47 protein-coding genes and 1 pseudogene (1 of these 48 running past the window's edge) are annotated in these 57,671 nt (G+C 47.6%); 22 read left to right on the top strand and 26 right to left on the bottom strand.

The annotated features are described in order from the left end of the window. Positions 1–169: the 3' portion of a photosystem I reaction center subunit PsaK gene (gene psaK / locus ACR6Z4_RS18725; RefSeq protein WP_479718872.1), read on the top strand. Its footprint begins 89 nt before the window's first position; the window shows 169 of its 258 coding nt (coding positions 90–258); the start codon falls outside the window, past its left edge; its stop codon occupies positions 167–169. A 200-nt stretch (positions 170–369) separates the two neighbouring features. On the opposite strand, the gene ACR6Z4_RS18720 is transcribed toward psaK, so the two are convergent. Continuing rightward, positions 370–528, bottom strand: a complete 159-nt coding sequence (locus ACR6Z4_RS18720; protein WP_479718828.1) for a hypothetical protein — start codon at positions 526–528, stop codon at positions 370–372. A gap of 128 nt (positions 529–656) precedes the next feature. Continuing rightward, positions 657–1,382, bottom strand: a complete 726-nt coding sequence (locus ACR6Z4_RS18715; protein WP_479718827.1) for a Bax inhibitor-1/YccA family protein — start codon at positions 1,380–1,382, stop codon at positions 657–659. A 550-nt stretch (positions 1,383–1,932) separates the two neighbouring features. On the opposite strand from ACR6Z4_RS18715, the gene ACR6Z4_RS18710 reads away from it, so the two are divergent. Next, positions 1,933–2,718: an RNA polymerase sigma factor SigF gene (locus ACR6Z4_RS18710; RefSeq protein ID WP_479718826.1), complete on the top strand. Its 786-nt coding sequence runs from the start codon at positions 1,933–1,935 to the stop codon at positions 2,716–2,718. 276 nt (positions 2,719–2,994) lie between these two features. Here the strand turns inward: ACR6Z4_RS18710 and ACR6Z4_RS18705 are convergent, their stop codons facing one another. Further along, positions 2,995–5,463 carry a GH116 family glycosyl hydrolase gene (locus ACR6Z4_RS18705; protein WP_479718825.1) on the bottom strand — a complete coding sequence of 823 codons (2,469 nt, stop codon included), beginning with the start codon at positions 5,461–5,463 and terminating at the stop codon, positions 2,995–2,997. A 418-nt stretch (positions 5,464–5,881) separates the two neighbouring features. On the opposite strand from ACR6Z4_RS18705, the gene trmFO reads away from it, so the two are divergent. Together trmFO and ACR6Z4_RS18695 are read left to right on the top strand one after the other, a co-directional pair. Continuing rightward, positions 5,882–7,306: an FADH(2)-oxidizing methylenetetrahydrofolate--tRNA-(uracil(54)-C(5))-methyltransferase TrmFO gene (gene trmFO / locus ACR6Z4_RS18700; protein ID WP_479718824.1), complete on the top strand. Its 1,425-nt coding sequence runs from the start codon at positions 5,882–5,884 to the stop codon at positions 7,304–7,306. Positions 7,307–7,416: 110 nt separating this feature from the next. Beyond that, the gene (locus ACR6Z4_RS18695) at positions 7,417–8,295 is read left to right on the top strand and encodes a HaeIII family restriction endonuclease (RefSeq protein ID WP_479718823.1); all 879 of its coding nucleotides are present in this window, start codon (positions 7,417–7,419) and stop codon (positions 8,293–8,295) included. A gap of 132 nt (positions 8,296–8,427) precedes the next feature. On the opposite strand, the gene ACR6Z4_RS18690 is transcribed toward ACR6Z4_RS18695, so the two are convergent. Further along, positions 8,428–9,519: a DNA cytosine methyltransferase gene (locus ACR6Z4_RS18690; RefSeq protein ID WP_479718822.1), complete on the bottom strand. Its 1,092-nt coding sequence runs from the start codon at positions 9,517–9,519 to the stop codon at positions 8,428–8,430. Between the two features lie 381 nt (positions 9,520–9,900). Here ACR6Z4_RS18690 and ACR6Z4_RS18685 point away from each other — a divergent pair, with 381 nt between their 5' ends. Further along, positions 9,901–10,140 (top strand): hypothetical protein, encoded by a 240-nt coding sequence (locus ACR6Z4_RS18685; protein WP_479718821.1) that lies wholly within the window; start codon positions 9,901–9,903, stop codon positions 10,138–10,140. Between the two features lie 65 nt (positions 10,141–10,205). Here the strand turns inward: ACR6Z4_RS18685 and ACR6Z4_RS18680 are convergent, their stop codons facing one another. The 5 genes from ACR6Z4_RS18680 to ACR6Z4_RS18660 form a co-directional block, all read right to left on the bottom strand. Then, complete coding sequence (locus ACR6Z4_RS18680; RefSeq protein WP_479718820.1) at positions 10,206–11,222, bottom strand: alpha/beta fold hydrolase; 1,017 nt, start codon at positions 11,220–11,222, stop codon at positions 10,206–10,208. 70 nt (positions 11,223–11,292) lie between these two features. Then, positions 11,293–11,577: a DUF7219 family protein gene (locus ACR6Z4_RS18675; protein WP_479718819.1), complete on the bottom strand. Its 285-nt coding sequence runs from the start codon at positions 11,575–11,577 to the stop codon at positions 11,293–11,295. Between the two features lie 303 nt (positions 11,578–11,880). Continuing rightward, entirely contained in the window at positions 11,881–12,597 is a 717-nt protein-coding gene (locus ACR6Z4_RS18670; RefSeq protein WP_479718818.1) for a carbonic anhydrase, read from the bottom strand. A 168-nt stretch (positions 12,598–12,765) separates the two neighbouring features. Next, positions 12,766–13,092 (bottom strand): P-II family nitrogen regulator, encoded by a 327-nt coding sequence (locus ACR6Z4_RS18665; RefSeq protein ID WP_479718817.1) that lies wholly within the window; start codon positions 13,090–13,092, stop codon positions 12,766–12,768. 4 nt (positions 13,093–13,096) lie between these two features. Further along, the gene (locus ACR6Z4_RS18660; RefSeq protein WP_479718816.1) at positions 13,097–14,065 is read right to left on the bottom strand and encodes a sodium-dependent bicarbonate transport family permease; all 969 of its coding nucleotides are present in this window, start codon (positions 14,063–14,065) and stop codon (positions 13,097–13,099) included. A gap of 527 nt (positions 14,066–14,592) precedes the next feature. Here ACR6Z4_RS18660 and ACR6Z4_RS18655 point away from each other — a divergent pair. The 4 genes from ACR6Z4_RS18655 (at position 14,593) to ACR6Z4_RS18640 (ending at position 18,485) form a co-directional block, all read left to right on the top strand. Further along, positions 14,593–15,192 carry a methyltransferase domain-containing protein gene (locus ACR6Z4_RS18655; protein WP_479718815.1) on the top strand — a complete coding sequence of 200 codons (600 nt, stop codon included), beginning with the start codon at positions 14,593–14,595 and terminating at the stop codon, positions 15,190–15,192. Positions 15,193–15,525: 333 nt separating this feature from the next. Continuing rightward, a complete protein-coding gene (thyX, locus tag ACR6Z4_RS18650) occupies positions 15,526–16,242 on the top strand; it encodes an FAD-dependent thymidylate synthase (protein WP_479718814.1) in 717 nt (238 codons plus the stop codon). 341 nt (positions 16,243–16,583) lie between these two features. Continuing rightward, positions 16,584–17,444 carry a HEAT repeat domain-containing protein gene (locus ACR6Z4_RS18645; protein ID WP_479718813.1) on the top strand — a complete coding sequence of 287 codons (861 nt, stop codon included), beginning with the start codon at positions 16,584–16,586 and terminating at the stop codon, positions 17,442–17,444. A gap of 81 nt (positions 17,445–17,525) precedes the next feature. After that, the gene (locus ACR6Z4_RS18640; RefSeq protein WP_479718812.1) at positions 17,526–18,485 is read left to right on the top strand and encodes an isoaspartyl peptidase/L-asparaginase; all 960 of its coding nucleotides are present in this window, start codon (positions 17,526–17,528) and stop codon (positions 18,483–18,485) included. 158 nt (positions 18,486–18,643) lie between these two features. Here the strand turns inward: ACR6Z4_RS18640 and ACR6Z4_RS18635 are convergent, their stop codons facing one another. Both ACR6Z4_RS18635 and ACR6Z4_RS18630 read right to left on the bottom strand, forming a co-directional pair. Further along, positions 18,644–21,304 carry a U32 family peptidase gene (locus tag ACR6Z4_RS18635; RefSeq protein WP_479718811.1) on the bottom strand — a complete coding sequence of 887 codons (2,661 nt, stop codon included), beginning with the start codon at positions 21,302–21,304 and terminating at the stop codon, positions 18,644–18,646. A gap of 125 nt (positions 21,305–21,429) precedes the next feature. Further along, the gene (locus tag ACR6Z4_RS18630) at positions 21,430–22,470 is read right to left on the bottom strand and encodes an N-acetyltransferase DgcN family protein (RefSeq protein WP_479718810.1); all 1,041 of its coding nucleotides are present in this window, start codon (positions 22,468–22,470) and stop codon (positions 21,430–21,432) included. Positions 22,471–22,890: 420 nt separating this feature from the next. On the opposite strand from ACR6Z4_RS18630, the gene ACR6Z4_RS18625 reads away from it, so the two are divergent. Then, the gene (locus tag ACR6Z4_RS18625; protein WP_479718809.1) at positions 22,891–23,313 is read left to right on the top strand and encodes a Na-translocating system protein MpsC family protein; all 423 of its coding nucleotides are present in this window, start codon (positions 22,891–22,893) and stop codon (positions 23,311–23,313) included. 6 nt (positions 23,314–23,319) lie between these two features. Here ACR6Z4_RS18625 and ACR6Z4_RS18620 read toward each other — a convergent pair whose 3' ends face one another. Together ACR6Z4_RS18620 and ACR6Z4_RS18615 are read right to left on the bottom strand one after the other, a co-directional pair. Then, on the bottom strand, positions 23,320–23,760 hold the full coding sequence (locus tag ACR6Z4_RS18620) for a response regulator (RefSeq protein WP_479718808.1): 441 nt from the start codon (positions 23,758–23,760) through the stop codon (positions 23,320–23,322). A 657-nt stretch (positions 23,761–24,417) separates the two neighbouring features. After that, positions 24,418–24,843, bottom strand: a complete 426-nt coding sequence (locus tag ACR6Z4_RS18615; RefSeq protein ID WP_479718807.1) for a secondary thiamine-phosphate synthase enzyme YjbQ — start codon at positions 24,841–24,843, stop codon at positions 24,418–24,420. 463 nt (positions 24,844–25,306) lie between these two features. On the opposite strand from ACR6Z4_RS18615, the gene ACR6Z4_RS18610 reads away from it, so the two are divergent. Next, a complete protein-coding gene (locus ACR6Z4_RS18610; protein WP_479718806.1) occupies positions 25,307–25,792 on the top strand; it encodes a Crp/Fnr family transcriptional regulator in 486 nt (161 codons plus the stop codon). A gap of 769 nt (positions 25,793–26,561) precedes the next feature. Here ACR6Z4_RS18610 and ACR6Z4_RS18605 read toward each other — a convergent pair. Next, positions 26,562–28,289 carry a succinate dehydrogenase/fumarate reductase flavoprotein subunit gene (locus ACR6Z4_RS18605; RefSeq protein ID WP_479718805.1) on the bottom strand — a complete coding sequence of 576 codons (1,728 nt, stop codon included), beginning with the start codon at positions 28,287–28,289 and terminating at the stop codon, positions 26,562–26,564. A 518-nt stretch (positions 28,290–28,807) separates the two neighbouring features. Then, positions 28,808–29,119: a hypothetical protein gene (locus tag ACR6Z4_RS18600; RefSeq protein WP_479718804.1), complete on the bottom strand. Its 312-nt coding sequence runs from the start codon at positions 29,117–29,119 to the stop codon at positions 28,808–28,810. 184 nt (positions 29,120–29,303) lie between these two features. Between ACR6Z4_RS18600 and ACR6Z4_RS18595 the strand changes: the two genes are divergently transcribed. From ACR6Z4_RS18595 to ACR6Z4_RS18570, 6 genes are all read left to right on the top strand, one after another. Next, on the top strand, positions 29,304–29,993 hold the full coding sequence (locus ACR6Z4_RS18595; RefSeq protein WP_479718803.1) for a pseudouridine synthase: 690 nt from the start codon (positions 29,304–29,306) through the stop codon (positions 29,991–29,993). A gap of 192 nt (positions 29,994–30,185) precedes the next feature. Beyond that, positions 30,186–32,258, top strand: a complete 2,073-nt coding sequence (locus ACR6Z4_RS18590; protein ID WP_479718802.1) for a serine/threonine phosphatase — start codon at positions 30,186–30,188, stop codon at positions 32,256–32,258. A 44-nt stretch (positions 32,259–32,302) separates the two neighbouring features. Continuing rightward, the gene (locus ACR6Z4_RS18585; RefSeq protein ID WP_479718801.1) at positions 32,303–34,477 is read left to right on the top strand and encodes a PAS domain S-box protein; all 2,175 of its coding nucleotides are present in this window, start codon (positions 32,303–32,305) and stop codon (positions 34,475–34,477) included. Positions 34,478–34,581: 104 nt separating this feature from the next. Beyond that, positions 34,582–35,058, top strand: coding sequence for a thioredoxin-dependent thiol peroxidase (bcp, locus tag ACR6Z4_RS18580; RefSeq protein ID WP_479718800.1), 477 nt, complete (start codon positions 34,582–34,584; stop codon positions 35,056–35,058). Between the two features lie 352 nt (positions 35,059–35,410). Further along, positions 35,411–35,866 carry an NUDIX domain-containing protein gene (locus ACR6Z4_RS18575; protein ID WP_479718799.1) on the top strand — a complete coding sequence of 152 codons (456 nt, stop codon included), beginning with the start codon at positions 35,411–35,413 and terminating at the stop codon, positions 35,864–35,866. Positions 35,867–36,027: 161 nt separating this feature from the next. Beyond that, entirely contained in the window at positions 36,028–36,840 is an 813-nt protein-coding gene (locus tag ACR6Z4_RS18570; RefSeq protein ID WP_479718798.1) for an alpha/beta fold hydrolase, read from the top strand. On the opposite strand, the gene ACR6Z4_RS18565 is transcribed toward ACR6Z4_RS18570, so the two are convergent. From ACR6Z4_RS18565 to ACR6Z4_RS18550, 4 genes are all read right to left on the bottom strand, one after another. Beyond that, positions 36,837–37,166 carry a hypothetical protein gene (locus ACR6Z4_RS18565; RefSeq protein WP_479718797.1) on the bottom strand — a complete coding sequence of 110 codons (330 nt, stop codon included), beginning with the start codon at positions 37,164–37,166 and terminating at the stop codon, positions 36,837–36,839. The genes ACR6Z4_RS18570 and ACR6Z4_RS18565 overlap by 4 nt on opposite strands. A 256-nt stretch (positions 37,167–37,422) precedes the next feature. Further along, the gene (locus ACR6Z4_RS18560; protein WP_479718796.1) at positions 37,423–38,961 is read right to left on the bottom strand and encodes a bifunctional aminoglycoside phosphotransferase/ATP-binding protein; all 1,539 of its coding nucleotides are present in this window, start codon (positions 38,959–38,961) and stop codon (positions 37,423–37,425) included. A gap of 226 nt (positions 38,962–39,187) precedes the next feature. Continuing rightward, on the bottom strand, positions 39,188–39,754 hold the full coding sequence (locus tag ACR6Z4_RS18555; protein ID WP_479718795.1) for a 50S ribosomal protein L25/general stress protein Ctc: 567 nt from the start codon (positions 39,752–39,754) through the stop codon (positions 39,188–39,190). Between the two features lie 218 nt (positions 39,755–39,972). Continuing rightward, positions 39,973–41,298: an adenylosuccinate synthase gene (locus ACR6Z4_RS18550; protein WP_479718794.1), complete on the bottom strand. Its 1,326-nt coding sequence runs from the start codon at positions 41,296–41,298 to the stop codon at positions 39,973–39,975. A 524-nt stretch (positions 41,299–41,822) separates the two neighbouring features. On the opposite strand from ACR6Z4_RS18550, the gene ACR6Z4_RS18545 reads away from it, so the two are divergent. After that, positions 41,823–42,863 (top strand): adenosine deaminase, encoded by a 1,041-nt coding sequence (locus ACR6Z4_RS18545; protein WP_479718793.1) that lies wholly within the window; start codon positions 41,823–41,825, stop codon positions 42,861–42,863. A 57-nt stretch (positions 42,864–42,920) separates the two neighbouring features. Here the strand turns inward: ACR6Z4_RS18545 and ACR6Z4_RS18540 are convergent, their stop codons facing one another. The 4 genes and pseudogenes from ACR6Z4_RS18540 to ACR6Z4_RS18525 form a co-directional block, all read right to left on the bottom strand. Beyond that, positions 42,921–44,876 (bottom strand): S9 family peptidase, encoded by a 1,956-nt coding sequence (locus ACR6Z4_RS18540; RefSeq protein WP_479718792.1) that lies wholly within the window; start codon positions 44,874–44,876, stop codon positions 42,921–42,923. 247 nt (positions 44,877–45,123) lie between these two features. After that, positions 45,124–46,314, bottom strand: a pseudogene (ftsZ, locus tag ACR6Z4_RS18535) (cell division protein FtsZ); the annotation flags it as partial. A 600-nt stretch (positions 46,315–46,914) separates the two neighbouring features. Continuing rightward, positions 46,915–47,775, bottom strand: coding sequence for a cell division protein FtsQ/DivIB (locus ACR6Z4_RS18530; RefSeq protein WP_479718791.1), 861 nt, complete (start codon positions 47,773–47,775; stop codon positions 46,915–46,917). Between the two features lie 168 nt (positions 47,776–47,943). After that, the gene (locus ACR6Z4_RS18525; protein WP_479718790.1) at positions 47,944–48,384 is read right to left on the bottom strand and encodes a hypothetical protein; all 441 of its coding nucleotides are present in this window, start codon (positions 48,382–48,384) and stop codon (positions 47,944–47,946) included. A 217-nt stretch (positions 48,385–48,601) separates the two neighbouring features. Between ACR6Z4_RS18525 and ACR6Z4_RS18520 the strand changes: the two genes are divergently transcribed. Continuing rightward, positions 48,602–50,407, top strand: coding sequence for a proline--tRNA ligase (locus ACR6Z4_RS18520; RefSeq protein WP_479718789.1), 1,806 nt, complete (start codon positions 48,602–48,604; stop codon positions 50,405–50,407). A 120-nt stretch (positions 50,408–50,527) separates the two neighbouring features. On the opposite strand, the gene ACR6Z4_RS18515 is transcribed toward ACR6Z4_RS18520, so the two are convergent. Together ACR6Z4_RS18515 and ACR6Z4_RS18510 are read right to left on the bottom strand one after the other, a co-directional pair. Beyond that, the gene (locus ACR6Z4_RS18515; RefSeq protein ID WP_479718788.1) at positions 50,528–51,319 is read right to left on the bottom strand and encodes a PhzF family phenazine biosynthesis protein; all 792 of its coding nucleotides are present in this window, start codon (positions 51,317–51,319) and stop codon (positions 50,528–50,530) included. Positions 51,320–51,357: 38 nt separating this feature from the next. Further along, positions 51,358–52,359, bottom strand: coding sequence for an Npun_R2821/Npun_R2822 family protein (locus tag ACR6Z4_RS18510; RefSeq protein WP_479718787.1), 1,002 nt, complete (start codon positions 52,357–52,359; stop codon positions 51,358–51,360). Between the two features lie 556 nt (positions 52,360–52,915). Between ACR6Z4_RS18510 and ACR6Z4_RS18505 the strand changes: the two genes are divergently transcribed. The 3 genes from ACR6Z4_RS18505 to ACR6Z4_RS18495 all read left to right on the top strand — a co-directional run bounded on the left by ACR6Z4_RS18505 (position 52,916) and on the right by ACR6Z4_RS18495 (position 56,197). Continuing rightward, positions 52,916–54,028 carry a glycosyltransferase gene (locus ACR6Z4_RS18505; protein WP_479718786.1) on the top strand — a complete coding sequence of 371 codons (1,113 nt, stop codon included), beginning with the start codon at positions 52,916–52,918 and terminating at the stop codon, positions 54,026–54,028. Positions 54,029–54,086: 58 nt separating this feature from the next. Beyond that, positions 54,087–54,950 carry a glycosyltransferase family protein gene (locus ACR6Z4_RS18500; RefSeq protein WP_479718785.1) on the top strand — a complete coding sequence of 288 codons (864 nt, stop codon included), beginning with the start codon at positions 54,087–54,089 and terminating at the stop codon, positions 54,948–54,950. Between the two features lie 428 nt (positions 54,951–55,378). Then, positions 55,379–56,197: a tetratricopeptide repeat protein gene (locus ACR6Z4_RS18495; protein ID WP_479718784.1), complete on the top strand. Its 819-nt coding sequence runs from the start codon at positions 55,379–55,381 to the stop codon at positions 56,195–56,197. A gap of 119 nt (positions 56,198–56,316) precedes the next feature. On the opposite strand, the gene gntT is transcribed toward ACR6Z4_RS18495, so the two are convergent. After that, a complete protein-coding gene (gene gntT / locus ACR6Z4_RS18490; RefSeq protein ID WP_479718871.1) occupies positions 56,317–57,663 on the bottom strand; it encodes a guanitoxin biosynthesis MATE family efflux transporter GntT in 1,347 nt (448 codons plus the stop codon). Positions 57,664–57,671 lie beyond the last annotated feature (8 nt).

Genomic DNA, 57,671 nt, shown 5'->3' with positions numbered 1-57,671 from the left:
CATTGCATTCGGAAAATTAACCATTAAGCATCCTAACGTAGGTCCCGAAATGCCTTCCTCCAACATGTTTGGTGGCTTTGGCTTGGGTGCCGTGCTGGGCACCACCAGCTTTGGTCATATCCTGGGAGCAGGCGTGATCTTGGGTCTAAATAGCCTTGGTGTTCTGTAAGGCCTACTAGCCTAACAAGAATCTAAAAACTTGACATTGCTAATTTTTGGGATATTTTTTAAGCCTAAAACCAGAAGGTTTGCGTTTAGAGATATCTCATCACTCAGGAGCATAAATTTAATAAAACCCAATTTTTTTGAGAGAGTAACGGTGCATCCATCGTCTCCTGGAAAGAATGACAGGCTAATTAATTTGTGATCCTAAGCAAGCTCAAAACGTTTGAAGGGGTGTACAGCGTCGCTGTACACCCCTTCAAACGTTTCCTGAACAGTTTCTAGTGGTCTGTCCATTAAAAATTGACGGTTAAAACGGGTGATGTGCCGCGCAAAGCGCAGCACATCACCCGTCAGAAAATACATGACAAAGCACTAGTATTACAAACACGAAATTTTGCAACATGGGGGTTTGGGGGCTGCGCCCCCAAGAGGGGGTTTTACCCCCTCCACCCCTTCTAAAACTTTTAAGTTGGTGTACTAGTAGTGCAGCACTAGTCGCGGTTAATCGCAATCAGCAAACGCAGAATAAAGATGAACAGATTAACGTATGTCAAATACATGGACAGAGCTGCGGGTAAATATTGGTCATCTCGGTAAGTGCGCGGCAGAATGTAAAAATCTACAACCGCAGCGCCAGCAAACAAAAATACACCAATCCCAGAAATTCCAATTTCTAACCAGCTTGGCGTATAAACACCAAACAATGAAAAGGCAAGTTGCCCCACCAACACAACCAGAAAGGCAATCATGCCCAACTTAATAGTTTGCGTCAGAGCCAGACCATCTTGATCTGACAAGCCAGAGCCAATCTGACGAGCAACAATAAACGTAGCACCACAGCCCAAAGCGGCAAACCCAACGCCAGCAATGCCAACCCCTTGGGTGCCGAGTGCCAAATAAACCAGACCACTCAGTGTGTAGCCCGACAAAAGGCTATAGGTTGCCAATAACGGTAGAGCAGCGCTGTTATTTCCCTTTTCTGCAATGCCACGGGCAACAAAGAAAAGCACGAGTTCTAGAACAATTGCCCCGAAGAATGTGGGCATAAATAAGGCTGGATTGGTTTGAATGACATGCAAACCACCATACGTACCCAAAGCCGTAAGAACTAATCCACCGCCTAAAAAGGGCAGTGCGTTCGTAATTACGTTAGGACCGACTAACGCTTGTGTACGTGCCTGACGAATTGCTTCACGAAAGTTACTGGTATTGCTCATAAAGTCTGTTCCCTAAAAATGGGCGTTAAGGTAAATCAGTCGCTTAGTGCCATCTTATGTCTATTCTAAATTTTGCAGATCGACTTAACGGCAAATCAACCAAATAACTCTAGATCTCTTGTTTTCTGGGGCACTGCTCGATATATGGCTCTACGCAATCCAGTTAGGCCATTAGGGGGGTGGGTGCAGTGCTCCCATGCAGGGATGAAACCCCTGCACCCCGTCTTAACCCTAATACGTACTGCTATATGGCTGACGCTTGGTATGACTTTGCATATGAAACCAAAGGTTCACATGCAAAGTCATACCCAAACCCAGTAACACCGGGGCACTGCTTGAGGGCAGACGATGGCAAATGGAGAACAGAACGTGTTTTCCACGACACATTGTTTGAGGATCAGCAACATAAGTCTTTGGAGATGAGGGGTAAGGTTCCGTGTTTCTGCTGATACTTGCTCTAACTATTCCTTTCATTCCCGTGAAATAACGATGGTTTGGACGGGGTGACAAAAGGACAATGAACTTAAATCGGACGCAAGGTGATTCTCAGATGGCGGTTCTTCAATCTTCAGTTCGCTCTCACACGATGGAATTGTTGGTGGCGTATCAGCAAAATCCTACCGTGTCTCTCCGTAACCAACTGGTTCGTTTAAATGCAGGCTTAGTCCGTAAGATTGCTCATCGAATTAGCTATCAGTGTTCTGAACCCTATGAAGATCTCGAACAAATCGGTTACTTAGGTTTGATTCGAGCTGTTGAACGGTTTAACCCTACTCAGGGCTGTGCTTTTAGTTCATTTGCAGTGCCTTATATCCGGGGTGAAATGCTCCACTTTTTACGCGATCGCGGTACGACCGTAAAAGTCCCCCGCCGTTGGCAAGATATGCAAAAACAAGGGCAAAAAGTTAAAGCAGAATTGACCAAAACACTGGGTCGGCAACCCAAAGATAGCGAAATTGCCGAACAACTTGGAATTTCCGTAGAAGAGTGGGGCGAAATCAGAACCGCAACAAAAAATCGCTCTCCTTTAAGTTTAGACGCAACCATCTGTCAGCAAATTGACTCTCCTGTAACGTTAGGTGAAACGTTGCCGGATATGCATTATCAAACTCTGCAAAACTTGGAAGAAGATCGGCAGCAAATTCAACAAGCGCTGAGCCAATTGGAAGAAAAAACCAGATCTGCGATCGAGTTTGTTTATTTTAGTGATTTGTCGCGTAAAGAAGTTGCCGAACGGATTGGGGTTAGCCCAATGACGGTAAGCCGTCGGGTACAAAGAGGCTTAGAGCAAATGGTTGACCATCTCAAACCTCAGACCCTCCAGACAGAACCCTAAATATTATTTAAAGTTTCATCTCTCCTCCTCGATTTCGCCAAACACAGGTACCAAACCTCATACCCACTGCTGTATCAGTAGTGGGTATTTTTTTAGTGCAGGTTGATTGAGTACGGTGTTGTGGGGCGCGGAGCGCCCCACAACACCGTTTCTGTGCTTAATGAACTGGTTAAATCAGGAGGTAGTGAGAGAGTCGCGCAGAGCGCAACTCTCTCACAACATTCAAACTCATACCAGGATTCAACTCAACACCTGACCTAACGCGATCGCATCAGGCTAGAGAAGACAGTAGATTCCCCAGATTGCCATGGCTCGGAGATAATGGCTGGCTCGAAAAGTTCCGGCAGCCGTGATGGCTTCAGGCGTCCGGAATTGCAACCCATTTTCATAGATCTGTCGAACCACAGCTTCTGTTAAGCGGAATGCTTCATCTTTCATGCCCATCTGCACTAAAAACGCTGCCAACCCAAAGTTGATTCCCGTCCACACTTCCAGTGGATGCGTGTCTTTAAGATTGACGGGTGAGCCATCGGGTCTAACCCCATTTGCCGCACCCCATTGTCCGTCATGAAATTTCAAGAAACATGATTCATATACCGTTTTTAGAGCAGAATCAGCACAGTCTGAAGGAACGACGTCGGGTAAGCCGAGCAGACGGGCATAAAATTGCCCACAGAGTTGATCTGCCATGACGACATCCGAACCGCTCCCGGTATCCAATCGGTAATATTGCCCGTTCCATAGCGTTTCTTGGTAGAGGGGACGGGATTGGGCAAGCCAGGTTTGGTATTGAGGCAAAAGTGAGGAGGGTGCTGGGAGACAGAGGGGCAAGTCAGCATTTTCGTAGGCTTTACGGTCCAGAATTTTGCCAATAGCGATCGCCGCTTCCAGGGCTGCGATCCACAAGCCACCACAGTAAGCACTGATCCCCTGGAGTCGCCAATCATCAAATGTTTGGTCGGGCGCGCCAGAGTTTTCGGGGATGCCATCACCATCCAGATCAAACGTTTTAAGGTATGCCAGGGTCGTAGCGATCGCCGACCAGGATTCTGCCAAAAATTCGTAGTCGGTGCCACCCGTCCAGACAAAATCGCGATAGACCTGAAGAACAAAATCGCATCCCAGATCTTTCCACAGATTACAGTCCTGATAACTGGTGTAGTTCGTTTTCTCCCAGGGATGTTCGTTGGGCGCACCCAGATCATGCGGAGTCGCACAAGCAGCTTTGCGTAAAACCTGGGGACTGGGCGCACCAATCGTATAGTAGTAACCGATTGTGCGCAATCTACTATCTTCAGCAGGAATGGCTCTGGCAAAGGCACGAAGTACAGCTTTGTCGAGTTCTGGGAACAGCTTGAGTAAGGCAAACGACCCGTAAAGCCGAACATCCAGACTTTCGTACCAACGATAGTCAATACATTCCAAGACTGCGAATTGTCCGTAGGGATCGCGATCGCTCGCCGCACTCCAGAGAGTGCCGCCATCCGTCAGATCGTACAACTCATTAAACAACGCCATCTTAAACCAGTCAGGCAAGTCATGCCGCTCTAAAATTGGCTGTTGCCACTGTTGAATCTGCTCTTGCCAATGGGGAGCCTGTTCTAAAGCCGTCTGGGCGATCGCCCAGGCATTTTTACCAGTGCGACTAAAAAAGTCAGTATAACGACGGAAATACTCAACCCCCTCCGCAAATTCTGTCACCGGAAAATCCCACGCCAGGGTAAATAAAAGCTGCCGCGTTTCTCCCGGAGCTAAAGTAACCCGCAAGGCGATCGCGCCACCAATGCGTTCTCCAGCCATAGCAGGGGTTTCATCCGCCAAGTTGGGGAGTGATCCATCCGTTGAAAAAGATTGCCATAGATCTGCGCCATCCCCTGTCGGATTCCAGCGCGTGTGGTAAAACACATCAGCGGCAAAAGGATCGGCTAAAATGACCCACTGTCCATCTCCTTCCGCTACCGCTTGGAGATCAGAAGTGCCAGATTGCTGATCCATAACGCAGCCAACCGCTGAGGATTCTGCCCTCCACGCGTTGAAATTGCCCTGACTCTCTCCTATGCGGGGCTGATATTCATACACCGGGCTACCATCATCCCGCACCCTGACCTCCGGTGCTTTGAGCGTGTTGGTAAACCAACCCACCATATTTTCCCAAGAAAGCATGATGCTCAACGTTAGGGGGCGATCGCCTGGGTTATGTGCCGTCCAATCAAAGACCGCAACAGGATAGCTCGACTCCTGATAATTTTCTGCCCAAATGGGTGAAAACTGTTCGCACGCTAGCTCAGATTGCAACACATTCTCGTAGACAAACCAACTGCGAGGATACAGGGCGTGGTAAGTGCCTGTATCTTGGCTATTAGCGGTTGACGGCTGGCGGTTGGTGGCCTCCTGACGACCAGACGGATACCACTGCCAGGTGGCTAACGTTCCATCTTGCGGGGCTTCCGTACACAGTGCATACGCCTGCGGTGCTTCACCGGCAACCTGTTCAAATACACTAAATTGACACGCAGGCATGGTTTGAAACACATGCTCACCGCCATCAATATGCCAGAGGTTAAAATCGCCTCGGTGCGATCGCCCAATACATCCAGCACCAAACCCGCCCAGTGGCGCACCATGCCAGGGACCATCATCCAAATTGCTAGGGTAGCGAACCGTGTAGGGCTTGTTCCAACCCAGTCCAATCGGGCGTTTCCAGGCACAAGCGGGAATTTGAGGCAACGATGAGAAATTTTTCATCCCCAAATTTTACCGCTTGCAGTTTACAAAACTCAAAGACATGCGTCTCCAATAAAAAACTCTGGCGCGAAGCCAGAGTTTGAAGTCAGGGTGCATCTACCACTTCTATCTACCGTTCATCTCCTTAGCCATCAGGAAAATTGGCGATGCCAAAAATTAGTGTTGGATTTTCTCCCGATCCAGTAGCCTAGAAAAGGGTTGTTGATAGCGCTTTGCCCTGTGAGCCATGAAGGATCATGAATTTAAAGAAACCAAAGATTGATGGTCAGAAGCACGGCAACGCCGCGCTTCTGACCATCAACGTCTGAGTTTTAGTGAATTTGTGATCCCAAGGTTATTGAATGAGAGCCTTGCAGAGCGACGCTTTCACAAAAATAGTTGAACATGACGCAATTGAAATTACTGCATTAATACATCGATGGTAAAGCAACCGATTCAGGTAATTGGCGGAGGATTGGCAGGCACTGAAGCAGCTTGGCAAATTGCTCAGGCTGGGGTTCCCGTAATTTTATATGAGATGCGTCCTCAACGCCTGAGTCCGGCTCACCATACCGAACACCTGGCAGAACTGGTATGCAGCAACTCCTTTGGGGCACAGGCAAGCGATCGCGCTTCAGGACTATTGCATGAAGAATTGCGGCGGCTAGGCTCGATTATTATTGGCAAAGCTGATGAACACGCAGTCCCTGCGGGCGGCGCATTGGCAGTAGATCGTGCCATTTTCAGTCAGAACTTAACAGAAACCCTATCGCAACATCCGTTGATCGAACTGCGGCGCGATGAAATCCATGACATCCCCACAGATGGAATCGTGGTTTTGACCACAGGGCCACTCACCAGTCCGGCGTTAGCTGAAAATTTGCAGCGCTTCACGGGCATGGAATACATGAGTTTCTTCGATGCTGCCAGTCCTATTATTGTGGGTGAGTCGATCAACCGAGAGATTGCATTTTTAGCCTCTCGCTACGATCGGGGTGATGCTGCCTACCTCAACTGCCCCATGAATCGAGAGCAGTATCTTCTGTTTTGGCAAACCTTGTGTGCCGCAGAACAAGCAGAACTTAAAGATTTTGAACGAGAGACCGCCAGCTTTTTTGAAGGCTGCCTGCCGATCGAAGAAATGGCACGGCGTGGCGAAGACACGATGCGCTATGGTCCCCTCAAACCTGTCGGGTTGTTTGATGCTCGCAAAGGCGACTTCAAAGATCCAGAAAACCGGATTAACCGACCCTACGCAGTTGTGCAACTACGCCAGGAAGATAAAGCCGGGCAATTATGGAATATGGTCGGGTTTCAAACCAATTTACGGTGGGGTGAACAAAAGCGAGTATTTCAACTGATTCCGGGGTTAGAAGCAGCGGAATTTGTTCGCATGGGCGTAATGCACCGCAACACATTCATCAATGCGCCCGAATTATTGCACGCCACACTTCAGTTTAAAACCCGCCCAACCCTATTAGCAGCCGGTCAACTGGTGGGAACAGAAGGCTATACGGCAGCGGCGGCTGGCGGCTGGTTGGCAGGAACCAACTCTGCCCGTGTCGCCTTGGGACAAACACCTTTGAGCCTACCCCCCACCACAATGATGGGATCGTTATTTGAATTTATCAGTTCCGCATCTCCCAAGCATTTTCAGCCGATGCCGCCCAACTTTGGCATTGTGCCCGAGTTACCCCAGCGGATTCGTAACAAGCGCGAAAGATACGGTATCTATCGCGATCGCTCTTTTCAAGATCTCTCAACCTGGGCTGATCAGGCAGGAATTACCTTGCACATCTCGCAGCCGACCCTTGAAGCTGAACCAGAGTTGCAAAACACCTTACAGCAATTTTCGATCGCTTAGGGATCTACGCTAACAGCTATTAGCTAACGGCTAACAGCTATTAGCTAATAAAGAACTTACTAAATGGTCTTAGTATTTTTTAGGAATGGGATAAGTATGAGAACTTCAAAATGCAAAATATCTCGGCAAACGTTTCCAATCAGTACGGAAGAGCTTTGGAATATGCGATCGTGGCAGAAATTGTTAAACGATTACCCACTCACATTCAACTGACCTCCCGTGCTGTACAAGACCAGCAAAGAGATCGGATTCATTATTTCAGTCTGCCAATTGCTATGCAGCAAAATTATACAAATTGTGCCATCTGCACGTTTGATTGGCTTGACCAAACGTTTGCTGTCTCCAAGCACGCGATTCAGATAGATAGGTTACCCGACCATGCTTCTAAACAAGGTGATGTAACTGATATCAGAATTAGTATCAATTCTTCTATTATCAACTTATCAATCAAGCATAACCATAAAGCGTTAAAGCATCAAAGACCAGGTTCTACTGCTCAACATTGTGGGTTTCACAAAAATAGCCCAGAGGATGTCAATTTTAGAACAGAATACAAAAAAATAACTCAAGAGTTTTCATGTTTAGCAAAAGGTTATTTAAGATTCTCTGATCTGGGTCAAAAAAGCGTTTTCAACAATTTATATATTCCTACTTGCAATCTTGTATCTGAATTTATCAATCAATATTGTTTCCACCAAGCTAATGCTTCCCATCTTTTTAGCTTTCTTGTTGGAAAGAACGACTTCTATAAATTAGTTTTTCACGAAAAAGATCAGTTATTGGTTATCGAAGAGTTTAGTAAATTGTCTATCCCAACATCTACTACAGCGCAAGCAAGGCAAAACTATGTCGATTTAAACTTCTCCAATGACTGGAAGATATCGATGCGACTTCATACAGCTTCTAGTAGAATCAGTAGTAATCCAAGTCTAAAATTTGATACTCAGCCTATTGAAATTGTTGTACCCAAAGAAATATTTAGAATTTAGTTTTGGAATTGAAGAAATCTCTCATTCTCTAGAATACTTGGCTAATAAAATTTGGTAGTCCTGGAAATGTAATGATTTTCTGTGTTGTGGGTGACACCCGCGCCACGAAAAACATTACATGAATACCACTACCTAGAATTTTAGAGAAAGTTGTTTTTCAGTGATTTTTTCAGTGTGATCATTTTTTATATGCTGATTAGCTGGATTAAACATAAATAAATCTTCATAAATAGCCCGACCTAACGCAAAGCCAAAATTTACAGGAACTGCGTTCCCGACCATTTTGTAGCCAGCAGATAAGTTTTCATAGTGGAACGTGAAGTTATCAGGAAAAGTTTGAATTCTTGCACATTCACGAACAGAAAGGCGTCTATAAGGGTAAGGAGATTCAGGATCAAAAATCCACTTGTCTTTGTCTATATGAATCATTTGGTTTGCTTGAGGATGAATGGGTGCATGTCGTCCGCCAGCTTGAATAGTAAATGAAGCCTCATTCCACATGCGAACTCGATTTCGTGACATATAGATTGAAGAAAAACCACCCGTCATATATTCATGATTAGGAATTAAACAGTCCCTTCCGTTGGTCTTAGTTTTATCGATAGCTGGCAGGGCAGATTCTCTAATATCCCAAATGGCATCTTTCAACGTAAGAACATCAGGGTTTGAAGGGAGGGAGTTAAATTGAAAACGCCTTCCCAAATTGATGTGATAGCCAATAAAAATAACTCGTTTCCTGTCTTGAGGAACGTTATAGTGATTTGCATTTAAAAGTTTGAACGAAACTGTGTAGCCGACCTCTTCAAAAGCAGCGATGATATCTCCTACAACCTTTTGATGTTTCTTATGCAGCATTCCAGAAACATTTTCAGCAAGAAAAAATAAAGGTTGCTTATCCTTCAAAATGCGAACATACTCTAAAAAGAGTTTGCCTCGATCGTCATCTAATCCTCTTTGAATTCCAGCTTCGCTCCAACTTTGGCACGGGGGACCCCCAATAATTCCAATACAATCGGGGATGTCTTCAGAAGCAATGCTTCTTACATCCCGCCTATCCAGATAAGTACCAATGTGATTGTTTTCATACGTTTGCCAAATTTCTTTGTCGCACTCATTTGCCCAAACCACGTTAAAGCCCGCTCTCTGGAAGCCTAAATCCAGCCCCCCACATCCTGCAAATAAAGCAACAACATCTTTCGGCATAAATTCTTTCACGCCAACCATATTAGACACTTAAAGGTTTTAAGAATCTACCCGAAAAGTGATTGAAGAGTTGATTTTGTGCAACCGTAGGGCTTGTAAAATCAACCTTTTGGATAGGCTCTAAGTATACATAACTATTTAGGCTTACAGAGTACGGGAGTGAAATCTCCCTTGCAAAATGTCGCCTCTATAACTTCTGTTCTAACAGCATTGACATACAGCGATCCTATTTTATTTGTGAATCTGATCAGTTGTGAAAGCGCCCGCCCTTCGGGCGGGTGCTTTCACAACTGATTTAGGGTTGCTATGGTTAATATATTAATCAGCTAATTAGCTAATTGTCAAATTACTTAATTGGCTAAGGTATACTCAGGGATAAAGTCATTCAGTCTCAAGGCAGTCATGGCACAAACTCAAAGGAAGCCTGTGTATATTCAGCCTGAGCATCATGAAATTCTCAGGCGAATTGCTTTTGAGCAACATTGTAATTTATCTGATGTCTTGGACTCAGTTTTAGAACAGGCAGATTGGGAAAAGGTTGAAAAGCTGGCTAGTCGTAAGCCAATACAGAGAGCTGCTGAACGTGGCGGAACTTACAAAATACAGCAATCCGGTTCCCTTGATTTGTCAGGCGATCGCTGATTGAACCAGGCTCTACATTTGGAAAGTAACCTAATAGCCAACAGCTGACAGCTAACAGCTAACAGCTAACAGCTAACAGCTAACAGTTCTCTCATAGCAGCTTCAATCAAGGCTGTATCAGTAGGATTGCGATCGGGACCTCCTGCACAATGTCCCCAGATTGAGGGAATCAGGCGCAATTCTGCCTGGGGCATCAGGTTGACTTCAATTTCATTGTCGTCTGGAGGAAAATACAGATCCGTGGCGCTGGGCATCACAATTGCTTTAGCCGTGAGCGATCGCAAAGCTTGTGCCAAATCCCCTTGATAGAGCGGATTATCGCTGATATCGGCGTGTTGCCAGCTCCATAGCATTGCCAATAAATCATTGGCGTCCCAGGTCAGGTGATCCGCTTCCCAGTCCAGCAGCAAGGCTTCTGCCGATGCAAAACCGAGGGCTTGATATAAACCTTGACGAAAAAAAGCTTGTGAATATGCCCAACCTGCATACACCCGACCGAAGGCTTTTAATCCTTTAGCGGGAGGAGTTTGATAGCGTCCGTCTTGCCACGCAGAGTCGGCAGTTAGAGCCGCTTTTACCCCTTCTAAAAACACCCAATTATGAATTGAAGTTTTTGCCGAGCCGCACCAGGGCAGAATGCATTGGACGTGGTCAGGATAAAGAGCTGCCCAGTGGTAAGCCTGTTGCGCACCCATCGACCAACCCGTTACCAGGGCTATCTTTTCGATACCAAACTGTTCGGTAATCAAGCGATATTGACACCGCACATTGTCGTAGAGGGTGACGTGGGGAAAGTTTGCGCCATTGTGCGGGGCAGGCGTATTACTGGGCGAAGACGAGATGCCATTCCCAAACAGATTCGGAATAATAATGAAGTAGCGATCGGGATCGAGTGCCCGACCCGGAGCGATCATGACGGCATTACTACGATGAGTACCTGTGTAATACGTGGGGAAGATAATAACGTTGTCTCGGTTAGCGTTCAGAGTACCGTAGGTCACGTACGCTAATTTCGCATCAGGCAACGTTTCCCCAGACTGAAGCTCGACGTCCCCTAAGTCGTAAATTTCGTAGTCAGTCATCCCACTTCTCTCAATCACACGTGAAGCTTGCGTCTGCAAGCGTATTCCTGGAATCCACCATGGGATCGTGTCATTCTGGAGGTAGGTTCGGTCTAGGAGGTTCGGGCTGATCTAAAAGACTTTTTTTGGATTGTTCTAGTTGTTTCCAAAGCTGTTTGATTTCCTCATAGGCTTCACCGGGGCGCAGTTTTCCACCCGTCTCAAGAGAGCACAGGATGGAGACGCGCTGGGCAAACTCTTGCAAGTTAGAATTAAATGCCAAATTTTCGGGTGTAAATTCACCGTGATAACTGGCTCTGGGATTAAAGAATTGCTCCCGTTGTTGATCGTCGTTATTTCCAACACCCTCTGGCACAGCTTTGCCTCAACGTAAATTAACGATGGCCTGAGATAAATAATTGGTGTTCCCCATCATCCTATAAGATCCCCCATGAAATGAAACCCGGAGGTTTATGGTTGGCAACGCAGCAACGCTTCCCTATTAACCATAAATCTCCGAGTTTATTAAATCTACGATCCCTGGGATGACAGATTAGTAAGCCTGTAGTCTTAATTTGAAAGAGCGATCGCTCTACCGTGGCTCTCTCAAATAAAACTTAGATTTGGTTTACTCCTCAATCCTTAGCTGTTAACGCAGGGACTGGTGTGAACCTAAATGTTATCCAGTAATGATCTCGACTCTGCCTGTATCCAGGTCATATCGTCCGCCTACAATTTTTAACTGCCCTGCTTCTAAGCGTTCGCTGAGCAAGGGCGATCGCATCACCTGCTCCATCTGGTATTGAACATTGGCCAGTACCGCATTATCGACCGCATCGCCCGATTGATCTTTTACCCGGTCTACTGCCGGTAAAATCGCTTTGACAAAACTACCAATTTCTCCGGGTAAGGCTTCATTTTTGACGGCTGCGGTCACAGCCCCACACCGTTCATGCCCCAACACCATCAGAACTGGCGTGCCCAAGAGTGCCACGGCATATTCAATGCTACCCAGGGCTTCTGGAGTAGAAATATTTCCGGCAATGCGTACATCAAAAATATCGCCAATGCCCTGATCAAAAATAATTTCAGCCGGCACGCGTGAATCAGCGCAACTGAGGATCGTGGCGAAGGGATGTTGGGCTTGGGCAACCTCTTGCAATCGAGCAGGCGATTGATCCGGATGACGAGGTCGCTGTCGAACAAACCGCTGATTGCCATCCATCAACCGCTGAAGCGCCGCATCGGGGTCAAGGGCTGAGGTCTCTGTAGGCAAGCTGGCCGCTTGCGCTGACCGAACATCCCACAGCAGGTTACCTGTTGTAGCCGCTAAACCCAACACGGTTCCCAACTTAAGGAAGGTTCGACGCCCCCTGAAAGCCTGATATTGATCCATAATTGCGTCTTCCTGATTTCAATTAGGTGTCTAAATCTAATCTCGTGTTCTAATTCAATGGCGTGAGGCTATCTAAAAGGGAAATAGGATGAGAGTTTTCTGAAATGCTGACTCTGTCAGCATTTCAGAAAACTCTCAATCCATCTAAACGACTTCTCTATTCAGGATTTACACGGCATCTGTAGAAAGGGAAGCCACACATTTGACCGAGCGGATTTCCATCGTGTCTGAAACGTAGCATGTGCCCCCAAACTTATTGAGTAAGGGTCGGATGTTTTCCACCACAGGCTTGAGTTGCTCGGGCATACAAAACGCGATGATATAGACGTTGTCAAGCATGGTCATGTCGAGATCTTCGTTTCCTTCTCGCAATCCCTTTCCGGCGACATTGCGAATCACCGCATGACCATGAACACCCGATTTACTTAAGCCATCTAAAATTTTTCCCAGCTCAAAAGAGTTGGCAATGATTTCAATTTTTTTTACGGTGTGCATGGTACTAACCCCAAAACAGATTGATTCCGTACAGATATAGCGGAATTCCCACGATGATGTTGAATGGGAATGTGACTGCCAACGCAGTCGAGACATACAAGCTGGGATTGGCTTCAGGAACCGTCAACCGCATTGCCGCTGGAACCGCAATATAAGACGCACTGGCACAGAGAACCGCAAATAAAAGTGCATTTCCTTGAGGCATATCGATCAACTTAGCGATCGCCAACCCAATGGCTGCATTCACTATTGGAATCAGTATGGCAAATAAGATGAGAAAAAAGCCTGTTTTTTGCAAGTCTTTAATTCTTCGAGCAGCGACCAACCCCATATCCAATAAGAAAAAGGTAAGGACGCCATAAAACATTCCCTGAGTAAACGGTTCTAGGGCTTTCCAGCCATGCTCTCCGGTTAAAAACCCGATCAACAAACTGCCGACTAATAAGAAAACGGAACTGTTCAGGAACGCATCCCTCAATACTTCAGACCAGGCAAATTCTCGTTTTTCATCAACAGTAAACAGGTTCACCAAAATTAATCCGACAATAATTGCCGGAGACTCCATCAACGCCAAAGCGGCGACCATAAAGCCATCAAAATCAATGCCCAGTTCAGATAGAAATGCACTGGCAGTGATGAACGTCACCGCACTGATCGACCCATAGGTGGCAGCGATCGCCGCTGCATCATACGTATCGAGCCGTAACCGGAGAATAAAAAAGGTGTAGATGGGCACAAAACACGCCATCAAGATGGCTGCCACAAGAGTCAGTATGACTTCCTGGGTAACGCCACTTTTGACGAGTTCTACCCCTCCCTTAAACCCAATAGCAAACAGCAAATATAACGAAAACAGCTTAGGAATAGGTGCCGGAATCTCCAGGTCAGATTTGACGAGCACAGCCGCTACGCCCAAGAAGAAAAACAAAATGGGCGGATTGAGGAAGTTGGATATGATTATGCTGCTATCCATGCCCATACCCCCTTGTGCTGGCAAAACAGAGTATTGAAGTTTTGTTGCATTACCGAGATTTGTATATCCATTGGACATGATGTATCGCGTATCGTTAACCAATGTCAATGAAGTATTGTTAATCTCCTGCGGCATAGCAAGATTAGCGTACGATTTACCCGCCAATCTTTTCTATTAAGGCGATAGAAAAAACTCGATGATCAACCGTCTCTCGAATTTACCCTTATCCCTTTTTATAGCGGTGTGCAACTTGGTTAAGGATCACAAATTAATTAACCTGTAATTCTTTTTAAGAGAGCGACGGCGAAGCCGTCGCTCTCTTAAAAAGAATTGGGTTTTATCAAATTCACGATCCTAAGGGCAGAAACGGTGTTGTGGGGCACTTCGCGCCTTACAACACCGGACTGAAGCAATCTGCACAGCGTTATAGGTCTGACAGCGCTGATTTGGGCTATGACATTTAGTAGGAGTGCCGCACGAAGTGCGGCACTCCTACTAAATGTCATAGCTGGATTCAATAGTGCCTTATGTCTGACATTGCCCTGGATGCTAATTTTTGGGAAGCCAAGTATCAATCGGGTGTGACCCGATGGAATTTGGGACAGGCAGCACCCCCATTTCTCAGTTTGTTGCGATCGCCCTCTGCTCCTCACCCCGGCAAAATGGCAGTGCTGGGGTTTGGTCATGGGCATGATGCGTTGTTATTTGCGGCGGCTGGCTTTGAGGTAGTTGGGTTTGACTTTGCTCCATCGGCGATCGCAGCAGCAGAGAAAGCAGCACAGGAGATGGAACTAACGGTCAAATTTTTGCAAAGAGATATCTTTGACCTGTCAGATTTTACAGGGCAATTTGACTACGTCTTGGAGCATACCTGTTTTTGTGCGATCGCTCCTTCTCAACGACCTGACTACGTTCGAGCCGCACGCGATCTCCTCCGTCCGACCGGAGAGTTGATCGGATTATTTTGGGCACATCCCCGTCCAGAAGGGCCACCCTTTGGTAGCACAGTGTCCGAAATTCGCGAGCTATTTACCCCGCTATTTGACACCACCAATCTCCACCCGGTGCAAAACTCAGTACCCATGCGACAAAACGAAGAATATCTGGCACGCTTTCGCGCCAACTAGCACCGAGCCGTCATTTCACGATCCTGCTGAGTGGGTGTATTCAAGTCCTATTTTTTATGGGAGACTATGCATCTGCAAAATTGGCATGACTGAATCCGAGAATGAGTGTGAATGGGACACCGAAGGTATCCCATTCACACTCATTCCCACACGCAGCCATGATGAACCCGACTCTAAACCTCTTGCTTAGGATCACAAATTAAAACCCGGACGTTTATCTTTGTCAGCGCGGCGGAGCCGCGCTGACAAAAATAAATCTTCGGGTTTATTAAATCTACGATCCTCAGGGTAGAGAGAACTTTTGAATCCTGAACGAAGACAATTGAGACACTTATGAGTTTGACTGTTTTTGATCCCCTAGAAGATGGCAAAAGCCGAATTCAGTTGCTTTCCCATATGGGCACGGATCTGGACGTGGTAAATGATGCCAGAGCTTCTTTTGATCGGATGTCTGAATCCTTGACTGACAAAGATATCCGGTTAATCACATACTTGATCAAGCATCAACATACGTCACCCTTTCGAGGCGTCGTATTTAAATTTAAGGTTAAAGCCCCTTTATTTGTGTGCCGACAGTGGTGGAAACATGTGATTGCCAGCAATCATAACGATGAACAACTGGGTTGGAATGAGAAATCGTTTCGCTATGTAGAAATTGATGATTCGGCTGACTTCTATGTGCCCAAAAGCTTTCGCCAACAAGCCAAGAGCAATCGACAGGCAACCGAAGGCACCGTGTCAGACGAACAAAATCAGCAGGCGATCGCCATTTATGAAGCTCAGTGTCATGCCAGCTACGAAACGTATCGTCAACTACTTGAACTGGGGGTAGGGCGAGAGCAAGCCAGAGGAATCCTGGTTCCCAGCGTCTATACCTCCTGGGTGTGGACAGTCTCGTTACACGCCCTATTACACTTTATTAGCTTGAGAAAAGGCGAAGGGGCACAACAAGAAATTGGGCTATATGCCCAATCGATTCAGCAGTTGATCCAGGACATCGTTCCCATCACGATCGCAGCCTGGGAAAGTGTTGAACAAGCCCAGTTTTAAGTCTTTTTGAATAGCTGGAAAGCGCTACATATAGCAATCCTATTTGATTTGTGAAAATGATAAGTTGTGAAAGCGCCCGCCCTTCGGGCGGGCGCTTTCACAACTGACTCAGGATCGCCATAGCAATTGAATAGTTAATTTAGAACGGGGCGCAGGGGTGGAATCGATGATTTTTTGTGGCGCGGGCGACGCCCGCGCCACAAAAAATCATGCCATGTCCAGGACGACCTTTTTTTTGGGAGAGTGCGGCTCGCCGCACTCTCCCAAAAAAGGTGTGAGTGGTTAAGGAATAGCATTTGATCGGATAATAACGTTCATTGTCCCTAAGCCTGGAGCAAACTATGAGTTTTATCTTGGGAGCCATTCTGGGTTTGATTGTTGGAGCCGGTCTGGTCTATTTGTGGCTACAAAAAACAATGAGTCAGCAGCAGCAAGAGCTGAAGCAGAGCCGCAGAACGGTAGAAGACCTATCAAAGTCCCATGAATCTCGACTGCGAGACGCTACCCAACAACTCCAATCTGACTATCAACGACAATTAGCGCAACAGACAGATGCCTTAAAACAGCAGTATGAAGCCCGCTTACAAGCGGCTGAACAGGCGTCTAGCAAACCGCCCACAGCTGTTGAAACACCCGATCCAGAGCCGACTGCACCGACGCCAAGTCCCATTCCGGAACCTCAAGATTCTCCAGTCGCCGAATCGCCAGTATCTCAACCCCCTGAACCTGCACCACCCTCGATTGATCCCGTTCCGGGTACACCCGACATCCCCGTCATTCCGATCCAGGTGGTTGTGGAAGACGTGGAACAGAAAATTTCTGCCTGGGCAATCCCCGGTGCGGTTGCGGGCATTCCCCAGACCCTTCAGTTTGCCAACCATCCTGACCCACAGGTTCGGGTAGCGGTTGCATCTACGATTGAGGCGATCGCCTCTTCTCACCGAGTCAGTCGAGAAGTACAGCAAGCCATTGCACCGTTGGGCAAACTCAGCCGTGACCCAGAACCGATGGTTCGTCATGCCGCACTGGTGGCATTAGCCCGGATTCCGTCTGAGCAGGTGTTGCCGTTTCTAGAACGGGCATTGCGCGATCCCGATGGTCGGATTGTCAAAGTTGCCAGTGAAGCGATCGCCAGATATAAATTTTATGCCACTTCTGCTAGCGCTAAGACAGCAAAATCCCGTCGCCATGTCAGACGATAAGATAAAGCAGTCGCCAAGGAGAATCTCCTAATTTTTGCAAGGTGATTGTTATCCATCATTCCTTAGGAAGATTGAACCGATATGTCAAATGGGCAAATTCAACCCAAGCTGATTATTCATGGGGGTGCTGGCAGTTCACTCAAAGGTAAGGGTGGCGTCGAAGCCATCCGCCAATCGCTTTATCAAGTCCTTGAAGACGTCTATGCACTGTTATTAACGGGTGCCAGCGCCCAAGTTGCCGTAGTGCGGGGGTGCCAACTGCTGGAAGACAATCCGCGATTTAATGCGGGCACGGGATCGGTATTGCAATCGGATGGGCAAATTCGGATGAGCGCTAGCTTAATGGATGGCGTTGCTCAACGGTTGAGTGGTGTGATCAATGTGTCGCGGGTTAAAAACCCTATCTATCTGGCGCAGTTTTTACAAGATTCCAGCGATCGCGTTTTATCCGACACGGGTGCAACAGAATTGTTACGCGAATTGAAGATTCCAGCTTACGATCCCCTCACCGATTTGCGCTTGCAAGAGTGGATTCAGGAACGAGAAGGCAATTTCTCTAAAGAAATGGCAGGGGTCGTCGCAGAAAAAGAATTGGTTACGGATGCCCAGGCAGGGCGCGGCACCATTGGCGTTGTCGTGCTAGATAGTTATGGACGTCTGGCAGTGGGCACCTCGACGGGTGGCAAAGGGTTTGAGCGGATTGGTCGGGTCAGCGACTCTGCCATGCCTGCTGGAAACTATGCTACCGCCGACGCTGCCATCAGTTGCACAGGAATCGGTGAAGACATTATTGACGAATGTCTGGCTGCCCGAATCGCCGTGCGCGTGACCGATGGTCAGACGCTCCAGGCAGCGTTCACCAGATCGTTTACCGAAGCGCAACGCCGTAACCGAGATTTTGGCGCGATTGGCATTGATCAATCCGGAGCGATCGCCTGGGGTAAAACCAGCGAAGTCTTGCTGGCTGCCTATCACAACGGTCAACGCATGGGCGATACCCTAGAAGAAGAAACTGGAATGCAGGTAGGTTCTCTGTTCTAACTCTGAAGACTAACCAGCCATGGCATGGCTTAATCACGAGATGGATTTGAACGTGAACCCTTTGGGTTCACGTTCAAATCCATCTTCAAAATCAGCACTACCTCAGCGGTGTTCTGTATGGCGTTGTCGTCTAGAAAATGGCTGATTTCATCGACTTTTTATTGACTTTTTGCGGCATTCATCGGTCCGCGCGTTACGCCCAATTGACTCTGCAACTTCAGTCTTTTCCAAAGCTGCACCCCTGTGATCTCACTCCGCAGGAGTTGCTCATAATGCTGAATAATCTGCGTCACCTGTGACGGTGTTTCGTTGACAAATTCGATACGGAAATAGCGTAACCCTAAAGTCAACAATCGCTGCACATACTCTGCTCCAGTTTGTGCTACACCATTAAATACGGTATTGCGGCAACCTGCGTCCGCTTGCAGGATATGGTCTACGCCAGTGCGATCGCGCAAATTAACGCTATAGGTTTCGCATGGACGACCGCAATTGCGATAGTCTGTTCCGTCTGAAAGAAACGCACAAAACACGCAATGTTCCATATGAAACATCGGCATATGCTGATGAATTGTCACTTCAAACCAGTCCATTGGGCAGTACTTTAACACGTCTTCCAGTTGGGTGATATTCAGGTCATAGGACGCAGTCAATCGTTCCAGATTAAATTGCTTAAAGTAGTTTGCCGTTATGGGATTGGCAACGTTCAGCGAAAAATCTCCGACGCACCGTTCAGACGCAAAAAATTGCAATTGATCATAGTTGCGAATCAGGTAGCCATCGGCACCGCACGCACGTACCTGTTCAAGGATCCAATTTTCTCCAGGCTTGGTCACACGAGGGGGCGCGACGTAGAGCGTTGAGCAAGATGAAGGGTTAAAGGACGTGGAAGAGATGGAATTTGAAGATTGAACCAGCTGAACGGCTTCGCGGTATTTTCGAGGGTCTTCAAATTCGCAATACAGAATTTTAATCCCTGCCTGAAGCGCCGCTTTGAGTTGGTCGAGATTGCGAACCAGAACAATCAGGGCAGGCGTTTGAGAAACAAGAGAATTGTTTGAGACCTGATTCGTTACGTCTTTACGGACTCCATCCGGTACGTCATCCGGTAAAGATGGCAAAGTTGCAGCGGATGCAGGCAGGAGATCGGCAAACGAGGCGATCGCATTCAATTGCCAGCGGTTGGGTTGGGCGCGTCGGATTTCTAACTGGGCAACCAGGTCGCGGCGCAAGCGATTCAGTTCGCTAATCGGCAGCAAGACATCACCATTGAGATGACTAGTCAGGCTCGCTAAATGAAAGGGGGTATTCCCCAGACGACTAAATTGGTCGTGCAAGCGATCGCGCGTCAAAGGTTTGGTATGGGCAGCAACCAGGGGCATGGCTGATGCTACTTCAACCGTATGCCCCATCTCATCCTGAGCGATCGCCACCAGGGGCTGACCCATTTCACCATGCACTTCGATCGTGATTGGACGCTGAAATTGAGGCGTTTCTCCGGCAAAACTTTGGCGCACTTGCCGATCGAGTTCTGGATCGCTAGTTTTCCATACTTTGTCACCCACATGCACACGTTGCCAATTCAAATCACGATGCCCAAATGCCAACGTCACATCCCCACCCCGCTGCTCGACGCTATAGATGCGTCCCCCTTCCTCGGGGGCTTCCGGGTGTCCACTGTCAAACACAATACCATCGCCCGGTTTAACCGGGGCTTGTAAGTGCAACGTGACTTTACCGTGATGAATGCGCGTGACGTCGCCTAGATAGACACCCCGCTTTTTACCAAAACGAGCATGTACCAATTCCTGATTGTTGATCCCCTGAAACCACCCGGTGTAAAGTCCTCTGGAAAAAGCCATTTCCAGGTTATAGCGATCGCGGGTCGGATCCGCGTGTGCCATCTCCGATGCCGATTGGGTAACAGCCGATTGGGTAACAGCCGATTGGGTAATAGCTAATTGAGTAACATCGGATACCGCTCGATCTAATGCCTGCCGATAAACCCGTGTCACATTCGCCACATACTCTGGTGCTTTCAGCCGCCCTTCAATTTTCAGGCAACTGACGCCTGCTTTCACCAGGTCGGGCAAAACGGCTAACCCCGACAAATCTTGCGGACTCAGCAAATATTTGCGATCGCCCAAGTCTACAACCTTACCATCCGCTACCAAATCATAGGGCATCCGACACGCCTGGGCACATTCCCCTCGATTGGCAGACCGTCCACCCAATGCTTCGCTCGTCAGACATTGTCCTGAGTAGGCAACACACAATGCCCCATGAACAAACACTTCCAACGGCAAAGCAATACCTCGTTCGCCCATGTGCTGACGAATCTTACCAATGTCTTGAAGCGAACACTCCCGCGCCAACACCACCAACTGACACCCCAATGCCTGAGCAAAGTCTACTCCCGCTGCACTGGTAATCGTCATTTGCGTTGAAGCATGGATGGGAAAATTTGGGGAAAGATGGCGAATCAAACGACAAATTCCAACATCCTGAACAATTGCCGCATCGACACCCGCCGCAATCACAGCCCGAAGATAGCGTTCTGCGGCGGCTAACTCATCCGCAAACACCAACGTATTCAACGTTACATACCCCTTGACACCGCGTCGATGCAAAAATTCCATCAACTCGGGCAAATCTGCTGCCGTAAAATTTTGCGCGCGCATCCGGGCATTAAACCGCTCTAACCCAAAGTAAATTGCATCGGCTCCATTTTCCACCGCGGCCTTAGCACAATCCCAATTACCCGCCGGAGCTAGCAATTCAGGCACATAGAGAGGAGAGGAACTGGGGTGAGTGTTCATGAATGTGTTAGAAGGGGCAAGTGTGAAATACACGGTGTTGTGTGAGAGCCGCGCGGAGCGCGGCTCTCACACAACACCCGTCATCTATCCAGACGCGAAGCGCTGTAAATTGGAAATTGCGCATCTTACTTTAAGATAGCGTCCAATAATGGCTCGGCTCCAAAGCGGATAACATCGGTACAGGGTAATCCGGTTTCTAATTGTACGTGCTCGATCGCCTGTTGCGCGTCATCTTCCTTAAGATGAAAGGTGTTTAGCGCGATCGCCACCACTTTGGCATCCGCAAACGATCCCCCCGCCGCTACAACCGTTTCATAGACCGGAATTACCTTAGATAAAGGAGGAATAGGAACATCCCTAAAATTGTAAATGTGGGTTTGACCGGCTCGATGCACTAAGACCAGGTGCGTTGGCTGACTGCCGCGCATCAAGGGTAAGGTGGCAGTAGATGCCGGATTCATCAACGAACCCTGACCCTCGACATACAACACATCATGGTCAACGCCATACCGCATCACCAGTTGCTCAACGGCACCCGCTGCAAAGTCAACCCGTACAGCATCCAGTGCCACCCCATCATGCCCTAACATCAAGCCCGTTTGCCCCGTCGCAATCAACCGCGATCGCCAGCCGCGTTGCAAAGAGGCTTTATGCAATTCAATACTCGTAGACATTTTGCCCACACTCATATCGGTGCCAACCGTGAGAACCCGCAGACACGAGAGCGATCGCGCCTTGCCACTGCCAACCTTCAATCCATCAGGTTCCTGCCGCACATCCCAAATCCATTGATCGGGTCGGAGCAACGCCATTAACTCTAGATCACGAGACATCGGCGTGTGTAACCCATTCACAATCGATAACCCAGCAGCCACTGCCTGTTTCACCTCCTGCCACCACGCATCAGGCAATGCACCTCCCGATGGGGCGATCCCAATCGTCAATACATCTGGCTGATAGGGCAGCACCTCGGCAACAGAGGCAACGATCGGCACATCACAAGGAATGCCAGTAATTTCTGACAGAGATCCTCCGGCACATTCATAATCAATTACTGCCACAATTGGAATATCGCTATACCGTAGTAAAGAAAGACCTGTCTTTCCTTTAGAATTTCGCAATCCTTCGTGGAGTAAAATCGCGACCCTGTGATTTGCCGTCAGCATAGTTGAAATCGGAGAAGAACTGCTATAGAGTAGCAGAGCTTCAGGTGGTTTTCGAGTAACCAGCTACAACAAATACTTAATTTTTTAGCATTGCGTCCGGCAATATATCCTAAGGACGAAATTTTCTCGTTTTTTTTCGTGCTCAAAATATTCCTTCGGGTTGCTGTTCTTAGAACTTTTGCTACAGTATCGTTAACGTATTAGGTTCGTAAATTTGCACGTATCCAATACGTTTGGATTCAAGATTGCGATCGAGTTATTTCTTCGTTTCGGATCTATTTATGTAATTGGGCTGGAGTGTTATCACACTATCCCAATACTTTGTTGCTGTTTTAATTTACATTGCTATCAACGACTGATTGAATCCTGTGGGTTCGATCACTTGTTTGTAGCTGTCTGAATTTCTTCGGAGGCTTAAGGATGACTGTATCAGTTCCAACAAGTGGGCAAGTAGAGCGATCGCTCGCCCAACGAATTCAATCGTTATACAGAGATCAACTGGGGCATCGAACAGGTAAGGTAACGTGTCAATTATTTGATTCAAAAGTAGCGATTGTGATCGAAGATTCTATTACTCAACCCGAGCAGCTTCTGGCTCAAGGAGGAAAAGAAGAATTGGTTGAACAGTTCAGGCTTGACCTGGCGCAAGCTATTCAACCCCAAGTAAAAGACATTATTGAAGAAACCCTGCAAGTGCAGGTTTTAGATCTACTCAGTGACGCCACCTTGGAAACGGGACGCACTGGCATTATTGCTATTTTGGATGGTGCACCCTCTGTCCGCAATCCAAACACCATTCCCAAAACAAAGATCAAGTCCACCCGTCTTTCCAAAGCAAGTTAGCAGCGCTCAAACACTTGCTTTATGAGCCATCAGCGAATTTAGATGATGCCAGATTCTCACTTCTAACTCTTCCAGGTCATAGGGTTTTCTGACATAGTCACAAAAGCCTTCCAGCAAGAGATTATCTTGATTATCGATTCCAGAAAGAGCCGTCACCGCTATGACTGGAATATGTCGAGTATGCACATCTTGGCGAAGCTGGCGCATAATCTGAATGCCATCTAAGCCGGGAAGAATAATGTCTAGCAAGATCAGATCGGGTTGGTAAGTTTTTGCTTTAGCCAAAGCTTGCATCCCATCCACCTCAACTAACAACTTGCAGTTCAGCGGCTCTAACACATAGCTCAGTAATAGCAAGTTATCTGAATTGTCATCGACAGCAAGAATCGTCGCTGCACTATTGCAAGAGTGATGTTGGGCTTGACTTAAGCGCGGTATAGTACTCATACCTCTCCCATGCTCCTCGTTTATGGAGAAATGTATCTCTGACACGAAAGAAGCAGTCTTTGCAAGGAAAAAGCTTGCTACGGGACTGGTTCGCGCAACGACCTTATCAAGTCAAATGTCTTATCTGAATTTAGAGTCGAGATAAAAATATTGAGCTGAGTTAAGAGATTGTAGCGGGGGAATCTCTCTTACATTGTAAGAACTCTTATATAAGTCTCAGTCTACACCAATTATCACTATTTAATCTGAAAAAAGCCAAAGCCCTAGAGCAGCGGCGCTTTAACCGTCCTGTCAGGAGATTTTTATTTGCAGCATTAAATTAGTGACAGCTTGAGTAAACCATTAATTAATTCTTAAGCATTGATTCAAATTGGTCAAGTAGTTGGAATACACTTTTGTCCTGTTTTAGTGTTGGATTTTACTCTACTCAATACCAAACTCTGAAAGCTGATGGACTGACAAAAGTGCCAGAAGGCGCATTCCACCGTAGGAGAAGGTTTTGCCGAAACCGAAAAGAATCGGGTTTTATTAAATCCAAGATCTTTACTATCCGGAAGAGCAAAGATTTAGCTGAAGAAGGGAATGGTAGATGCACCCTGAACTGAATCCCTGGCACATGCCAGGGATTTTTTATTGCTTGTGTAGAGTCAGCAGAAATTAGACACCAATTTCTCCACTGATATGAACAACTAATTCCCGTGTATGCCCAAAACTACGATGCTCCCACACGTAAATACCCTGCCAGGTGCCCAACAACAACCTGCCGTGGGCAATGGGTATTTGTTCAGACGTGTGGGTTAAAACAGTGCGGATGTGGGCAGGCATATCATCGGGTCCCTCAGTGCTATGGATGTAGGAATTGCCTTCGGGCACCAGCTTTGCCAGAAAATTTGCTAAATCTTTTAATACATCAGGGTCAGCATTTTCTTGGATGATCAGACTGGCAGAGGTGTGGCGTAAAAATAAATTGCACATCCCTGTTTGAATCCCAGATTCAGACACAATGGAAGCAACTTTTGCCGTAATTTTGTGCAAAGATTTGCCATCCGTCCGGATTTTGAGCAATTGTTGATAATAAGGCATCGATCGGGTTCCACAACCTATTGAATTTGCTTTTGACTAGCTTTATTAATTCAAAAATGGGCAAGCTAAAGAGTGAGATCAGGTTTTCTGAACTATATGCATCCGCCTGAATGTTGCATTTGTCTCTGACCCAATGTGAACATCGATAGAATTTGTATCAGCACAGATGGGGTTGCATCCCAAACCTTAGGGTACACCTTAGTTGGCGATCGCATTTTCTTAAAAGGATGCTTATATCAGGATTGCAACATATAGTGTTGCGAACTCATTTATTTTTTTGAAAAAATACCTATTAAAATCAACAATACTGTATTCCTTCAGGCAGGTAGTGCAGCCCTACCTAAAATTGTCTGGGAAGAAAGTACATTTTAGACTTAAGATTTAGAGTCTCAGATTTGTCAAGAGAATTGCCAATCTCAGCGTTTCGGCTGGAGTTCCCTTAAAGTCGTTCCATCCCATTTTTATGCTGACTAGCGTCGATCGACTACTGTTTGTTAGAGGCGTTCCTATTTTTACCGAGCTGCGAGACGATTTTCTCGTTCGCCTGGCGTCTATTATGGACGAGCTATCGTTTTCGACGAAACATACCATCTTCACCCAGGGTCAAGAAGGGCGATCGCTCTATATTCTCGTCTCGGGTCGAGTTAAGGTGCATATTGGCGATCGAGAGTTAGCTCAACTCGACAAAGGGGCTTGTTTTGGGGAAATGTCACTCTTTGATGCCGAACCCCGTTCAGCATCAGTTACCACGCTAGAACCCTGCGAATGTCTCGTCTTAACCCAACAACAGCTCTACGAAGCGATCGATGAAACCCCAGGTATTGCCGTCAACATTATTCGGCTCCTATCGCGCCGCATTCGAGAATTAAATATCAAACTAAATGCCCATCAAGATGGCATTGTCAGCCGCTTGCCAGCGTACATCAGCGAAAAACTAGCCGAGCTATAGGAAGAAATTTCCTCCTCCTGTAGCTAATCTCAAATGGGTTGTGAGAGACGCACCCCTTCGGGATACACCTCTCACAACCCTAGATCGTACAAATCCTGTAGGACGGCTATAGGTTTAAGGAAAAAGCCACAGTCTGGCAAGACCATGGCTTTTTCCTTCAGTTTTTTAATTTTTTTCAGTCCATCAATCCACTACTTTAATAAGGCCACTTCGAAGCCCATCAAAGACACGGTCGATCTGTGTTCTCTCCGACTTACTGAGTGAATCTTTGGAGAGTAATACGGACATGAATCGAGATTGATCAGTACGTGTGATCCGCTTCGTTGTGAAGATACGCTCCACAACCTCATCAATAGCCGCTTTCGGTAGATCCACTTGCATTTGCACCGAGCCAAATCAAATTTAGCAATCCCTCTACACTTATTAGTGTGAGCGATCGCCAATAGACTGTCATTAACTCAGATCACCTCTATTGAGTGATATTAATCACAAATACGTACCGCTCGCTGAGGTAAACACCAGAGCGAGTTCCAATCGATTAGTAAATACTACAGAGATACGGAGCCAGATTCCAAAATTCACTTACGTAATTCCTGCCACCTATCATATCCGTACTTCCAGGTAGCAACAAGGGGGTTTCACCCCACACAACGTTAGGATTACTGATCCCTGACGTTGACGCCAGTGATTTAGGCTATGAAATGTGGTGAGAGAGCGGCGCTCCGCGCCGCTCTCTCACCACATTTCATAGCTGGATTAAGCAATGCCATCAATATTTTCTTTCTTGGGGTTCAAACAAAGTGATAGCAACGGGACGATACCGCAGATCAATTCCTGCCGCAGACGAATATGCCATCGTATGCTTTAAAAAATTAGCGTCATCACGATCGGCATAATCTTCCCGGCAGTGCGCTCCTCGGCTTTCCTGGCGGTTTAAGGCACTTGTTAAAATCATTTCGCCCACCGTCAACAGACTATCCAGTTCCAACGCTTCAATAATCTCCGTGTTCCAGAGCTTTGCTTTGTCATCCAAATACACCCGTTGTGCCTGCTGCCGGATCGTTTGCAACTTTTCTAGCCCCTCCCGCATCAGCGCTTCCGTACGGAAGACGCCACAATGATCGGTCATACAGTCTTGAAACGCTTGCCGCACTTGCGCAATACGATACTCTCCCGATCGCTGGATCAGATCCTGGAGAGTTTGTTTTGCCGCTGTTAGATACTGCTGTTCGTTAATATCGGGGAGCTTGCGATTTTGTACATAATGGGCGATCGCCTGTCCCGTGCGCTTGCCATAGACCACACATTCCAGCAGCGAATTACTACCCAGACGATTAGCCCCATGCACAGACACACAGGCGGTTTCCCCAGCCGCAAAAAAGCCTTCGGTTAAGCCTTCTGCACTACTGCGAACCCGCCCCTCTGTATTCACCGGGATGCCACCCATGGAGTAATGAACGGTAGGACGCACAGGAATCGGTTGATGAACCGCATCAATTCCCACTAAGCGATGGGCTTCTTCCCAACAAAATGGTACCCGACTCATGATTTTTTCTTTGCCCATGTGCCGCAAATCAAGATAGACAAACGGACCTCCGGCACGACCATCGGTGTGGATTCCCCGTCCAGCCCGAATTTCTTTCGTGATCGCCCGCGACGTGATATCACGGGGAGCCAGCTCCATCCGGCTGGGGGCATAGGTTGACATGAAGCGATCGCCGTCACTGTTAATCAGATAAGCCCCTTCCCCCCGTACCGCCTCCGAAATCAACACCCCAACCGGATATAAACCCGTGGGATGAAACTGAACGAATTCCATATCTTCAAGGGGCAAGCCCACAGCCGCCGTCATTGCCAGCCCATCACCCGTCGAAGCAAAGTCATTGGAGGTGGTATTAAAAACGCGACCATACCCCCCCGTGGCAAACATTACCGCCTTTGCCCGTACCACCTCAATCTGCCCATTGAGAATGTGATACATGACAATACCTTTTGCCTGACCTTCCACAAAAATCAGGCGCATGACGTACCACTCATCGTAAATCGTGACGCCATAGCGCATCAAATTACAAATGAGTTCATGCAGAATCGCATGACCCGTTTTATCGGCAGCGTAGCAGGTGCGGTTGTGAGAATGTCCGCCAAACGCTCGCTGGGCTATTCGACCATCGGGTAAGCGAGAAAACAACACCCCCATGTGTTCCAGATCGATCACAACATCAGGGGCTTCCCGCGTTAAGATTTCGACGGCATCTTGATCGGCTAGATAATCTGAGCCTTTGACCGTGTCAAACGCATGAGCTTCCCAGTGATCCGCAGAATCAACATTTTTCAGGGTGGCTGCAATTCCCCCCTGTGCAGCAACAGAGTGAGATCGGATCGGGTGGGTCTTAGCCACTACTGCCACGTTTAACCGAGGATCGATGCGAGCAATTTCCAGGGCAGCGCGCGAACCGGCTAAACCGCCTCCAACGATAATAACGTCATGCTCAATCATAGTTAGAGCTTATCTAAAAAGAACTTCAAACGAGGTTGGGTCGATCGCCGTTGGAGATTTACAAGATAGAAATATCCCCATTCGTAGGGTGTGTTAGGCATTAGCCGTAACGCACCACAGGCATTTTATTTTGAACGCACGTCATACCAATTTTTTATGAAGACGTGCCAAACCGATGACCCCCTGTAGTCCCCCTTGGCAAGGGGGACGGCGACAGCCGGGGGTAAATCAGGCGCAGCCTCACATAAAAACGGTATCACTTGACTAACCTAGCCAAACTCGGCAAGATGTGGCTCTGCGGCATCCCTAAAGACGCCACAGATTCAAAGAATTACGCTGATCTCAAAATTTTGGCGATCGCAATTCAATCAAACAAATGTTTTGGGGTATAGAAACGAGTGCTTTATCAGCATTAAATTTTAGGGTTGCGATCTCTAATCACGCTCCCTGAAACCTCGGAGGTTTGCAAAACCTCCGAGGTCTAACATATCCCGTCAGTCCACTCAGTGACTTTGTTTTTAACCTGCGGCTTGAGCAGGGCGTTGAGTCGGATTTGGGCTGGCTTCAGACTTTTTTTCGAGCACAGGATCAACTGCCGAAAATTCAATGTGATTAAGCAGTGTGGTGACAAAGGCAAATAGGAGGAAAGGTAAGGATAAAACCAGAATCAAACCGACGGTCGCGAGTGCATAGATCGGACGACTCGCCCCCATTAATGCGAGAGCGGCTGCCAAACTTAAGAAAATGACAATTAACCAGACCACAATCTGACCGTAAATATCACCGAACGATAACGTGCAGACAAACCGATATTTTTGTATGTTATTCATGACCTTGCCACCAATGACCATTAGAGATCTAAATTAGAGCGCAGGCAGAGGTTTGAGCAATCAACCTTAACCTTTTTTACGGTATGCAATCTATCTTGAAGATTGTTCGTTACAGAACATCAAGAGTTTCGGTTGAAACCCCTTAAAATATTAAGAAACTTATAGTTTTGGATCGTCAATCGCCGTGCCGTATCGTTACGTACTGTTTTATAAGCCTTACAATGTTTTAACTCAATTTGGCGATCGCTCTATACCTAAAACGATAGATCTAGAGACCGCAAAACCTCAACCATTGAGCTTAAAAAACTTTATTTCTATTCCAGAGATTTATCCAGTTGGCAGATTAGATCAAGACAGCGAAGGGTTATTATTGCTGACAAATGATGGAGAATTACAACACTATTTAACCGACCCAAAATTTCAACATCCCCGCACCTATTGGGTACAGGTTGAACATCATCCTCAAGATATAGATTTAGAACCATTGCGTCAGGGAATTGCCATCCGCACTCAGGGAAAAACCTATCAAACCCGACCCGCAACGGTAACATTACTATCTAATGAACCGACCTTGCCTCCCCGCAATCCACCAATTCGCTTTCGTAAAACTGTTCCCACCAGTTGGTTAGAAATTACCTTAACCGAAGGGCGCAATCGTCAGGTTCGCCGAATGACAGCAGCCATCGGGTTTCCCACTTTAAGATTGGTGCGCGTGGCGATCGCCCATTTGCGCTTAGAGGGTCTAGAACCGGGTCAGTGGCGTGACCTGACTTCAGAAGAATTAAAGTGTTTAATAGAGATAAGGGGAAAAGGGAAAAAAATGCAACATCTTTTACCGCATCTCCCCCCAAGAAAACGCAAAACACATAGATAACTGTTCCAGATTCGGCTATTCTGGGTACTCTAGGGGGGTCTATCCCTAATACGGGTTTTCAGACATTTCGTGTAACCTGGACACAAGATGACTCGTAGGGAGTTTCTGAATCGCTACTGAACTTTAGTTTCTTCAGCTTGGAATTAAATCTAATCCCTGCTGCTCACTACGGGAGTTTAAGGAAGTCCCAAGATGCTTGTCTGTCCTCAATGTCAGTTTGAAAACCCAGATAGCAACAAGTTTTGTCAAAAGTGCGGGACCTCTCTATCAGAGATTACCTGTCTTGGCTGTGAAGCGTCTGTCCCAGTCGATTTAGAGCATTGTCCGCACTGTGGCGCACCAACGGGAGTTGTCTGGCGTGCGATTCTCTCCATTCCAAAAAATGGAGAAAATTTGTTGACGTTGGGCAAATATCCCCTCTGCAACGAGCACCCGGACGAAGTAGTTTCAGAATCGGCAAATCCTGCCCTGGAAATTACCCTGCCAGCAAACTATTATCTAGACGACCAAGAGCGCTATCGCCTACTCGAACCGTTACCCGAACTGCCGATTGAGCAAAATGGCGCAGAAGTCAGGGTATTAGACTGCAAACCCTTTTATCCCTCGTTGCTGGAAACCTTCTACAAATGGAAAGGAGAGGTGCCAGAACGGATAGAGCCTGCCCCCAAGCCAGGTGTTGAGCCAGCGTCTGAAACCAATGCTATTCCTGCGATCGCCAAAATTTACTTAAAACTTCAGCCGGAAACCTACCCCTCGTTGCCTCAAGTCCATGATGCATGGCAGCAAAATGAGTGGATCGTGCTGTTACTGGAAGATCGGGCGAGTCTGCCCTCACTCTTAGCGTTTTGGCATGATCCCGACACATTGCCCCTGCAAATTCTCTATTGGATGCATGAGATTGCGGGCTTGTGGATGGTGCTGGAATCCCAAAAAGCCTGCCGCAGTTTATTAGAATCCACCAATTTGAAAGTCGATGAAGATCAGATTCTTTGTCTTCAACGGCTCTATTTTGATGACGTCGAGGCTCCGCCCAGTTTGAAAGATTTGGGACAAGCCTGGTTATCCTGGTTTGAGCAAACTCATCCCCCAGGAACTGAAAAGCTAGTCCATATTTGTGCCGACCTGATATCAGGGAAAATCGCGGATCTAGAACAATTGCACGATCAACTGGAGGCGATCGCCAATGATTTGCAACCCGATCCCGTCAGAATGGGGCGTGAAGAAGCGCAGCCACCCTTACCAGACGTGTCGATTTCTGAAGATGAAACGGAAGTCTTAATTCCCAAGCTATTGCCACCGTCCAACAAAGCGGCTGAACCCGTTGTAGCAACAACAGCCATGCCTCCGGCAAGTGCAACGCTGTTAGAAGTCTCTGAAGCAGAAGATGATCTGGTTGGCGAAAATGACGACATCCCAACCGTTGTCTTGCCCATGAAGCTGATCAGCATTGAAGATGTCGGTCGCAGTGATGTCGGTCGCCAGCGCGATCACAACGAAGATCTGTTTCATATCCAGGCAGATCTAAAAAAAGTAGAAGGACCTACCGGGCAAACCCTGCAATTTAAGGGTCTGTATATTTTGTGCGATGGCATGGGTGGACATGCCAGTGGTGAAGTTGCCAGCGCCTTAGCCGTTGATACACTAAAACAATATTTCCAGACAAATTGGAAAGATCGCTTACCTAGCGAACCCGACATTCGCACGGCAGTCTATCTGGCAAACAAAGCCATTTTTGATTTAAACCAACAGAGCGATCGCTCTGGAGTTGGGCGCATGGGCACAACGCTGCTGATGGTTTTAATCCAAGATACTCAGGTGGCGATCGCTCATGTAGGTGACAGTCGTCTCTACCGCTTTAGCCGCAGACATGGGTTAGAACAAATGACTGCCGACCATGAGGTCGGGCAACGAGAAATCCATCGCGGAGTTGAGCCAGATATCGCCTATGCCCGCCCAGATGCCTACCAACTCACCCAGGCACTCGGACCGCGTGATGAAAACTTTGTTAATCCAGACATTCAGTTTATTGAGCTAAACGAAGACGTATTGCTGCTGTTATGTTCCGATGGTTTGACAGACAACGATCTGCTGGAAATCAACTGGCGCACCCATTTAGAACCCATGCTGAGCTATCAGAGCAGCCTTGATCAGGGGATCAACCAATTAATGGATCTGGCAAATCAGTTTAACGGACACGATAATATTACGGCTATAGCAATTCGTGCCAGAGTTCGACCTAACCTGGAACAATTGAAGCGAGCATAGTTTCTCAACTTCGCTCATTTTGGCGAAGTTTAGTAATCTTGATTGTGGCTGTTCAATTCCAGATTTTGTTTAATTTATTTTCGGCTCGTCTGTCTCGGCGGATTACGCTCTGGGTTTTCCTCAGCATTCTGTTGGTCGAGATCATCATTTTGATTCCCTCTGTCCATCGGCGACGGCGGGAAGTATTGACGCAGTTTACAGCGGTTGCCTCGGCAATGGTCAACGTCACGCTGAATTTGCTACCTCCCGAAGCAGATCAGACCTTGCTGTTGGCGCAAACCAAACAATTGATGAAAAATCCACTCGTTTTGGGTGGAATTTTGTATGACAGTACAGGCGCGACGGTGGGGAGTTTTGGAGAAGTTCCTCGGATTTCGTTTGCTGCCGCCAACCAGGGTCTTTTAGGACGCGATCGCGATGATCGCCCGATCTACGATATGCCCTGGCAGATCACCCATGCCCAGAAAAATTATGTGCTGGTCTTACGGCTCGACACCACAGAGATCCGTCAAGAAACCTATGCATTTATCGGACGCATTACGGTTTTAATTTTAATTATTGCGATCTTCGTCACGATCGCCACGATGATTACGCTGGGTTCGACCTTGATTGAACCCATTTATCTATTACGGGAAGATTTACAAACCGCAGGCGAAGCTGTTAGCAACGGTCAGAGAAAACCAAAATTTCGTTCGTCTGAGATCTCGCGGAACGATGAACTGGGCGAAGTGATTACGGCATTTGAACGGATGTTTCAACAAGTATCCGATGCGATCGCTGAACGCAAACATTCCGAAGCAGCACTCCGCCTATCCGAAGAAAAATTTGCTAAAGCCTTTCGCGCTAGCCCTCACCCCGTCGTTATCAGCAACGCTAAAGAAGGACGATTTATTGAAATTAACGATAGCTTTATTCACCTATTTGGCTATACCCCTGACGAGGTGATCGGACGCACGGCAACTGAACTGAACTTGTGGATTGATCCCAACGATCAGCTACGCCTGTTTCAGCTTATCCAACAGCATCAACGAATCCGCAATCAAGAATTAGAGTTACGTCACAAATCTGGCAAATCGTTGACCATTTTGTTTTCGGCAGAGATGATGACGCTGAATGGGCAAATTTGCCTGCTGACGGTTTTAAACGATGTCACCGAGCGCAAGCAAGCACAAGAAGCCCTCCAGGAAAGTGAAGAACAGTTTCGCACCCTGGTCGAACAAGCTGCCGATGCTATTTTTGTGATTAATGCCCAGGGCAAATTTGTCGATGTGAATCAACAAGCCTGCAAAGATTTAGGATATAGCCGCGAAGAATTACTCAATCTATCCGTCGCAGACATTCAAAAACAATTGCCTGTGGGTGGGTTTGAGGCACTCTGGCAACAACTGAAACAAGATGAAGCCATCACACTCAACGGCATCCATCAGCGAAAAGATGGGAGTTGCTTTCCCGTAGAAGTGCGAGCCGATATGTTTGAAGCCAGAGGTCAGCTGTTGGTCTTGGCAATTTCACGAGATATTAGCGATCGCAAGCAAACCGAGCAAGCCCTGGAACGATTAGCCGAAATTGGCGAACTGGCAGCCATGATTGTGCATGAGGTGCGCAATCCCCTAACCACCGTCCTGATGGCATTACATGCATTTGGGCATCTCGACCTGTCTGATAACGATCAACTGCGGTTGTCGCTGGCACGCGAAGAAGCCGAGCGCTTGCGCCGCTTGCTCAACGAAATTTTGCTCTATGCCCGACATCCCCATCTCACGCTTAAACAGCTAGAAATTAACAGCTTCATTCACGAAGAGTTGCTTGATTTTGTCGGTGCTATGCCAGCCGCCGCAGGACGCAGTATTCAGTTTATCCCAACTGCCGAAACAACCTATATTCTGGGCGATCGCGACAAGTTAAAGCAGGTTTTTATCAACCTGATCTCAAATGCCTGTGAAGCAACCCCCGACGGAGAAAAAATTACCTGGCAGATTGAACGCAAGCAGCAACCCGATCAAGTTTATATTGGCATCCATAACCCAGGCACCCCCATTCCTGCCGATATCTTACCGAAACTAACCCAACCCTTTTTCACCACTAAACCATCTGGAAATGGTCTGGGTCTGGCCATTGTCAAACGTCTGGTAGAAGCTCACGGCGGCGAATTTCAGATTGAGTCCACGGCGATCGCCGGAACCACGATGAAAATCTATCTACCCCTTGTTCCGCATTGAGGCGATAGTCCCCATTCGGTTAATAAAGTGTCATACTTTGAAGTGGGTTTTCTCTTGAAAACGTAAAGCTGCTCTCTAAACTCCTACGCTGGCGAGGTTCTTGAATGGTTCTGAAACCTGGCGATGATGCTCCAGACTTTACGCTTCCAGATGCGAACGGCGATCGTGTCAGTCTTGCCGATTTTCGGGGTAAATGGGTTGTCCTCTACTTTTACCCCCGTGATAACACTCCCGGCTGCTCCAAAGAAGCGTGTGGCTTCAAAGCCGCCTATCCTGATTATCAATCCCAAAATGTAGTTGTACTTGGCGTCAGCACCGATGATGCCAAGTCTCACACCAAGTTTGCAACTAAATTTGAGTTGCCGTTTTCCCTACTATCAGACACCGATGCTGCTGTTTCCACAGCCTACGACAGCTATGGGCTGAAAAAGTTTATGGGGAAAGAATATATGGGTGTTAGCCGAAATACTTTTTTGATCCGACCCGACGGCACGATCGAAAAAATCTACCTTAAAGTGAAACCAGAAAGCCATGCCATACAAGTTTTGGCTGACCTGGCAAGCTCAGCCTTAGGAAACTAGTGTTGCAAATCCTAAATGGTGCAGCATGAAGTGGAGGCAGTGCTTCCACGCAGGGGCTCTACCCCTACACCCCAGTGCAACATTGAGGAGCGTGAATTCGGTTTGTGTTGTGAGGCGCGGCACCGCCGCGCCTCACAACACAAACTTACAGATGATTAAATCTATAATCCTTAGGATTGAGTCTATTAGTTTAGAGTAGGGTGTTCTCAGGTGAATTTGGGTTTATGCCTGATTTAACGTGAGAGCGGGCAGTTTTTCCTGCGGAAATGATCCCATTCTCAAGGTCAATGAGGTTGATCAACCCAATGTAGAGGTTTTTGCTGTCTATTCATTGAAAAACAACACGTAGCCTATGAAATGGTTGTGGCACTATATACAATCTGCGATAGGACTTATCCTCCGACATCCTGTCACGGGAACGAGCATTATCCCAGTGTTACCCAATGGTCAAATTGTATTGATTAAGCGGCGGGATACGGGACGGTGGGGCTTACCCGGTGGCATGGTGAATTGGAGGGAAGATCTAAATACATCGGTAGAACGAGAGTTAGCGGAAGAAACGGGCTTGGATTTGGTTAAGGTCACCCGGTTGGTCGGGGTTTATTCTGCCCCCGATCGCGATCCTCGATTTCATTCGATTTGTATTGTGATTGAGGTAGAAGCTAAGGGTACTTTGCAAATTCAAGACACGCTTGAAATTACTGATGTCAAAGCATTTGCTCCGACTGACATTCCCTTAGGCATGTTGTCTCACGACCATGATCAGCAATTGCAAGATTACTTTACTGGACTAACGACGCTGGCTTAATTGAGAGTTGCCCTGCACTGTTAGTGGTTCTGTCGCTGCCGCTGGGTGCAGGCAGAGCGGCTCAACGGATGTTCTTAATTTAGTTAGTATATTTGGGCACAGATACCCTACCATTTGAATACTAGCTTTTCCTATCTCGACGTCTGAACCCCACATTTAGGATGACTCTACCTGTTCGCAACTCTCGAATTCGCCTATCTCAAGGACAACTATTTTGTCGTGAGATTGGGGACGGAAAGGCTGTTTTGTTTCTGCATGGTTCCTGGCATGATGGCAGCCAATGGCTATCGGCGATGGAGCAATTAGGTTCTAAGCAGCATTGTTTTGCTCCCGATCTGTTGGGCTGCGGCGATTCGGAACACCCCAAAATCAACTACTCGATTGAGTTACTGGTCGAGAGTTTGGCAGAATATCTGGATGCCGCTAAGGTTCGAGATGTGTGGCTTGTGGGTCATGAAGTTGGTGGTTGGGTTGCGGCTGGGTACGCCCTGCGATATCCTGCACAGGTTAAAGGGTTGGTATTGATTGGGGCAGAAGGGGTCAGTGTTGAGGGTGCCCAACACCGATGGACATGGGAACGCTGGTTAACGGCTCAACTGCCCGTCTTACCCTGGGTCTTGCGATCGCTATTTCCCATTGCTCGTCTCCTGGGGCGTCATCAGCGCATCAAACAACTGCTGGACTTACAAAAACAACTCCGGCGATCGCCTGCAACCTGTCAGCTTTTGTTTAACCGTCGTCAAGTCGCGATTCAAGCTGAGTTGCTCAATGATCGGATTTCCTGGCTCAAATTACCGATTTTGATTGTGCAAGGAGAACGCGATCGCTCAATCGCTACTGCGTTCAATCAGGTGTATGCCCAAGCACCCAACGCAAAGTTCCACCTGATTCCTGATGCAGACGAACAGTTATTGGAAACGTCACCTGAAGCGATCGCTCAAGAAATTCAAGAGTTTTTAGATATTACAGATTAACGCCGCCGCAATCCCCGTCGCCGCCTGGAGACGAACCAGCCTCTGCCTTTACTTTGGGCTTCCGCTTCGTCTGCTTTTCTCGCTTTAAATAACCGGGGCAGACGCTTTTGTGCGCGTGTAAAGGGATTATCGGTTTCACCCTCTGAGGTATCTTTTTTATCGGTTGACTGATTTTCAGTCTTCACATACGCCGCAATTGTGCCACCGGCGATCGCAGCCAGAGCACCTAACAAAATACTGGCGGCAGCTGAGTAGTGCAGCAGAAAGAAAAACAGCAGGAAAACGATCCAAATCTGTAATGCGATGCTAAATCCAGTTTTGAACACGGGTTAACGCCAACGAACGGACTGTTATTTTGACAACCTATCCGACACATTAATGGTTCCTTCCCTGCGGATAGGAAAACCCGTGTCGCTTAGGTCTGACTAGAGGTGAAGCGATCGCTAACCATCTTATCCCAATTAGAAACCAGCGGCGTTAACTAGATCGTCACCCAGGTTAGGATTACATGTCATTGTTTTTGAGAGAGCCACGGCTCCGCCGTGGCTCTCTCAAAAACAATCAGGGTTAAACCCATGATCGTTAGGACACGGTCGCAAAACTCAGTTGGGGTTCCACTGGCTGGGTTGTGTCAATGGTGTGCAGATACGCTTGTTCTGCCTCAGTAAAGGGTTCTAAATATTGCTGTGCCAGTAAATCCGCAGTGGCATCTGCAATGTCACCCGTCCGTTGGTGCAGGCGATCGCGCAATATATCCAGGGGGGCAGTGCAGTGAACGATGTGGAAAGGAAGGTGGTGAGCCGTTGCCTGGGCGATCGCTGTTGCTCTCAACGACTGGCGATCGTATTTTGCATCCAAAATAACGCGGTATCCCTGCTGTGCCAGCATGATCCCCAATTCCAACAACCGCGCATAGGTTTTCTCGGTCATTTCAGGGGTGTAGAGATCAGCATCACCCCGTTGCTCTAGCGGAATCCCACCCAGATGTTTGCGCACAGCATCAGAGCGAATATGAATCGCATCTAACCGACTGGCAAGTAAGCGAGCCGTCGTGGTTTTGCCAGACCCCGACAAACCTGCCATCAACATCAGTTCGCCTTGCTGAGGCTGGAGCGCTTTCCAGGCAAGGGTATAGTAGGGAGCTGCTGCCTCACTCGCTTGTTTCTTATCGGCGTCTGACACAGCCGGATCATTCAACAGAAATGAGGTCACTTTTGCTCGCACATAGCTCTGCCGACTGACATAAATGGGCAAGACTTGTAACCCTTCCCAATCTCCCGTTTGCTCTACATAGGCATTGAGAAACACGGCACTCAAACCGGGGCGTTGGCGAATTTGCAAATCCATCACAATGTAAGCGATGTCAAACATGACATCGACAAAGCGAAAAGGCTCGTTAAACTCAATGCAATCAAACAAATACAGTTGATTGTTCCAAAAACAGATATTTCTCAGATGGATATCGCCGTGACATTCTCGAATCCAGCCATTGGCACGTCTGCTGGCAAATAATGCCTGTTGCTGGGTAAAGAAATCATCGGTCCGTTGGCGCGTTTCATCAAACTGTTCTTGAGTTTGAGGTCCACCAATGTATGCTTCAGTCTGTTCGTAGTTCTCATCAAAATCATGGCGAATACTGGGAATTTCGCCAAAACTGCGAATGTAGTCACTGGTTGCAGCGTTGGCATGAAACTGAGCGATCGCCTTTGCCAAATCAACTAAAACAGACTCCGTCAATTCTCCCCGGTCAAACAGACTGGTCAACAGGGCATCTTGAGGAAACTGCCGCATCTTTACCGCATACTCTACCGGGTCGCCGTCGGTTCCAAGATAAAAGCGATCGCCCGCTTGCATAATGGCGACAACCGCCAAATAAAGAGCAGAGGCTCCCCGTTGATTGAGCCGCAATTCTTCGTTACAAAAGTGATGCCGCTTTTCTAACGTCGAAAAATCTAGAAACCCAAAATTAACTGCTTTTTTGACCTTATAAGCATACTCACCCGTCAGAAAGACGTAGGAGATATGGGTCTGGAGAAATTGAATAGGCTCTTGCACCGGATGAGGATAAAACTCCGGTTGCATCATCTGTTGAATTAAAGGCGGCAGGGAAATCTCTGTCATAAGTCAATCGGTTGAAAATTTTGAAAATAGAGCAATTCTCAAGGGCGCGAAGTCCAAGGTGTTGAGAGAGACCCGTCATCTAGCCCGATGCGAAGTGCTGTAAATAAGCGCTGGAGAGCTTTTCGGGAAGGTGGATTACCCTACAACTGGCGCTACTGAAAAGCCAGAGGTGTTCACCCCTGGCTTTCAAAAAGGATTTGACTAGCCGACAGCTAGTGCCCTAACCCTACGCTTCACCTCTGCCTTGCAAGACAGAGACAATGACGCGATCGCCTTCACCTACGGAGGCAACCCCTGTCGGTAGTTTCAGGTCGCTCACATGCAGCGCATCACCCACATTCATATCTGAGACATCAATTTCAATAGACTCAGGAATTGCATCAGGCGCACATTGCACTTCTAATTCTGTCAAAACCACATCCAGCGTACCGCCATAGGTTTTCACACCTTCTGACTCACCCACCAGATGCAGGGGCACGGTTACTTTGACACTTTCTTGAGTGCCAATCGAGAAAAAGCTGAGGTGATAAATCTCAGGCTTCCAGGAATGGGTTTGCACTTCTCGCAGCAGCGCTTTGCCGCTCCAGGGCAAATCAGGAATATTAACCTGAATCAATGTGTTATTGAGAGACGCTTTTTTGACCAACAATTCTGCTGACTTATTGCTAACGGTTAAAGCAACCGATTCAGCACCACTATGCCCATACAGTACGGCTGGTGTTTTTCCTGACCGACGCAGTGCATTTGGTTTACTGCCCGGATCGCGTTTTTGGCATTCGATCGTGAGTTCCATAGGAGCTACTTTACTAATGAGACAAACTACAACAACACTTCAAATCAACTAAGGATCGAGAGTTTAATAAACCCAAAGCTCTATGTTTTGCAAGCGCGGCTCCGCCGCTGCCCTCAAACAAGATTAGGGTTATTTCATTCCTGATCCTGATTAGAATCGTGGATTGAATAAAATCGCAGTTCGAGTTTTATCGAATCCTCGATTCTAAAGGGTGCAGATTAGACCGCACTATTGCTATACAGCAACGCTCGCTTAGGTCCGTGGATCGGGTCTTCTACGATGATGGTCTGATCCCGACTGGCACCGAGTGAAACGATCGCGATCGGCACTTCCATCAGCTCTGCCAGAAACTTGAGGTAATCCAATGCTTGCTGAGGCAAATCTTCGAGGGTGCGACAGTTCATTGTAGACTGTTTCCAGCCTGGGAGCGTCTTATAGATGGGTTGGCAACGGGCAAATTGACGGGCACTGCGAGGCAAATCTTCGCAGGGCTTACCATCTAGCTCGTAGGCAACACAGACCTGGATTTCATCCATCTCATCCAACACATCCAGTTTGGTGATGGCAAGACAGTCTAAGCCATTAATCCGCACGGCATACCGCCCGATCACCGCATCAAACCAACCACAGCGACGTTTGCGCCCGGTCGTGGTACCAAACTCAGCACCGCGATCGCACAACTGTTCGCCCATTTCACCTTCTAGCTCAGTGGGGAAAGGACCTTCTCCAACTCGCGTTGTATAAGCCTTAGCCACCCCAATCACCCGATCGATGATGGTTGGTCCAATCCCAGAACCGATGCAGGCTCCCCCCGCAACGGGATGAGATGACGTGACATAGGGATAGGTGCCATGATCTAAATCCAGCAACGTTCCCTGGGCACCTTCGAATAAAATATTGCGTCGCTGCCGCACGGCTTCGTAGATCAGCAATGAACTGTCTACCACATGAGGGCGCAATCGTTCTGCATATTCTAGGTATTCTGCAATTACCTCTTCCGGGTTAAGAGGAGGCAAATTATACAGTTTTTCTAAAATGACATTCTTATAGTTAATTGCCCAGGTCAGTTGTTTATGAAGCCCTTTCGGGTCCATTAAATCAATGATCCGAATGCCTGTACGCTCGGATTTGTCAGCATAAGTTGGACCAATGCCGCGCCCAGTGGTGCCAATCTTGTGGCTCCCGCGACGCTCTTCGGACGCCAGGTCAATCATGCGGTGGTAAGGCATGGTGACGTGAGCCGTTTCCGAAATCAGTAGATTTTTCGTTGAAACGCCTAGCGATTCCAGTTGATCCAGCTCTTCGATGAGAACTTTGGGATCAATGACAGTTCCACACCCAATGATGCATTCTGTATCGGGGTAGAGAATCCCTGAGGGGATGAGGTGAAGCTTGAAGGTTTGCTCTTTAACGACAACGGTGTGCCCTGCATTGACACCGCCCTGATAGCGGACAACCACATCTGCCGATTTACTCAGCAGATCTGTGATCTTTCCCTTCCCTTCGTCGCCCCACTGGGCACCAATTACAACAACGTTAGCCAAGGGTTAAATCCCTAGAATCCATACACACAAACTACAATTATCAGTAGTTGAGGCTACAACTGTCAACATTTTTGAAGAGGCTTCTGTTGACATAGCCAATCTCAAGGTCACGAAGTATGAGGTGTTGTGAGAGAGCCGCGCTCTGCGCGGCTCTCTCACAACACCCGTAATCTGGTGTATCAGGCGTGAGTTCGCCTTAGCAGACGCTATTCAAATCCGTATCCACCGAGATTGAGATTTATAAGATATGCTGGGCGTATTAGAAAAATGTAAATTTATGTAAAAGCTGCCGTTGTTAGCGAGCAGTGACAAACCCCCGAGTAGGTGAAGACGACTTCAGGGGATTTCATTACAATCGTTTGAACTTCTACACGTTTAAGTCTCCGGTGCGCAGATGGTGTGATGCAGCTAAGTGCGATCGCCATCTGGCTGATTTTTACTACCGTTTTATCCCCAGCCTGTCTGAAACCTGTATCAGGAGGGATGTGTGAGTTATTCCTTCTACCAAATTTGGAGAGTTGCTTGTGGCATTATACGCTGAGTTACACCGACATCTAGGAGGCTCCGTCGTGCCTCGCATTCTGTGGCGTTATTTTCAGCGCAACCAGAATGAACTGATTGGGCAGTTTGCCGATTACGACGCCTTTGAAGATTTTTACACCCGACCGCGCAATACCCTGGCAGAATATCTAGAACTGCACACACTGGTCGAAAGTGTCCAGACCGAAGACACCTTGCCCTATTTCATCTATCGGTTGATGCGTGGGGCGTATGTGTTTGAGAATCTGGCTTATTTAGAATTGCGCTATACCCCTTATTTGCGCACACCAGAGCAGTTGTCGCAGACTGAACGCATTGAACTGATGGCGCAGATTGTGGAGGTGGTGGGGCAAGCCAGTCAGTTGACTGAGTACCCCATCGTTACCAGCCAGATCTTGTGTATGCACTCTCGTTTGCCCTACGAGGTCAATCGAGCGATTGTCGATCTGGCAGCTCAAAAACGTCAGTATGTATGCGGGATCGATCTAGCCGGGGGTGATGGACTCTATGGCGATCGCCTGGAAGAATTTACCTCGCTCTATGCCTATGCCCGTTCTCTGGGGTTGAATACAACCGGGCATGTTTATGAAACCCGCGAAGGCTGTTATCCAGAGCTATTGCCCTACCTGATGCGGATTGGGCATGGCATCCAGATTCCCCTGCACTACCCGGAGTTGTTACCAGAGTTGGCAGCACGCCAACAGTGTCTGGAAATTTGCCCGACCACCTATTTCAAGACCGGCACGTTAGACGATATGAGTCAGCTGAAGATTGTCTTCGATCGCTGTTTTGAGGCAGGAGTCGATATTGCCATCTGTACCGATAACGCCGGATTGCACAACGTCCGTCTGCCGTTTGAATATGAGAATCTCCTGACCTACAACATTATCGACTTCGAGCAACTGCAAGCCTGCCAAAATGCTGCATTCCGTCATGCCTTCGCGTGGCCTTACAGCCATCGTCCGGCAGACCTGTTAACGGGGCTGCTCAAACCAGAAGTCAGCCGAGATTTGGTAGAAGTCTAAGGTTGACGGGTGTGCGTTGCACACCCGTCAACCTCAACCCATTGAAAACCGCTGGCTTTAAAGATTAGCGATCGCCACAGGTTCCACTACATCCGCCAGGTCAAAGCCAAAGACTTTGGAGTAGAAGTAAAGTTCTCCATCCAGGGTGCGTTTGATATTTTCGGCTTTGCGGAACCCATGTTGTTCCCCAGCAAACAGCACATACGCCACGGGTAAGCCTTTGGCTTGCAGCACTTCGACCATCATTTCTGCCTGATTGGGGGGCACAATTTTGTCTTCGTCACCCTGAAAGAAAATCAGGGGGCAGGACAGTTGATTGACGTGTTGAATTGGCGATCGCGCCTGGTAAAGGTCTTCGCGTTCGGGATAGGGACCAATCAAGCCATCCAGATAACGGGACTCAAATTTGTGCGTATCGTTTGCCAGGGCAGATAGATCGCTGACGCCATAGAAACTGGCTCCGGCTTTAAAGGTATTGCGGAACGTCAGGGCTGCCAGGGTTGTATAACCGCCAGCACTGCCACCATCGATACACAGGCGATCGCCATCGACTAACCCTTGTTCCACCAGATATTTAGCACCATTGACGCAATCATCTACATCCACAATGCCCCAGAGTCCTTTGAGGCGTTCTCGATAGGAACGACCATAGCCCGTGCTGCCGCCATAGTTGACATCCAGCACTGCAATTCCCCGACTCGTCCAGTATTGAATACTGAGATTGAAGCTGGCAGATGTGGCAGCCGTGGGTCCACCATGACTTTTGACCAGGAGCGGCGGACGCTCGTTGACAGGAGCCGTGTAGTCTTTATTTTCGGGAGCGTAGTAAAACGCATAGGCAGACAACCCATGCTCCGTCGGAAACTCAATCACCTTAGGAACAGAGAGATAACCCGGATCAACTTCAACCTCACTGGAACGGCGTAATTCCTCAATCGTTTGGGTGGATAAGTGCAACCGGGCAATCACACTGGGGGCAGTGGGTGAACCGGCAGTAAAAGCAGCAACTTCTCCCGAAACCTGAAGACCGCCCACACTGGCATAGGGAATCGCCAGATCGTCTAATGCCAGAGTCCGGGTATTGAGTCGAGCAAACCGTTGAATGCCTGCATCAACGTAGGTGCAAATGAGGCTATCAGCAGACTCAAAGCCGTAGGTGGTCATGCCAAAAACCCACTGGGGTAAGCCAAATTCGGCAGTTTTTTCACAGAGGGCAGTGACAGTCCCCTGACCCGCCGTGCTGGCATCCGGTGTCCAGCGATAGAGATTCCACCAACCTGTGCGATCGCCAATAAAATAGAGCGAGCCATCCGCAGACCATTCGGGTTGAAAAATCGATTCTGATAAGCCACCTGCCACACAATAGGATTGCCCAACCGTTCCGTCTGGATTCAAATCAGCGACCCACAGTTCCGTGCCATCCCAGGGCATATTGGGATGATTCCAGCTCAACCAGGCAAGGCGATCGCCCGTTGCATTGAGACGAGGCGAGGCATAAAAATCACAACCAGCGGCTAAAACGGTGCCCTCATCCTCCCCGCCTTTGAGATCAATCGCAACAATGGTATTGATTGGTTCCTGACCGTCAGCCCGATGATCTTCTCGCACACAAATCAGGCGATCGCGCTGGTTATCGACCACGGCATCGGCATAGCGCAGGGCAAGTTCAGGGGTGATCGGTTCAGGAGGTTGCCCAACCCCCTGACGATAGAGACGCTGATCCGCAAAATTGGAAAAGTAGACTACCCCATCTGCCACAATAAACGCACCCCCCCCATATTCATGCACCCGAGTCCGAACATTAAACTGGGTAGGGGTCACATCCGTCATTTCACCCGAGGGCGAGCAACGCACCACAACACTCCGTCCGCCTTCCATGGGGCGCAGCTCACTCCAGTAGATATCTGCCCCATCAATGCGAATTTCACCCAATCGAACCGTTCCTTGTACAATCAAGTCCGAAGTAATGGGTGATTTCCATGAGCCATACGGTGCAACTTGAAGATCCATCATCTTGTCAATCCATTGGGGTAGATGCCCTTTATTATTAACCCTAGCTCTGCAAAAGTTAATGAGTTTGGCACGACTGCATCCCAAACTATCGTAATTAGCGTGAATTGGTCAGGGGAGTGCAGCCACCCGTCGGGTGGCTGCACTTCTCTTGCGTCATGTTACTGATGACGTTAGAACCAGAAATGGGTTGAACAGCGGCGCGCCGCTGTTCAACCCATTTCCATGTGAGACAATTCAGTTGACGTGGCTAGCGAGTGGGACGTCGCCGTTGCAAAAACTCAGGAATATCTAACCCTGGCTTGCCTTTGGGTTCAGCTGTAGGTGGAATAGAACTGATTGGGGGCGCAGATACCCCTCGCTTCAGAGGCGCAACTCTGGTGTTGGGGAGCGGTTGGGCATCAGCCGCAAACCCCGTCGCGATTACCGTAATTCGGACTTCTCCTTGCAGGCGATCGTCAATCACTGCCCCAAAAATGATATTGGCGTTGGGGTCTACCGCTTCGTAAATAATTTCGGCTGCGGAGTTCACCTCATGCAAGGTTAAATCGCTGCCCCCCGTAATGTTAAAGACAACGCCTCTAGCGCCATCAATCGAAGAATCGAGTAACGGAGAGGAAATCGCAGTCATCGCGGCTTCTCTGGCTCTCGACTTACCCGAACCGATCCCGATCCCCATTAGCGCAGACCCGGCATCTGCCATGACAGCGCGAACATCGGCAAAATCGACGTTAACCAGCCCAGGAATAGTAATTATGTCAGAAATGCCCTGAACCCCCTGCCGTAGGATATCATCGGCAACCCGAAACGCCTCTTGCACCGGGGTTTGTTCAGAAATAACGGTGAGCAACTTATCGTTAGGGATCATGATCAGCGTATCGACTCGGCTCTGAAGCGCAGCAATGCCCTCTTCTGCCTGAGACGTACGACGGCGACCCTCAAAAGTAAACGGACGAGTTACCACACCCACCGTTAACGCACCGACTTCTTTTGCCACTTCTGCCACGATAGGAGCTGCCCCCGTGCCCGTGCCACCTCCCATACCGGCGGTAATAAACACCAGGTCAGAGTTTTCTAATGCCATGGCGATCTCGTCGCGCGATTCTTCTGCTGCCTTTTGACCGATCGCCGGATTTCCCCCCGCACCCAAACCTCTGGTCAGCTTTTGACCTACCTGGAGACGATTTTGGGTGGTGGCATTAGTCAGTGCTTGCGCATCTGTATTAATTGACCAAAACTCAATTCCCGAAACTTCACTGGCAATCATCCGGTTAACGGCATTACACCCTCCACCGCCAACTCCAATCACTTTAATGCGGGCTACACTACTTTGCACAATCTCATCACTCCTGGATTCTTCTGCCAGTGTGTTCTTGGCATCACGAACTTGACCTAAGTGTATCCCAGAGTTAGTAAAAGGATTTGCGGTATTCATCGATAGTCAAAAAAATATCGTTTTTGAGGGCTGAGCTAACAAAGGCAGTTGTTAAAACTGACTGCCAGAGGGTCAATGATATCTGAGATTGAACTGTGGATATCTTAAAAAATGACTGCCTGGGTGCTCAGGGCACCCAGTGGTTTTTAGTCAAATATATAGGACAAGTTGCCGTAAAAACCAATCTGCTGTCAATTTAAGGCTATGCATATAATGACAAAGTTCCAGAGGACTCCCATCTCCATAGGTAGAGATTTGTCCTTTTAATCCCCTTTCTTTTGCTCAATTTCATAGCGAATGGGGATAAGCAACAAGAATCGAATGACCTGTTAAACGTTAAAGATAACCGTCTTTTTAAGATCTGAACCGCTAATTAGAATCAAATCTACTTTCTCTAGGATCAAACAAAGCATATAGCATATAGCGAAATTCGGGACGTAGGGAGCAAAATTTAGGATTTTTCCCAATTTTTTGCATCTATAGCGGTACGCATTCGGGTTAGGACGGGGTGCAGGGGTGAAACCCCTGCGTGGGGGCACCGCCCCCACCCCCCCGATGTCCTAACTAAATTGCGTAGAACCATATTCATCTAAATTTAGGGAAAAATTACTCCGATCGATTGGGACTGCTCACCTGGACAGATTGCAGCATTTGGATAATCGGTGTTTTGGGGTCTTTCAGGTCAATATAGGCAACCTGACTGAAATCAATTTGCTGAGGCAACTGCCGTAACCGATCGAGGGAACGCAGCTGTTCGGGCAATAGCGCCGTGTAAGCCCCAATATGAACCTCACCCATATCTGATTTGAGAATCAGGTCATTGGGTTCTCGCCAGTCAATTTCGTAAATTTCTACGGGACTTTGGCTAATGGCTTTGTAAACCTCTGACCACTGCGATCGATATTCGTCGCGAATGCCAATCACTTTCAGGGTGGGCAATTGCAGCGATTGATCGATCGTGTAGCGTTCTAAGGGAATCCACAAGCCCTGTTCGTCTAATAAACCGGGTTGGGTTGCTTGGGCGATCGCCCCTGCTTGAGGCGGAGTCGATTCTGGACTGACGATCGCCGGATAGGCGATCGCCACGGGACGACGTTCTTGCACCTTGATGATTAGGGTTGGCGGGTAGAGATAACGAGTCACCTCAACCTCGGCAATGGGCGTTTTCGCTTCTAAAACATTAGCGATGGTTTCCGGTTGGATTGCCAGCACCGATTGGGGATAACGAATCGGCAGCACTGACAGAATAGTTTCTTTCGATAGCAGTTCATTGCCTTCAATCACCACTTGTTCGGGGCTACGAATAATCCACAATGGCAGCGTGGTGCCCCAAATGACTCCGCCCGTCAGCCCGATGACCACCAGCGATCGCCAGAAAGATTGCAGACCTTTCCATTGACGTTGCTGGCGCAGTCGCTTGCGTCGTTCCTCTAATTCGTATTCAGAGACGGATAAGAAGTCGGTCATGCTGGAAATCAAGGGACGCGGGGCAGAGAAAACTGAAGGGATAGAGAGTGAACGGGATGAAAACTGACAAGGCTGAATGGGGGGTTGTACCTGGGAAGCAAGGAATTAACTTGTAATTCGTCTGGAGAGCGGCGACGCCGCCCTCTCAAGACGAATTGGATGTGATCCTTAACAGTTATTCTCCGCAGGTTCCGTGTGAAATCGGGACAGTTCTTGTTGAAGATAGTTCCCCCATTTGGCGGCTAATGATAGCTCGGTAAAGGGGATGCGGGTAGGGTTAGAATGACCAAATTGAAATTCTAAAGACACATTCCGCCCGTTGGCTGGCAAATCGTCGAGGGCTATAGAGCGATCGCCCACCTTTAATTCAATCGCTTGAACCTGTTTTAGCGAGAAAGTTTGGAGATCGATGGGGCCCTTGCGGGTAGGTTTGCCCCAGGTAATCTCGCTTTCATTTTGTCCTAAGACCGCATAGATGTCATATTTAGACTTTTGGAACTGTGCTGCCCAGCTTTGGTAAGCTTCTAATTTTTGGTACTCGTTCCATCCTGCCCAGGCAAGCCAACAGAACAGTATCAATAACGGAAGCCAAAGCAACCCTCTTGACATGGTTTAGACCCGATATCGTTTTTATAACGATGTAGAACTACCCATTTACTATACACATCCTGATGCCTATTGGGGTGTAGGGGGATAGCGCCCTCTAACCGAAGGTAGATTTTTTTAGTTACCCGGTTAATCTTGGCAAGTGAGGTGTAACGGGCAAAGCGCTATAAACTGAGATACGAGAGATTTAGACCACCGAAATTCAGAAAGGAAACAGGCAATGCGACTGTCTCAAATGTTGTTTGTAACATTACGAGAAGACCCGGCAGAGGCGGAAATTCCCAGCCATAAGCTGTTGTTACGAGCAGGATACATTCGGCGAGTTGCCAGTGGGGTCTATGCTTACTTGCCTCTGATGTGGCGGGTTTTACAAAAAGTCGCTCAGATTGTCCGCGAAGAAATGAATGCGACGGGTGCGCAGGAATGTTTACTGCCCGCTCTGCAACCATCAGAATTATGGAAAGAATCGGGTCGCTGGGATACCTACACCCAGGCAGAGGGAATCATGTTTGCCCTCACCGATCGCCAGAACCGGGAAGTGTCGCTCGGGCCGACCCATGAAGAAGTGATCACGGCGATCGCCCGTGACATGATTCGCTCCTATCGCCAACTGCCGCTGCATTTGTATCAGATCCAAACTAAATTTCGCGACGAAATTCGACCCCGGTTTGGCTTGATGCGCGGACGCGAATTCATCATGAAAGATGGCTACTCGTTTCATGTCAACGAGGAAAGTCTAAAGCAAACCTATGCCGATATGGATCGCGCCTATCGCAATATGTTTACCCGTTGCGGACTGGCGTTTCGTCCGGTTGAAGCAGATTCTGGGGCGATCGGGGGGTCAGGGTCGCAAGAATTTATGGTGCTGGCAGAGGCGGGTGAAGACGAGATCCTCTACACCGAAGATGGCAAATATTCGGCAAATACCGAAAAAGCTGTTTCGTTACCTCCGGATGCAGAAGCCTCTCCCTTCAGTCAGTACGAAACCTTAGAAACCCCTAACACCCCCACGATTGAGTCGCTGGCTAAGTTTTTGAAGTGTTCGCCCACACAAATCGTCAAAAACGTTCTCTATCAAGCCGTATATGACAATGGCACAACCGTTTTAGTGCTGGTCAGTCTGCGGGGCGATCAAGATGTCAACGAAGTGAAGTTGACTAATGAACTGGTGAAAATGGGCGATCGCTTTGAGGGCAAAACGTTATTATCCCTAACCGTACCCGATGAAGAAGCGCAGAAAAAATGGTCGGCGACTTCGTTGCCATTGGGTTACATTGCCCCCGATCTGAGCGATGATCTGATTGCGAAAGATGCGAAAATCCATCCCAACTTTCTACGATTGGTCGATCACACCGCTGTGGAGCTGAAAAATTTTGTCACAGGTTCAAACCAACCGGGCTATCACGTGGTCGGGGCAAATTGGGGCAAAGAATTTATTTTGCCGACGGACGTGGTGGATGTACGCAAAGCTAGACCGGGCGATCGCGCCATGCATGACTTCAGCCAAATTCTCCAGAGTGCCAGAGGCATCGAAGTCGGGCATATTTTCCAGCTAGGAACCAAATATTCTAAAGTCCTCGGAGCTACCTATACCAACGAGCAAGGAGAAGATGTGCCACTGGTGATGGGGTGTTATGGCGTGGGTGTGTCGCGACTGGCACAGGCGGCAGTCGAACAGTCTTACGACAAAGACGGGATCATTTGGCCCGTGGCGATCGCCCCGTATCATGCCATTGTTGTCATCCCCAATATCAGCGATGCGGATCAGGTATCAGTCGCTGAAAAGCTATATCAAGACCTGACTCAGGCAGGGATCGAAACCTTGCTGGATGATCGCGATGAGCGAGCGGGGGTGAAGTTCAAAGATGCCGATTTAGTGGGGATTCCCTATCGCATCGTCACAGGGCGATCGCTCAAACAGGGCAAGGTAGAAGTAGTCAAACGGGCGCAGCACGAATCCCAAGACATTGCCATCGATCAGGTCGTCTCCACGATTCAAAACTGGGTCGCCGCCGCTCTCGGCTAATCCATAACTGAATGAGGAAGAGTCGCCGCCCGACGGGCGGCGACTCTTCCCATCTATAGCAGTCGCAGAGCTTCCGATCCATTGCTTTAGAACAATGAATTGCCGCAGCCAATGAGAGCATTATGCCAACAGCTCACCCCGCAGGACGGTTACTGCCTGGCCGCCCAACAGAACGCGATCGCCCTGGCATGTGACCCGCAACACTCCCCCTCTAGCAGAAGCCTGGTACGCCAAGAAAGAATCTTTCCCTAAGCGATCGCGCCAAAACGGTGCTAAGGCACAGTGCGCCGAACCCGTCACCGGGTCTTCATCGATCCCCGAACCGGGAGCCAGAAACCGAGAGACAAAATCATAGGTAGGATCGCTGCTACGACTGGTCACAATCACACCCCGAACGGGCAACGTTTTCAACAGCGTAAAGTTAGGCTGCATCTGTCGCACGATCGCCTCAGACTCAACTTCAACCAGATAGTCAAACTGATTTTTGCCTACATACGTCGCTTCAACCCCCAGAGCAGGTAAAAGAGCATCTGGAGCCAGGGTTTCATCGGATAATTTGGCAGGAAAATCGAGCACAATCCAATCCTCCAGCCGCTTTGCCGTTAATAGCCCACTGCGCGTATAAAATCGGGCTTCTTGATCGGCGGACAGATGCCCTTCTGACCACAACACATGGGCACTGGCAAGAGTCGCATGACCACAGAGATCAACCTCAACAGCAGGTGTAAACCAGCGCAAATTAAACCCGTCATCCTGACGCAGCAAAAAAGCCGTTTCTGAAAGGTTCATCTCTTGGGCAACAGACCGCATCCAGCGATCATCTACCGGCGCAGGCAAAATACAGACCGCAGCCGGATTGCCCGAAAACGCTTGATTGGTAAAAGCATCAACCTGAGTAATGGTGAGTCCCACCACCTGTTCCTCCAAATCCAATAACAATTCCTGCTCTTTTACTTCATTCCTAATTTTTTTAAGGCGCGTTGCATCAAATTAGGTGGAGCATTATAAAGAGCTGCTTTTCCGGTGAATTTAGGATGTTGATCTGGCTCATGCAAATATCGATAATGCAAGAAAATATCTCGATAGGGAAAATCAATATTTTTGCCCTGACACAGCTCTTTAAACAACGTTGAAGACAAGCCGATGTAATGCAAATACATTAATGGATTGCCTTTGTCATAAAGGACTTGATCTTTCATCTCAAAATGAGGAGAGGTGACTGAATTTCCGGTTCGTTGTTCGGGCGGTAATTGCCTTGCAAAATTGTAAATCGATAGACCGGGTTTCATCGCCATGTAATTAAGAATTGACTGATCAGGCGCATTGGGATACAAGATCTCACCATCTCCCTCCTGCAACCGAGCAACTAACCAATCCCGTTGCTCCGGATCAAACATCCCGCGCTTAGAACCATACATACCCGCACAAAAAATTTCAGATTCTAATCGAGTTTGTGCAAAAACCTGAAACAATCGTTCAGCGTTGGGATTGTAAACATGAGAGAGGTCTTTATATTGATAATCGTATACAACGAAATCAAACTCCTCTAACTTTTCAAAAACAGGATTCAGCGACTTTAAAACTAAGATATCAGCATCGAGATAAATAAATTTTTCGAACGGACTCGCCGGATCAAATCCGCAAAAACGACGGTGCATTCCTAAGCGATTAACCCCATTAATTCCCTTTTCTTGCCAGGTTTTTAAGGCACTGGGGTGAGTCTGCCAAATTTGCAACGAAAAAGCCTCCCACCGTTGCAAAATTTCTGGATCATCTAATAACGTAACGTTCGTTCGAGTGGCAACTTCAGCACGAACCTTATCCAGACGATCATCGTAGGCAATGACACAGACAGGGATATCCTGCCCCATGTTGGTTTCTATGCTATTGAGAAGCGCAACCAGCTGATCGTAAACAACGTCATTTGCTAACGTATAAATCCCATTTACCATGCGGGGTTCCTCAATAACCTTATGCCCAACGTCGGCTTACTGTCACCTTAGCCTGCCCCCGGTTTCAATGCAAACCCTCTGCGCTTCATCGATCGATGAAGATTAGAACAGGATTGGCACACGGTCACATTTTTTAGGCGATCGCTCAGGATCAGACGTGTATCGGTTGTCGGTTTTGCCGGATAGAGCGTTGAGGTTGAAGAAATACCATGATATGAACACCGTCATCCATCGGTGATGTTTATAGGGGAACCCTAAATCGTCATCATCAGAATCACAGATCTGACGCGCGATCGCTCTCGTTAATCATTAAGAACGGTCATACCAACGCTTGAACTGCAATATTAATCGTCTCAATCTTAATCTTCACTTGTTAGCATCTATTTGTGATTTCACATAACTTTCATATTTAGTAACTTAAGCTATGGCAGGGAATACTTAACTTATAGCAACAGCGATCGCAATTTTCCATATATGTTAGACGGCACAGAATCATGCTTGCGCAGTCTATTATAGATGGGTGAAGTTTAAGTATCAAAATAGGATTGTAGAAACGATGACTAAAAAAAAGATTGCTGTATTTTATCCCGCGTTTATGGGAGGTGGAGCTGAGGCTGTTGGGCTTTGGATATTAGAAGCTTTAAAAGAAACATACGACTTAACCCTGGTGACTGTAGCAGACGTTGATTTTGATAAACTCAACGCCATGTACGGAACAACACTCTCATCTGAGAATGTCAAAGTAGAAGCTCTTGTATCATCCTTTTTTAGATCGATTAGTCATTTTCTGATTGCGAACAATAGCAATTTAAGAATGCAATTTTTCCATGTATTGATGCGCAAGTTTAAAGCAAACGTTGACCAGTATGATTTAGTTCTATCCGGCTATAGTGCCATGGATCTGGGTCGAAAAGGCATTCAATATATTCACTGGGTTAATGTCCTGGAAGGTAAACCATTTCACCGTAAACTATCCAACTTTAACCAAGAACAAATTAAAGAGAATTTTTCCATATCCAATTCTTACTTTGTAGCCGACCGAGTCAAAGAGGTGTATGGCATTCCCTCCATCGTCATTTATCCTCCAGTTTTAATTGATGTCCCCGAACTATCCTGGGAACAAAAAGAAAATGCTTTTATTTGTAGTGGCAGGCTGACTGAAGCAAAACAGCCCCATAAAGTCATTCGAATTCTTGAAACGGTTCGCAAACAAGGATTTGATGTCAAGCTATATATGACCGGCGGTGGCGGTGGTGTATACGCCTGGAAATACCAACGGTTTCTCAATCAAATGATCAAGAAAAATGAATCCTGGGTGACGCTGTATAGCGACTTAAAATACAAAGACTACGTCGATGTGGTTGCTAAATGCAGATATGGACTTCATTTTAAGCAAGAACCCTTTGGCATTTCTATTGCAGAAATGGTTAAAGGAGGAGCCATTCCCTTTGTTCGCAATTTTGGAGGCCAGATTGAGATTGTTGGGCAGCAAAATGAAGACCTATTTTTTACAAATGAGAAGGATGCAGCTGAAAAAATCGTTGCTGTTCTAAGCGATCCAGATAAACAACATAAACTGCTGGCATCTCTTAAAGAACAGCAAAAGCTATTTTCTGCTCCTACATTTATGCGTGAAATTCGTGAGGTGGTGGCAAATCATTTTAGCTAGAAAACACACCACTATTTTTTTATTCGTAATTCGTTAATCTAAAATCTAAACGTCTGCTATGAGTTCAATTATCAACTGCCATGTTGTTGATCCTCAGAATATTGGTGATTTGTTATCTTCACCCGTGAATTACTTCACATTTCCTGGTTATGACGTCAAACAGGTAGATATCCGAACTCTGGATCTGGAAGCCGCTCAAAATAGTCACCTGATTGTCGGAGGAGGTGGGCTTCTTTTCACACGATTTAAAGAAAAGATTGCAGAACTACTGAAAAGTAAAGGGAAATGTATTGCCTGGGGAATTGGTCAACAAATCTATGGAAATTGTGATCCAGACAAGATCAAAACCTTCGATTATTCAAGTTATCTAGATGCTTTTGATCTGGTAGGAATTCGAGATTTTGGCTTGGGTTATGATTGGGTGCCTTGTGTGAGTTGTATGCACCCGGCGTTTGATAAAAAACGAGAGATTAAGCATGAATTTGTTGTTTTTTCCCACAAAAAGTTTCAACTAAAGGTGGACAACTTTCCCAGAATGACCAATGAAACCAAGGACATCGATAAAATTTTAGATTTCTTGGGATCAGGGGAAACGATCTTAACCAGTTCTTACCATGGAGCGTATTGGGGTACTTTGTTGGGTCGCAAAGTGCTGGCTTTTCCATTTACTAGCAAATTCTTTACTCTAAAACATGCCGTTGGCATCTATCCCGTTGAAAAATGGCATCAAAATAAGCTACGGTTTAGTCTATTCAACAAGTTAATTTATGAGTTCCAGTATCAGAATAAATATTCTTGTCAGATTGAGGATTGGCAAGCCGCTTTGAAGAACTGCACTTCGTATCCAGACAGTCTGAATGAAAATCGGATGCGAAATCAGTGGTTTTATTCCCAAGTTCTACGAATGTTAGAGGATGTTTGAGAAACAACGCTCAACATCACACTCTGTTGATTGAGTAAAATAGTTTAGAAATTTGCCCCTGACTATCGTCTTTGATCTTTTGATCTAAAGATTGGGCACAATGAGTTTGAGGGTTGCACTACGTTTTTCAAAATAGGGTGTGTCAGGGTTTCTGCAAATCCTGTCTACGTGTGATATTGAATCAAGGGTTGAATAGCCTGTTACAGGGAATAAGGGTCTTTAATTTTTTGGGGTTAAAGATCAAATTTTCAGTACAGTACCTCGTGTTTGGATCAACTACGGTTGTTTTGTCGGAGCTTCGTGCTGCGAAGCGCTGACCCAATAGCTGTATTTCATGCAACTCAGAGATGCTGTATTGATTCGCTTTTTGTTTAGGGTGAATTGTTACCCATATACTTGGTCCAGTCAACGCTGGACTCAGATATGTTATGAGTCAGAGCCAAGATACTACTGCAACCTGGTATAGCCAGGGAAATGCTTTATTTGCTGTCGGTCGCTATGAAGGAGCGATCGCTCGTTTTGACAAGTTTTTGCAGACACAGCCAGAGCATTTCGAAGCTTGGGGGCGTCGTGGCTTCGCACTCTATGAAATGGGATTTCATGAAGAAGCGATCGCTAGTTTTGATAACGCGATCCGATTCAATCCTAAATTCGCCTTGGCATGGCATGGTCGCGGAGTTGCTTTAGCAAAACTGGGGCGCTATGAAGAAGCGATCGCTAATTTCAGTAGGGCCTTAAAGTTTGACCCCCACGATGCCAAAGCCTGGTATAACCGGGGTCATGCCTATAGCTGTCTCTATCGCTATCGGGAAGCCGTAGATTGCTTTGACCACGCCGTTGATTTAAGACCCGAAAACTATCGCACCTGGTATAGCCGTGCCGTCGCATTAGCCGCATTGCGTCGGTATGATGAAGCGCTGAATAGTTTAGACAATGCCATAACCCTGAAACAAAGTTGCTATTATGCCTGGAGTTATCGGGGTTTGGTGCTGAATAAACTGGCACGTCATAGTGAGGCGATCGTTAGTTTTGAAAAATCACTTAAATACAACTACGACAACCCCAACGCCTGGTATGGCAAGGCTTGTTCTTACTGTCTCCAGGGAGATTTTGAGATGGCAATCAAAAATCTTCACCGCGCCGTAATCCTCAGTCCCAATCTCTATCGGGTGATGGCACAGACTGATTCTAGTTTTGACTCGATTCGTCAATCCGAAGAGTTTCAGATATTAATGTCCAGTCGTTAAGGATCATGGATTGAATAACCTGAAATTCTTGGGTAAGGGCACACTGCTGTGCGCCCCTACAGAGCAATTGACTGAGGCGATGGGTTGAAACGCGGCACAGAGTGCCGCGTTTCAACCCGTTACGGTTCTGGTTCTGAGTGCGTAGCCCTATACGATGACTGGATCGACAATGTTTGCGGCACTTTCATCCCTAACGTAATCGATCGAGCTGCCATAAAACACGTCAGGGCTAGCCACAGCAATTGACTACTGTGAAAATACCAGGATGCGATCGCCAGGGGTGTAAAACCTACCAAACTTGCCACCAGGGTCGAAGTCCTGAGGATGCGACCTTCGGTCAGCCCTAAAAAGTAGCCATCGAGCATAAAGGCGATCGCCCCAAATCCCAACACTGGAACCAGCCAAATCGCAGAGTGACTGGTCTGAACCACAATGCTGTCGTGATGGGTCAATAAGCTGAACAGCGGTTGCGGGAAGACCACTACCCCCCCAGCAAAGGCTAACCCTACGCCCAAACTGATGCTGCCCGATAGTTTGACCAGTGACAATAACTGATCCTGCGACCCCTTACCCCGAAATAATCCGGCGAAGCTTTCGGTCGCAAAAGCGATGCCATCAATAAAATAGGCAGCCAGAGTAAAGACTTCTAACAACAGCGTATTGCTTGCTAACACCACCGTTCCTAACAAAGAGCTGAGATTGGTGAAGGCAGAAAACGTAGAAACCATCACAAAGGTACGAATGGCAATATCGCTGCTTAAAACCGCTGTTGCCCTCAAGGCAACGGGGTCAAACAGATGGGGAAGAATCGTGCGGATTTTTTCGAGGGGAACCGATCTCAGAGCGATCGCCAGTCCCACCAGCAGCATGGCATATTGACTCAACGCCGTACCCCAGCCAGCACCTGCGCTTTCCCAACCCCACCGGACAATCAGCAGATAATTTAACGCCACATTGGTTGCATTCCCGACCATCGAGATCAGCAACACTTCACTGCCTCGACCCCGACCCAAAAACCAACCCAACAGCACAAAGTTAATCAGAGTCGGCGGCGCACCCCAAATCATAGCCGTGTAGTATGCCAATCCTGAAGCTTTGACCTCTGGAGTCGCACTCAGCAACGCAAAGCCAATTTCATGAATGGGATATTGCAAGATTAAAACGCCCAATCCGATCACCAGTGCCAGCATCACATTGCGAATCAAGATTAAAGACACTTCCCGGTCATCTTTGCGCCCCAGTGCCTGAGCCGTCATGCCTGTGGTACTCATGCGCAAAAAGCCGAAAGTCCAATAAATGTAGTTAAACAAAACAGTGGCGATCGCCACGCCAGCCAGGTGTCGAATTTCTGACAGATGTCCTAAAAATGCCAGATTAATTAAACCTGCCAGCGGCACCATCAGGTTAGACAAGACATTGACGATCGCCAATCGCAAAAAGGACGTGTGGAAGGAGGGAGGGGTCATGGGGGGAG

It is taken from the genome of Calyptranema fuscum S582, assembly GCF_055793305.1.
The sequence above is the reverse complement of the archived record's forward strand: the minus strand, read 5'-3'. Positions and strand labels throughout refer to the sequence as shown.

What these genes read in the sequence shown, in the direction of transcription:
- ACR6Z4_RS18685 (WP_479718821.1), top strand. Translation starts at nt 9,901, where the DNA reads ATGGCACAAACTCAAAGGAAGCCTGTGTATATTCAGCCTGAGCATCAT.
- ACR6Z4_RS18605 (WP_479718805.1), bottom strand. Translation starts at nt 28,289, where the DNA reads ATGATTGAGCATGACGTTATTATCGTTGGAGGCGGTTTAGCCGGTTCG.
- trmFO (WP_479718824.1), top strand. Translation starts at nt 5,882, where the DNA reads ATGGTAAAGCAACCGATTCAGGTAATTGGCGGAGGATTGGCAGGCACT.
- ACR6Z4_RS18525 (WP_479718790.1), bottom strand. Translation starts at nt 48,384, where the DNA reads ATGTCAAGAGGGTTGCTTTGGCTTCCGTTATTGATACTGTTCTGTTGG.
- ACR6Z4_RS18635 (WP_479718811.1), bottom strand. Translation starts at nt 21,304, where the DNA reads ATGAACACTCACCCCAGTTCCTCTCCTCTCTATGTGCCTGAATTGCTA.
- ACR6Z4_RS18510 (WP_479718787.1), bottom strand. Translation starts at nt 52,359, where the DNA reads ATGGTAAATGGGATTTATACGTTAGCAAATGACGTTGTTTACGATCAG.
- ACR6Z4_RS18530 (WP_479718791.1), bottom strand. Translation starts at nt 47,775, where the DNA reads ATGACCGACTTCTTATCCGTCTCTGAATACGAATTAGAGGAACGACGC.
- ACR6Z4_RS18690 (WP_479718822.1), bottom strand. Translation starts at nt 9,519, where the DNA reads ATGGTTGGCGTGAAAGAATTTATGCCGAAAGATGTTGTTGCTTTATTT.
- ACR6Z4_RS18710 (WP_479718826.1), top strand. Translation starts at nt 1,933, where the DNA reads ATGGCGGTTCTTCAATCTTCAGTTCGCTCTCACACGATGGAATTGTTG.
- ACR6Z4_RS18570 (WP_479718798.1), top strand. Translation starts at nt 36,028, where the DNA reads ATGACTCTACCTGTTCGCAACTCTCGAATTCGCCTATCTCAAGGACAA.
- ACR6Z4_RS18575 (WP_479718799.1), top strand. Translation starts at nt 35,411, where the DNA reads ATGAAATGGTTGTGGCACTATATACAATCTGCGATAGGACTTATCCTC.
- ACR6Z4_RS18495 (WP_479718784.1), top strand. Translation starts at nt 55,379, where the DNA reads ATGAGTCAGAGCCAAGATACTACTGCAACCTGGTATAGCCAGGGAAAT.
- thyX (WP_479718814.1), top strand. Translation starts at nt 15,526, where the DNA reads ATGAGTTTGACTGTTTTTGATCCCCTAGAAGATGGCAAAAGCCGAATT.
- ACR6Z4_RS18505 (WP_479718786.1), top strand. Translation starts at nt 52,916, where the DNA reads ATGACTAAAAAAAAGATTGCTGTATTTTATCCCGCGTTTATGGGAGGT.
- ACR6Z4_RS18630 (WP_479718810.1), bottom strand. Translation starts at nt 22,470, where the DNA reads ATGCTGACGGCAAATCACAGGGTCGCGATTTTACTCCACGAAGGATTG.
- ACR6Z4_RS18540 (WP_479718792.1), bottom strand. Translation starts at nt 44,876, where the DNA reads ATGATGGATCTTCAAGTTGCACCGTATGGCTCATGGAAATCACCCATT.
- ACR6Z4_RS18560 (WP_479718796.1), bottom strand. Translation starts at nt 38,961, where the DNA reads ATGACAGAGATTTCCCTGCCGCCTTTAATTCAACAGATGATGCAACCG.
- ACR6Z4_RS18645 (WP_479718813.1), top strand. Translation starts at nt 16,584, where the DNA reads ATGAGTTTTATCTTGGGAGCCATTCTGGGTTTGATTGTTGGAGCCGGT.
- gntT (WP_479718871.1), bottom strand. Translation starts at nt 57,663, where the DNA reads ATGACCCCTCCCTCCTTCCACACGTCCTTTTTGCGATTGGCGATCGTC.
- ACR6Z4_RS18555 (WP_479718795.1), bottom strand. Translation starts at nt 39,754, where the DNA reads ATGGAACTCACGATCGAATGCCAAAAACGCGATCCGGGCAGTAAACCA.
- ACR6Z4_RS18695 (WP_479718823.1), top strand. Translation starts at nt 7,417, where the DNA reads ATGCAAAATATCTCGGCAAACGTTTCCAATCAGTACGGAAGAGCTTTG.
- ACR6Z4_RS18655 (WP_479718815.1), top strand. Translation starts at nt 14,593, where the DNA reads ATGTCTGACATTGCCCTGGATGCTAATTTTTGGGAAGCCAAGTATCAA.
- ACR6Z4_RS18665 (WP_479718817.1), bottom strand. Translation starts at nt 13,092, where the DNA reads ATGCACACCGTAAAAAAAATTGAAATCATTGCCAACTCTTTTGAGCTG.
- ACR6Z4_RS18520 (WP_479718789.1), top strand. Translation starts at nt 48,602, where the DNA reads ATGCGACTGTCTCAAATGTTGTTTGTAACATTACGAGAAGACCCGGCA.
- ACR6Z4_RS18590 (WP_479718802.1), top strand. Translation starts at nt 30,186, where the DNA reads ATGCTTGTCTGTCCTCAATGTCAGTTTGAAAACCCAGATAGCAACAAG.
- ACR6Z4_RS18640 (WP_479718812.1), top strand. Translation starts at nt 17,526, where the DNA reads ATGTCAAATGGGCAAATTCAACCCAAGCTGATTATTCATGGGGGTGCT.
- ACR6Z4_RS18600 (WP_479718804.1), bottom strand. Translation starts at nt 29,119, where the DNA reads ATGAATAACATACAAAAATATCGGTTTGTCTGCACGTTATCGTTCGGT.
- ACR6Z4_RS18620 (WP_479718808.1), bottom strand. Translation starts at nt 23,760, where the DNA reads ATGAGTACTATACCGCGCTTAAGTCAAGCCCAACATCACTCTTGCAAT.
- ACR6Z4_RS18705 (WP_479718825.1), bottom strand. Translation starts at nt 5,463, where the DNA reads ATGAAAAATTTCTCATCGTTGCCTCAAATTCCCGCTTGTGCCTGGAAA.
- bcp (WP_479718800.1), top strand. Translation starts at nt 34,582, where the DNA reads ATGGTTCTGAAACCTGGCGATGATGCTCCAGACTTTACGCTTCCAGAT.
- ACR6Z4_RS18625 (WP_479718809.1), top strand. Translation starts at nt 22,891, where the DNA reads ATGACTGTATCAGTTCCAACAAGTGGGCAAGTAGAGCGATCGCTCGCC.
- ACR6Z4_RS18670 (WP_479718818.1), bottom strand. Translation starts at nt 12,597, where the DNA reads ATGGATCAATATCAGGCTTTCAGGGGGCGTCGAACCTTCCTTAAGTTG.
- ACR6Z4_RS18720 (WP_479718828.1), bottom strand. Translation starts at nt 528, where the DNA reads ATGTATTTTCTGACGGGTGATGTGCTGCGCTTTGCGCGGCACATCACC.
- ACR6Z4_RS18610 (WP_479718806.1), top strand. Translation starts at nt 25,307, where the DNA reads ATGCTGACTAGCGTCGATCGACTACTGTTTGTTAGAGGCGTTCCTATT.
- ACR6Z4_RS18500 (WP_479718785.1), top strand. Translation starts at nt 54,087, where the DNA reads ATGAGTTCAATTATCAACTGCCATGTTGTTGATCCTCAGAATATTGGT.
- ACR6Z4_RS18660 (WP_479718816.1), bottom strand. Translation starts at nt 14,065, where the DNA reads ATGGATAGCAGCATAATCATATCCAACTTCCTCAATCCGCCCATTTTG.
- ACR6Z4_RS18715 (WP_479718827.1), bottom strand. Translation starts at nt 1,382, where the DNA reads ATGAGCAATACCAGTAACTTTCGTGAAGCAATTCGTCAGGCACGTACA.
- ACR6Z4_RS18615 (WP_479718807.1), bottom strand. Translation starts at nt 24,843, where the DNA reads ATGCCTTATTATCAACAATTGCTCAAAATCCGGACGGATGGCAAATCT.
- ACR6Z4_RS18680 (WP_479718820.1), bottom strand. Translation starts at nt 11,222, where the DNA reads ATGACTGACTACGAAATTTACGACTTAGGGGACGTCGAGCTTCAGTCT.